Source organism: Streptomyces sp. NPDC057099 (genome assembly GCF_042671245.1).
Taxonomy (GTDB): domain Bacteria; phylum Actinomycetota; class Actinomycetes; order Streptomycetales; family Streptomycetaceae; genus Streptomyces; species Streptomyces purpurascens.
In genome coordinates, this window is sequence record NZ_JBHUTX010000004.1 from 112,905 (window position 1) to 170,575 (window position 57,671).

Genomic DNA, 57,671 nt, shown 5'->3' on the forward strand with positions numbered 1-57,671 from the left:
GTGATTCGGCCGCCGCCGGTGCGGCCGTGGCCGCCGTGGCGGTTCCCGCCGCTGCCGCGAGCAGGAGGGATCTCCGTCCGAGCTGCATACAACTCCCCTTCAGAGTCGAGTGGTTCACGTGCGAGCCCGGGCCCGCGCCTGGGCCAGCCGGACCAGGTGCTCCTCATAACCCCGCGTATAGAACGCGGCCCGTCCCGGATCCGGCTCGACGACCTCCGTCGGCCGGGTCCACACCTCCGCCTCCAGCGGCACCCCGTACCGCTCGGCCGCCGCCAGGACCGCGCCCCGCGCGCCCACCTCGCCCTCGACGACCCGCAGCGGCCTGCCGAGTACGTCGGCGAGCAGCCGCATCCAGGCGGGGCTGCGGGTGCCGCCGCCGCACACGGCCAGATTTCCGGTGAGGCCCGCCGCCTCCAGGCAGTGCCGGGCCGCGTACCCGATGCCCTCGCAGGTGGCGCGGACCAGATCGCCCCGGGTCGACTCCAGGGAGACACCGAGGAGTTCGGCGCGCAGCCGCGGCTCCACGAAGGGGGCGCGTTCACCGGAGGGCGCGAAGTACGGCAGCACCCGGACGCCGTTGGCGCCCGGCGGGGTCTCGGCCAGCAGGCCGTCCACCTCGTCGTGCCGCACTCCGGTCGTCGACAGCACCCAGTCCAGCGCCGCCGTGCCGACCATCGCGGGCATGGCGCGCAGCCAGTGACCGGGCCGGTCCGTGGAGATGTACAGGCCGGCCGGTTCGCCGGTCAGGTCCAGCTCGGTCGTGGCGACCAGGCTGGCCAGACAGGTGCCGACGATCAGCAGCCCGTCGCCGGGGGACGTCACCCCGGCGCCCAGCGCGCAGGCCGGCAGATCGTAGGGGCCGTTCGCGACCCGGGTGCCGGACGGCAGGCCCTCGCCGAGCGCCTCGGCCGTCGCGACCGGGTCGCTCACCGGGGCGAGCAGACCGCGCCGGTGGGTCAGCCCCAGCAGCTCGACGACCCGGTTGTCGTAGGTCCGGGTCCGCGGGTCGAGGAAGGGCATCGACGCGTCCGACACATCCGTCGTCGGACCGGCCCCCGTCAGCCGCTGGAACACCATGTCCTTGCAGTACAGGGCGGCCTTCGCGGCATCCAGCGTCTTCGGTTCGTTGCCGTCCAGCCAGGCCAGCAGGGGTCCCGGACACCCGGGGAACATCGCGCTGCCCGTCCGCCGGAACACCGTCTCGAACGTGCCGTCGGCCAGCCACCGGTCGACCAGCTCGTGCGCCCGGCCGTCCATCCAGGAGGCCGCGGGCCGCACGGGCCGCCCCTCGCCGTCGACCAGCCACACTCCGTCGCCCTGCCCGGTGAGCCCGGCCAGCTCGACCGGTTCCGGGACACGTGCGGTGACCTCGCGCAGGACGGCCACGACCGCCCCGTACACCTCCTCCATGTCCTGCTCGACGACCCCGCCGTGCAGCGAGAGGGCCACCGACCGGGATTCCACGGCCAGTTGGCGGCCCGCCGCGTCGAAGGCCGCCGCCTTGACCATGGACGTGCCCACATCGATACCGACGTACATGCGGCTCTCCTCCCGGTCCTCAGGTCAGGCAGTGCGCGAGCGGCTCCCCGCGCACCCAGCGGCCCACCTCTTCGGCGGCGATCCGCGCGGCCTTCTCCGCCACCGCGCGTGACGCCCCGCCCAGATGCGGGGTCAGCACGACCCGGTCACCCAGCCCCAGCAGCCGGGACTCCGCGGGCAGCGGTTCCCGCTCGTACGTGTCGAGGGCCGCCGCCGACAGCCGCCCGCTCTCCAGGGCGTCGCACAGCGCGCCCTCGTCCAGCAGGGGGCCCCGGGCCGCGTTCACCACCACCGCGCCGGGCGGCAGCAGCCCCAGCTCCCGGGCGCCGATCAGCCCCCGGGTCTCGGGGGTGAGCCGGGCGTGCAGGGTGATCACCTGGGAGCCGCGCAGGAGTTCGTCCAGCGAGGCCACGCGCAGGCCGTGGATCTCCCCGTGCACATACGGGTCGTACACCATCACCCGCGCCCCGAACGCGCACAGCACCCGCGCGACCCGGCTGCCGACGGCCCCGTAGCCGACCAGCCCGACGGGCAGGTCCTCCAGCTCCAGACCGCTCCGCTCGTACGTGTAGTAGGTCGCGCCCTCCCAGCTGCCCTGCCGGGCCAGCGGGTCATGGGCCTGGGGGATGCGGCGCAGGGCCGACAGCATCAGGCCGACGGTGAACTCGGCGGTGGCGGCGGCGTTGCGGCCCGGCGCGAAGCACACCCGCACGTCCCGGTTCTTGGCCGCGTCCAGGTTGACGTTGACCGGCCCGCCCCGGCACACCACGACCAGCTTCAGATCCGGGCAGGCGGCGAGCACCCGCTCCGTCACCGGCCCCATCTGCGTGACCAGGACCTCCGCCCCGGCCAGCGCCTCGATCAGCTCGTCCTCGGCGTCACTGGCCTCCTGCACCTCGGCGACCGGCCCGAACGGCTCCAGCGGCCAGCCGAGTTGCAGCTCGCTGACCTGCGCCCGCTCCGCCTCGTGCTCCACCGCCCGGGTGATCAGCGACGGCAGGACGAAGTGGTCGCCGGCGGCCACGACACGCAGGTTCTCTTCGGAGGTCATCGCAGTGAGGCTCCTGTCTCGGCGTCGAAGACATGGGTGTGGTGGGGATCGGCGGCGACTCTGACCCGCTCGTCGTGGGCGAGCCGCACCTCGGGGTCGGTGAGGACGACCAGGTGCCGTTCCACACCGTCGAGGGAGAGGGTCGCCAGGCCCGATTCCAGCAGCGGTTCGTGCGCGACGACCCGGGCGGGCAGGCCGCCTTCGGCGGTGAGCGAGACGTCCTCGGGGCGGATCCCGACCACGACCTCCCGCCCCTGGTCGACCGGCACGGGCAGCGCGATCCGCACCGAGCCGGAGAGCCGGGCGTGCCCGTCGCCGGTGGCGATGCCGGGCAGCAGGGTGATCGCGGGCTCGCCGACGAAGTCCGCGACGAACAGATTGGCCGGGCTGTCGTAGATCTCGTACGGGGTGCCGAGCTGCTGGATCACGCCGTCCTTCATCACGGCGATCCGGTCGGCGAGCGAGAGGGCCTCCTCCTGGTCGTGGGTGACCAGGATCGTGGTGTGGCCCAAGTCCTTCTGGATGCGCTTGAGTTCACGGCGGGTGGTGTCGCGCTGGGCCGCGTCCAGGTGGGACAGCGGCTCGTCGAGAAGCAGCACGTCGGGTTCGCGGATCAGGGCCCGGGCGAGCGACACGCGCTGCTTCTGGCCGCTGGAGAGCCCGGCCGGGCGGGCACCGAGGAGGTCGGTCAGCCCGACTCTCTCGGCGATCTCCTTCACCTTGCGGTCGACGTCCCCCCGGGAACCCCGGGCGGCCTTCTTGCGTGCCTTCAGCCCGAACGCCAGGTTCTCCGCCACCGACAGCGGTGGATACAGCGCGTAGTTCTCGAACGCGACCCCGATGTTCCGCTGCTGAGCGGGCCGTTCGACCACCGAGTCCCCGCCGACCAGGATGTCCCCGCCGGTGACCGACTCAAGACCGGCGATCATCCGCAGAGTGGTCGACTTGCCGCAGCCCGAAGGCCCGAGCAACCCGAGCAACTCCCCGGACCCGAGGTTCAGATCGATCCCGCGGACGGCGTCCACCGAAGGCCGTCCCCGCGACTGATACGTCTTACGGAGTTCTCGTAGCTCCAGTCCCGTCATGGCCGCCCTTCGTCGCGCAAACCTCGTAACGGACCTTGTGCTCGTCCAGATCCCGCAGCGCCTCCGCCGACGCCCCGTCGTCCACCAGGAGCGTGTCGAAGCGGGACAGCGGGACGACCCGGTGCAGGGCGACCCGGCCGAGCTTGGTGTGGTCGATCAGCAGGACGTTCCGTGCCGCCGCGTCGAGCATCGCCCGCTTCACGGACACGATGTGCTGCTCCTGGTGGTAGGCGTAACCCCCGTGCACGGCCGACGTCGACGCGAAGCACACGTCCACGCGCAGCTGCTCGACCGCCTCCACGCAGGACACCCCGAGGAAGGAGGAGTGCAGCGGGTCGTAGTCGCCGCCGAGCGCCATCAGGTGGATGCCCCGCTGGTCGGAGAGGAGGTTGATGGCCTCCAGGAAGTTGGTGACGACCGTCAGCGGCGTGACCTCGCCCGTGCGCAGCCGCCTGGCTATCTCCAGGGTGGACGTGGAGTCGTCCAGCAGGATCGCCATGCCGGGCTCCACCATCCGCAGCGCGTGCTCGGCGACGGCGGCCTTCTCGGCCCGCATGGTCTTCAGCCGGTACTGCACGTTCGACTCGAAGACCCCCGACGGCTGCGCGGTCACCCCGCCCCGGGACTTGCGTACGATGCCCTGCCGTTCGAGTTCGTCGAGGTCGCGGTGGATGGTCATCAGGCTCACCCCGAACCGCTCGGCCAGCTCCGCCGCCGTCGCCGAGCCGTCGGCCAGCACCTGCTCGGCCATGGCGGCCTGCCGCGCCGCGGGCCCCTGCTGTCCACCACTGCTGCTGCTCATGATCGTGTCTCTATCCGTCGTCCCGGGCGCTCCGGCCGGTCGGCCTCGAACAGCAGCAGGTTCTCAGGCCGGACCGCGAGCCGTACCGGTTCGTCCGCACGAAGGCGTGCCGCGTCCGCCCGGGGCGCCACCAGCGACACCCGCTGCTCCCCGGTCCCGAGCCGGACGGTGACCTCGACGGACCGTCCGAGCACCTCGGTGACGTACACGGTCCCGGTGAGTTCGTGCCCGTCGCCGCGCAGGGCGATGTCCCGGGGCCGCAGACCGACGAGGACGTCCGTGCCCGGCGCGGCCTGGGCCCGGACCGGCAGCTCCACCCCGCCCTCGGCCCGCACCCCGCTCTCCGTGACCACCCCGGGCAGCAGATTGATCCGGGGCCGCCCGAAGGCCCGCGCGACCTCCGTGTCGTACGGCTGGTACCAGATCTCCTCCCGCGTGCCCGTCTGCACGATCCGCCCCTGACGGATGACCCCGATCCGGTCGCCGAGTGCCAGCGCCTCGACGGAGTCGTGGGTGACGTACAGCGTGGTGGTGTGCTGCACGGCCCCGATCGCCTTCAGCTCGGCCCGCATCTGCTGGCGGAGTTTCGCGTCCAGGTGGGACAGCGGCTCGTCGAGCAGGAAGGCCCGGGCCGGCCGCACCAGCACCCGCCCGAGGGCCACGCGCTGCCGCTGGCCGTTGGACAACTGGCCCACCGGCCGGTCCAGCAGCCCGGAGATGCCGAGCAGCTCGGCGACCGCGCCGATGCGCTGCCGGGCCTCGGCGGCGGGGAGCCGGTGCCGGGGGGAGCGCAGGGGCGAGGCCAGGTTGTCGTAGGCCGAGCGGTGCGGGTAGAGCGCGTAGCTCTCGAAGCACATGGCCACGCCCCGGTCGTACGGCTCCACGCCCCGCATGTCCTTGCCGTCGAGCACGACCGTGCCGGAGTCGGGCGGTTCGAGCCCGGCGATCGTCTTGAGCGTCGTCGTCTTGCCGGCCCCGGACGGGCCCAGCAGACAGAAGAACTCGCCCTCCCTGACGTCCAGTTCGAGTTCGTCGAGCGCGACGGTCTTGCCGTACGCCTTCCGTATCCCGCTCAGCGTGATCACGATTTCACCGCCCCGAACGACAGGCCCCGCACCAGATACCGCTGGATCGTCAGCGCCAGCAGCAGCGGCGGTACGACGGAGACGAGTGCCGCCGCGGCCGTCAGGTTGTACTTGGGCCGGTCCCCGCCGAGGAAGGACAGCGCGCCCACGGTCACCGTCTGGGCCTCGTTGGAGGTGAGGATCAGCGGGAAGACGAAGTTGTTCCAGGCGAAGATGAAGGCCAGCAGCGACACGGCCGCGATGCCCGGCTTGACCAGCGGCAGGGCGACACGGAAGAACGCCTGCTTGCGGGTGTAGCCGTCCAGCAGCGCCGCCTGCTCCAACTCCGGTGTCAGATCGGCGAAGTAGGACCGCATGATCCACACGATCAGCGGCAGCGTGACCAGTTGGAGCACCCACACCATGCCGACGTACGTGTCGAACAGGCCGAGCTTCTGGTACAGCACGAACAGCGGGATGATCACGGTCAGTTCGGGCGCGAAGCGGAACGACAGCAGCGTGAACATCAGGTTCTCGGAGCCCTTGAACCGCCATCGTGCCGAGGCGTACGCCGCCGGCAGACCGACGACGAGCGACAGCGCGACCGCCCCCACCGACACCACCAGGCTGTTGACGAAGAACCGCACGAACGGGATGCCCTCGCTGTCGCCGAGGACCGTCCGGTAGCCGTCGAGGGTGGGGGAGAAGGAGAAGTAGGTGGAGAAGAGCTGGTCGGTCGGCTTCAGCGACAGGATCACCATCCAGGCGATCGGGAACAGCGCGAAGACGAAGTAGAGGATCAGGGCGGTGTCGCACAGCCACCCCACCAGGCGTTTCCTCATGTGGTCACCTCCGCGGCCTTCCGCTGGATCTTCCCCAGGTGCTTCACCAGCACCATCGCGGCCAGATACACCACGGCCCACAGCACGATCGTGTAGCTGATCCCGAAGGAGTACCGCTGGAAGCGGATCGCCTCCAGATACGCCCGGATCTGGAGCACCACCGTCGAGTCACCCGGCCCGCCCTCCGTCAGGGCGTAGATGATGTCGAACACCTTCAGCGAGTCCATGAACCGGAAGATCACCGCGACCAGCACATACGGCCACAGCATCGGCAGCGTCAGCCGCCGGAAGGTGTACCACCACCCCGCGCCGTCCACGGCCGCCGCCTCGAACGGGGAGGTGGGCAGCGACCGCAGACCGGCGAGGGCGAGGATCGCCACGAACGGGGTGTACACCCACACGTCCACGGCGATCGACGACAGCAGCGCGCCCGTCGGGGTGTCGGTCCACTGCACCCCGCCGAGACCGAAGGGCCGCAGCAGGTAGTTGACCACCCCGACCGACGGCTGGAGCATCAGCTTCCAGATGATCGCCGCGATCACCGGGGCGATCATCAGCGGCAGGATCAGGATCTTCTCCAGGACCCGGCCCAGCAGCGTCGAGCGGTGCAGCAGCAGGGCGACGGCCACCCCGAGCACGGTCTCGACGAGGGCCGCCCCGACCGCGTACAGCACCGTCACCCACGCCGAGTTCCAGAACGCCTCCTGCGTGAAGACGGTCGAGTAGTTCTCGAACCGCACCATGTCCGGCTGCGGTTTGCTCGCCGAGAAGTCGAACAGCGTGTAGTACAGCCCGAGCCCGAAGGGGTAGAGGATCCCGCAGGTCAGCAGCAGGGCCGGGACGATCAGGAGGTACGGGCGCAGGGCCAGGCGCATGCGCTACCCCACCTTGTCGGCGAGGTCGTCCGCCAGCCCGTCCAGGACCGACTTCGCGCCCTCGCCGCCGTAGATCTCCTGGAGGGCCGCCGCCCAGCTCGTCGTCGCGTCGAAGAACTGCGCCTGCGGGGTGAACTGGATCTTCGTCTGGTCGACGACCGTCTCGAAGGTCTCCAGGAAGCCCGGCAGATGCCGCATCTTGTCCTTGTACGCGGCGTCGTCGGCGACGGACTTGCGCACCGGGTCGATGTGGTTGTGCGTGATCGCGCTCTTGCGCAGATGCTCCTTGCCGGTCGCCCACTGCAGGAACAGCCAACTGGCGCTCTTCTTCTTGCTCTTGGCGTTCATGCCGAGCGACCAGATCCACATGTTGGTGGCCAGCGACCCGTCCGGCCCCTTCGGCCCCGGGTGGAAGGCGATCTTCCCGGAGGCGGGGCTGGCGCCCTTCACCGCCTGGAAGTAGGCGGCGGTGTCGGCGTCGAACAGCATCCCGGCCTTCTTGGCGCCCAGGTCGCTGGAGCACTGGTACCAGGTGTACGACGTCCAGGACGGCGGCCCGCCCCGCTTGACCATCCGGGCCCAGTCCTCGGTGAAGGCGACGGCCTCGGGGCTGTTCATGGCGGGCGTGAGCTTCCCGCCGTCGACCGTGAAGTCCTTCAGCCCGTTGCGGGCGTACATCGTCATGAAGCCGGGGTGGATGGTGGCCCAGCTCCTGGAGCCGCGTACGGCGATCCCGTACATCCCGTCGAAACCGGCGCCCGGAGCCTTCCGCTTGATGGTCCCGGCGAGTTCGGCCAGCTCGTCGAAGGACTCGGCGGGCTTCACCCCGAGCTTCGTGAACACCTCGGTGTTGTAGGCGACGACGTTCGTCTCCCAGCCCCACGGCAGCGCGTACTGCCCGCCCCGGCCGAGCGGCGCGCCCGCCTTCAGCGACCACTGGTCGGCCTGGAGCAGGTTGGGGAAGAAGTCCCCCTGGTCCCATTCGGAGCCCGTCGCCGAGGAGTTGCGCATCCAGGGCCCGAGGTCCTCCAGCCAGTTCGGCGGCCCGTACTGCCACACCATGTACGCGCCGAGCATGAACACGTCGTAGGAGGCGCGCCCGCTGGACAGGTCCACGGTGAGCTTGTCGAAGTAGTTGTCCTCGGGGAAGACGTCGTACTCGACCTTGATGCCGGTCTTCTCGGTGAAGGACTTCAGGTCGGCTATCAGGGCGTCCGTGTACGGGTGCTTGTTGAGCAGGGCCTTGACGGTGGTGCCCTTCTCCCGCTTCCAGTCGAAGGAACCGGTGATGTCGTCCGCCGCTGACCCGTCGCTCTTGTTGTCGTTCCCGCCGAATCCGGAGCCGCAGGCCGTGAGCAGCGGGGCCGCGGCAGCACCGGCGGCGAGGGCGAGGAAGCGCCGGCGGTCGTGCACGTGCGTGTCCATCCGTACCTCCACGTGGAGCCTGGTTAACACGTCGAGTCGACTCGTTAACAGAGGGTGGAACGGCTGAAGTTGGGCGTCAATCCCTCGCGCACGGGAAAATCTCAGGGCAGAGTGTGAAGTTCACGGATTCATATGTGCGGGAGGCCGTATGACGCACGAGCATGAGGCCTGGCTGGGGATCGACCTGGGCACGCAGAGCGTCCGCGTGCTGCTCGTCACCGCCGACGGCACGGTCCTCGGCAGTGGCTCGGCCCCGCTGACCGGGCGCCGCGATGGAGTGCGGCACGAGCAGGACCCGGTGCGCTGGTGGCAGGCGCTGTGCACGGCGTCCCGGGCGGCACTCGGCTCCGCCCCGCCGGGCCTGCCGATCGGCGGACTCGCGGTGTGCGGCACCTCCGGCACGGTCCTGCTCACGGACGGCTCGGGCCACCCGGTGAGCCCCGCGCTGATGTACGACGACGGACGCGCGTCGGCGGAGGCGGCACGGGCCCGGGACGCGGGGCTCGCGGTGCAGGACACCTGGGCGCTGCCGAAGGCGCTGTGGCTGGTGGGGGAGTACGGCCCCGGCCTGCGGCTCGCCCACCAGCCCGACCTGATCGTCACCCGCCTCACCGGCACACCGCCCCCGGCCGACTCCAGCCACGCCCTCAAGACGGGCTACGACCTCCACCGCGAGGCCTGGCCGGAAGCCGCCCTGGCCCAACTCGGCGTCCCCGACCGCCTGCTGCCCGAGGTCGTACGCCCCGGCACCCGCCTCGGCGAGGTCTGCGCGCAGGCCGCCGACGCCACCGGCATCCCCGCCGGCACCCCGGTGCTCGCCGGTATGACCGACGGCTGCGCGGCCCAGATCGCCTCGGGCGCGCTGCGGCCCGGCGCCTGGAACTCGGTGCTCGGCACCACGCTCGTGCTCAAGGGCGCCGCCCGGGACCCGGTCCGGGACCCCACCGGCGTGGTCTACAACCACCGCGCCCCCGACGGCACCTGGCTGCCCGGCGGGGCGTCGAGCGTGGGCGCCGGGGCCCTCGCGGCTCACTTCCCGGACGCCGACCCGGCGGCCATGGACGAGCGGGCGGCGGCCTTCGAGCCGGCCCGGGCGGTCGCGTACCCGCTGGTGTCGCCGGGGGAGCGGTTCCCGTTCCGGGCGCCGGAGGCCACCGGGTTCGTCCTCGGCGACCCTGGTGGCGACGCCGAGCTGTGGGCCGCCCTGCTGCAAGGCGTGGGCTTCACCGAACGGCTCTGCCTGGACTACCTCCACCACCTCGGCGCCCCCCTCGACGGCCCGCTCACCTTCACCGGCGGCGGCGCCCGCAGCCCCTACTGGAACCAACTGCGCTCCGACATCCTCGGCCGCCCGGCCCGCGTCCCGGAACAGACGGAACCGGCCCTGGGCATGGCGGCGTTGGCCGCGTACGGGGTGTCGGGGGCCGGAGCGCTGGCCGATGTCGCCGAGCGCATGGTCCGCGTCCGAACGGTGCTCGAACCCCGCGCCGAGCGCACGGCCCGCTTCTCGGAGCCGTACGCTCGCCTCGTCGACGCGCTGGAGGAACGCGGCTGGCTGCCCGCCGACGTCGCGCACACCGCCCGTACCCGCCCGCACCCGGACCACGGAAAGCCATGACCACCACCACTCTTCTCCTGGCCCGGCACGGGCAGACCGTCTGGCACGCCGAGAACCGGTACGCCGGGGTCAGCGACATCGACCTCACCGACACCGGCCGTGCCCAGGCCGAGGCCCTCGGCCGGTGGGCCGCCGCCCACCCCGTCGACGCGATCTGGACGTCCCCGCTGTCCCGGGCGATCGCCACCGCCGAGCCCGCCTGCCGCGCCCTGGGCCTCGCCCCGGAGGTCGAACCGGGCCTGCGTGAATGCGACTTCGGCGTGGTCGAGGGGCGGACGCTCGCCGAGTTCGAGTCGGAGGACCCGGAGTGGGCCGCGGCCTTCCGTGCCGACCCGGTGGCCCACTCCTTCCCCGGCGCCGAGGATCCGCTCGCGGCGGCGGCCCGGGCGATCCGTGCCCTGCGGGGCATCGCCACCGCCCACCCCGGCGGACGCGTCCTGGTCGTCGCCCACAACACCCTGCTGCGGCTGGTGCTGTGCACGCTGCTGTCGATCCCGCCCCAGGAGTACCGCAGAGTGCTCCCGCGGTTGCGGAACGCGGCGATCAGCGAACTGCGCGTGAACTCCGACGGTTCCGCCGCACTCCTCTCACTCAATGTGCCCTGCGAGGCGGAAGTGCCGTAGCACTATGGGCCCATGACGCAGATCGACACCTCGGTGCCGCACTCGGCCCGGATCTGGAACTACTGGCTGGGCGGCAAGGACAACTACGCGGTGGACGAGGCGGCCGGTGACGCCTACACCGCCGTGTTCCCCGGCATCGTCACCATCGCCCGCGGCAGCCGTGCCTTCCTCGGCCGCACCATCCGCCACCTCGTCCAGGAGGCGGGCGTACGGCAGTTCCTCGACGTCGGCACCGGACTGCCGACCGTCGACAACACCCACGAGGTGGCCCAGCGCCTGGCCCCCGAGTCGCGTGTCGTCTACGTCGACAACGACCCCCTGGTCCTCGCGCACGCCCGCGCCCTGCTCACCTCCACGCCCGAGGGCGCGACGGACTACGAGCCCATCAGCCTCTACGAGCCGGAGCGCATCATCGAGGCGGCCGGGAAGACCCTCGACCTCACCCGCCCCACCGCCCTGATCCTCAGCGGCATCCTGGGCCACGTGGCCGACTACGACGAGGCCCGTGGCCTCGTCCGCCGCCTCCTGGCCGGTCTGCCCTCCGGCAGCTTCCTCTCCCTCAACGAGGGCTCCCGAGGCACCGACCCGGCCTACGAACAGGCCCAGGACGCCTACAACGAGACCGGCGCCGTCCCTTACTTCCTGCGGCCGGTCGAGCGGATCGAGGCCTTCTTCGAGGGCCTGGAACTGGTGGCACCGGGCGTGGTCTCGGTACCGCTGTGGCACCCCGAGCCGGGCGCGTCCACGGAGGCGATCGGCCAGCACGGCGGTCTCGGCCGCAAGCCCTGACCCGCCCCGGGCACGGGAAAACCCCCGCGAGTCATGTCCTCGCGGGGGCTTCCCTCTCTCCGCCTGCCGCCGTGAAGGGTGAGAAGACGATCACGAGGCAGGACGCTTCATACGACCTCAGGGGGCCGCCTCCGCAAGCTGCTCCAGCGTGTAGACGGGCAAAGCGTGACCCCTTCGAACCTCTTATTGCAATATACTTGCAACTGCACGCTAGCAGCAGAACGGCGACGGTGGGTGTCCGGACACACGAAAAGGCCCCCGCAGCTGTCGCGGGGGCCTTCACCAGGAGATTCCTACTGCCTGGCGCGCGCCTTCTGCCACGCGTACCCGACAGCCGCCAGCACCAGCGTCATCGCGCCCGTCGAGTACAGCTGCACCCGCGTGTCCGGCTCCCGGGCCATCAGGACGAAGACCGCTGCCATGCCGGCCAGGGCGACCCAGGTCAGCCAGGGGAACGCCCACATCCGGACGACCAGCTTCTCCGGCGCCTCGCGCTCCAGCCGGCGGCGCAGACGGAGCTGCGAGACGGCGATGAAGATCCAGACGACCAGGATCACCGCGCCGATCATGTTCAGCAGCCAGGCGAAGACGTCGTTCGGCCGCCAGTAGCTCAGCAGCACGCACAGGAAGCCGAAGACGGAGGACGCCAGTACGGCGATCCGCGGCACCCCGCCCGAGACCCGGCCCAGCACCTTCGGGCCCTGGCCCCGCTGCACCAGCGAGTAGCCGATGCGCGAGGCACCGTAGACGTTGGCGTTCATGGCGGACAGCAGGGCCACCAGCACGACGACGTTCATCAGCTGCCCGGCGCCGGGGATGCCCAGCTCGTCCAGGGCGGCGACGTACGGGCCCTTCTCGACGACCTCCTTGGAGTCCCACGGCACCAGGGTGACGATGACGGCCATCGAGCCGACGTAGAACAGCGCGATGCGCCACATCGCCGTACGGACCGCGCTCGCCACGCCCTTGACGGGGTTCTCCGACTCGGCCGCCGCGATGGTGACCGTCTCCAGGCCGCCGTAGGCGAAGACCGAGGCGAGCAGGCCGATGACGAGGCCCTCACCGCCGTTCGGCATGAAGTCGGTGAGGTGGGTCGCGCCCGGCGAGTCCGTGCCGGGCAGGACGCCGAGGATCGCCAGGACGCCGAGCGCCAGGAACAGGGTGATCGCACCGACCTTCAGGGCCGCGAACCAGAACTCGAACTCGCCGAAGTTCTTCACGGCCGCGAGGTTCGTGCCGCAGAAGACGACCATGAACAGCGCCACCCACGCCCACTCCGGGGTGCCCGGCAGCCAGCCGCTGACGATCTTCGCGGCCCCGATGCCCTCCAGACCGACGGCCGTACAGAGCAGGACCCAGAACGCCCAGCCGGCGGTGAACCCGGCCCAGGGGCCGATCGCCCGCTCCGCGTGGGCCGAGAACGACCCCGACGAGGGATACGCGGCCGACATCTCGCCGAGCATCCGCATCACCAGCATCACGAGGAGACCGGAGAGGGCGTAGGCGACCACGATCGAAGGACCGGCCGCGGCGATACCCGCGCCGGAGCCGACGAACAGACCGGCGCCGATCACCCCGCCGAGGGCGATCATCGACAGGTGGCGCTGCTTCAGGCCATGGGAGAGGGAGGCGTCGTCCGTGCTGGGCGGCGTTCCGGTGGTGGTGCTGCTGGGCATGGGCGCGGCTCGTCCAATGCGTGAGAGGCGAGAGAGGGCAAAAACGCCGCCAGTCTGGGTGGTCCCCTCACCCGGGAGGGAGGGCTGTCCAGCATGCGGACATGTGGAACGCGCGCCGTGAGGTCCCGGGAACGGAGGGTGGACGCCCGTCGCGGAGGCCCGAGGGCACCGGACCTGGAGGCCATTTGGCGAAACCCTACAGTCCGCTTCACCGTCGAGTCCGTGACCGAAGCCTCGCTGCCAGCGTGACCGGCATCACGTCGACCTCGGTGTAACGCTCACCCTTTGTCAGGAGCCAACCAACCGTACGTTCGTGCCTTTGTCGATCGCTGACGGTGATCAGTACGAGGGCGCTGGGATAGCGTCACCGTGTCCCGACCGACCCTCACCCTCGCGGAGTCCCCATGAGCACCGCTGCCGTCCCCGCCCGCACCGGGCAGGTCCTCGCCGACCTGCTCCCCTCCTCTCGTGTCCGGGACGCGGCCCTCGTGCTCGGCGGCGCCGCGCTCACCGGTCTCGCCGCCCAGATCTCGGTGCCCGTGCCGGGCTCCCCGGTGCCGGTGACCGGCCAGACCTTCGCCGCGCTGCTCGTCGGTACGTCCCTCGGCGCCGGCCGCGGCCTCCTCGCGCTCGCGCTGTACGCGGTGGCGGGCGTCGCGGGCGTGCCGTGGTTCGCGCAGGGCACCTCCGGTGTCGCCCCCTCCTTCGGCTACATCCTCGGCATGATCCTCGCCGCCACCGTCGTGGGCGCCCTGGCCCGCCGCGGTGCCGACCGCTCGATGCTGCGCATGGCGGGCACGATGCTGGTGGGCGAGGCCATCATCTACGCCATCGGCGTGCCCTACCTGGCCCTCTCCACCGGCATGTCCGCCACCGCCGCCATCGCGGCCGGCCTCACGCCGTTTCTGATCGGCGACGCGCTGAAGGCCGCGCTGGCGATGGGGGCGCTGCCGACGGCCTGGAAGCTCGCCGACAAGCGCTGACGCGACGGTCGCGGCTGACGTATCGGTCGCGTACGAGAGGCTCGCCGGGTTATCCCACAGCCCGGCGAGCCTCTCGTGCGTCATGGCGCCGATCCCGGCGCCGTCGCGGCCGGTTCAGCCCTCCTGACGCCCCGGCACCCGCTGCCGGGACCACCACATCCCGGCCGCGCCCGCCGCGAGGAGCGCCGCCCCGGCCGCGCCCAGCGGCAGCACCTCACGTGCCGAGCCGGTCTCCGCCAGCTCCTTGCCGCCGCCCGGGGACCCCTTGCCGCCCGGCGACACCGGCTTGTTGTCCGTACCGAGCAGCAGGGGCGTCGCCGGGGCGTCCGGCGACGGGTTGGTCGTGCCGAACGGCACCGGGCCCTGCTGCCAGAACGTCTTCTTCCCGTCGGCGGTCTGGACGGGCAGACAGATCTTTCCGGCCTTGCTCAGGTCGTACGTCGCGTCCACGGCATAGGACTTCGACTTACCGGCCGCGAGATTGTCGACGGCACAGGCGAAACCGCTGTTCGAACCCTTCGGAAGACCGTTCTCGGGTATCGCGGAACAGCCCTCGACGTTCTTGACCACAAGCCCGTCGAATCCGACGACCAGCAGCCTGATCTTCCCGCTGTCCTTGCTCCCCTCGTTCTTCACGGTGGCGGTAATCGCCGTCTTTTTCGAACCGTTGTCGACCGAGATCTTCTCGGGCAGCAGCGTGGTGAGCTTCACCCCGGCCGGTGCTTCGTCGACTGCCTTTCCTCCCTTGCCGCTTGCGGGCCCTCCGTCCTCCGCGCCGGCAGTGCCGGAAAGGATCAGCACCGCCGAGAATGATGCCGCGACCAGCGGCCCCACGACCACGGCCGTACGACGAGAACTCATGTTCGCCCCCCTTGCGTCCCCCTGGGCTGCGCCTGAATTCGCAGCACTGAAAGAGGTACCACAAGATTTGGTCGCACTATCCTGGTGCGGCGCGAAGTGTGACCGTTGTGTTTCACTGGAGGCGGTCGCGGCGTCGTGGAGGGGGTGCAGCGGATTGCCGGGGAATGCGAATAGCGGCGGTGTTCCAGGGGTATTGGTGGCGGGGCGCTATCGGTTGGTCGAAAGTATCGGCCAGGGGGGAATGGGGCGGGTGTGGCGAGCCGCCGACGAAATACTCGACCGGCCGGTCGCCGTCAAGGAAATGCGGATCGACGGCATCGACGCGGAGGACAACAGGACGCGCCGCGAACGCACCCTGCGCGAGGCCAGGGCCACGGCCCGGATCGACCACCCCAACGTCGTACGCGTCTACGACGTGGTCGACGAGGGCGAACGCCTCTGGATCGTCATGGAGTTGGTGGCCGGCCGCTCCCTGGAACGGATCCTCGCGGAGGACGGCCCCCTGAGCCCCGGCGAGACGGCCCGGATCGGGCTCGGCCTGGTCGCGGCGCTACGGCAGGTGCATGCGCGGGGCGTCCTGCACCGGGACATCAAGCCCGGGAACGTCCTGGTGGAGAACGCGGCCGGACCGGCACGCCGTGGCGGCCCGGGTTCCGGCCAGGGGTCGGGTCCCGGATCCCCTGAACGGCGCGTCGTCCTCACGGACTTCGGCATCGCCGCGATCCAGGACGCCAAGGCGCTCACGATGGTCGGGATGCTGGTCGGCTCGCCCGACTACATGGCCCCCGAGCGCATCTCCGGCCGCCCCCAGGGCCCGCCCTCCGACAACTGGTCCCTCGGCGCGACCCTCTGCGCGGCCCTGGGCGGCCGCTCCCCCTTCTCCCGCGACACCACGCTGGCCACCCTGCACGCGGTCCTCTACGAGGAGCCCGAACTCCCCGCCGCCTCGGGACCGTTGCGCGACATCCTCACGGCCCTCCTGGAGAAGGACCCGTCGACCCGCCCGAACCTGGAGGACCTGGAAACGGCCCTGGAGGCGGTGGCGTTCCCGGTGCCTACGCCGACGGTGTCGGTGGGGTGGGGAGCGGTGGGTGCGGCCGGCCTTGAGGAGACCTTGGGGGGAGGGGGACTTGAGGAGGTACGGCCAGAGCCGGACCTGGACAACACGGAACCGGAACTCATCCCGGACCCGGAAGAGCAACGCGCTCCGGAACCGGCCCCCGAGAAGAACCAGCAACGCGCCCTGGAACCGGAACCCCGGACACCTGCCCCGACGACGGCGCCGCCACCCCTCACGCCCCCCACCCCACAGCAACCACCCACCCCGGCCCACGCACAAGCCGCCCCCCAGGACCCCCGCCAACCCGCCCCCGCCCCCGTCCTGGACGCGACGCCACTCCAACCCCACAACCACCACCCCACGGCCGAGGCCACCACCGCTCCCACCAAGGAAGCCGCCGCACAGGCACAGCCGCACGCGGCAGCCCATCCCGACAGCCGCGCCACCACCACCCGCCCGGGCCCCGTCTCCCTCAACCGCGCACAGGCAGCAACCGAGTGCCGCCCCCACCCCATGCCGCCGGGCGAACTCCCCGGCCCCGCCGTCCCGGCCGTTCCCCGCCCCCGCGCAGGTCACCGCCGTAGGATGCTCGCCGCCGCGGCGGCCACGGTCGCGACGGCCGGTGCCGTCGCGGGAATCATCCTGGCGACGTCGTCCGGCTCACCGGGCGACGACGCCCCCCGGGCAGGCTCCTCGGCCTCCGCACCCCTCACCACCGGCCCCACCCCGACACCCACATCCACCGTCGAGGGCACAGCCCGGCCGCAGAGCCTGCCTCCGGGCACGCACCGGGAGGCCGGAGGGTTCGCCTGGGCGACACCGGAGGGCTGGCGGCGGGACGTGAAGACGGGCGCGGAGGTGCACTACACCTCCCCGGACGGCGCCCAGGAACTGGTCGGCAAGTCCGCCCTGGCCCGCGGCGACCTCCTGGAGACCTGGCAGACCTCGGAGCGCAACGCCCACCAGGGCCAGGACTACAGCAAGATCCGCCTGGAGGAGACGACGTTCCGCGGCCACCCGGCGGTGGTCTGGGAGTACACCTTCACGCTGGAGGGCGTCCGCTGGCACGCCCGGCTGCTCGGCTTCAACGTGGGCGGCAAGTCGTACCAGATCAACACCTGGTACCGGTCAGGGATCGAGGAGGAGGCCCTGAGCACGTACGAGAAGGTCAGGGACAGCTTCATGGTGCTGTAGAGGGCGCAAGAAAGGGGCCTGCGGTGCGCGTCCTGAAAGGAAGAACACGCACCGCAGGCCCCACACGATGAACGGGCGAGCGCCCGCCGGTCGGCGTCAGCCGGCCGAGACCTCGTCCCGGCCCTGTTCCGGAACCCCGGCCTGCGCGACGTCGGCGCCGCGACGGCCCCGGCCCCTGTGCTTCACGAAGGCGATGGCGAGCACCACGGCCGCGACGAGCAGCGACAGCAGAATGGTCTGGCGCCCGTCGTGCTCGGTGTCGGTGAGCATGTAGCCGAGGATGAAGACGATCAGTGCCGCCGTCGCCCAGGTCAGATACGGGTACAGCCACATCTTGACGACGAGCTTCTCCGGCGCCTCCGCCTGGATGATCTTCCGCATCCGCAGCTGGGAGAAGCAGATCACCAGCCACACGAACAGGGCGACCGCGCCACTGGAGTTCACGAGGAAGAGGAAGACGGAGTCCGGGAACTTGTAGTTGAAGAAGACGGCGACGAAGCCGAACGCGACGGACGCGAGGATCGCGGTCCGCGGCACGCCGTTGGAGGTCGTGCGGGCGAAGGACTTCGGCGCGTCGCCGCGCTGGCCGAGGGAGAAGGCCATGCGGGAAGCGGTGTAGAGACCCGAGTTGAGACAGGACAGCACCGAGGTCAGCACGATGAAGTTCATGATCTGACCGGCGTGCGGAATGCCCAGGGAGTCGAGCGCGGCGACGTAGGAGCCGTCGTCGGTGATGGACTTGCTGTCCCAGGGCAGCAGGGCCACCACGACGAAGATCGAACCGAGGTAGAAGACGCCGACTCGCCAGATGATGCTGTTGGTGGCCTTGGTGACGGCCTGCTGCGGGTTCTCGGACTCACCGGCGGCCAGGGTGGCGATCTCGCTGCCCATGAAGGAGAAGACGACCAGGAGCACACCGGTGAGGATCGCGCCGGCGCCATGGGGCAGGAAGCCGCCGTGCTGGGTGAGGTTGCTCAACCCGGCCTGCTCACTGTCCACGCCGGGCAGCAGCCCGAAGACGGCGAGCCCACCGATGACGATGAACGCGGCGATCGCGACGACCTTGATCCCGGCGAACCAGAACTCGAACTCGCCGTACGACCCCACGGAGACCAGGTTGGTCGCGGTGAGCACCAGCATCACGATCAGGGCCCAGGCCCACTGCGGCACGGCCGGGATCCAGCCCTCCAGGATCACGGCACCGGCGGTCGCCTCGACCGCGAGCACCACGACCCAGAAGAACCAGTACAGCCAGCCGATGGAGAAACCGGCCCAGGGGCCGAGCGCGCGGTCGGCGTGCGCGGAGAACGAACCCGAGGTCGGGTTGGCGGCCGACATCTCACCGAGCATCCGCATCACCAGCACCACGAGCGTGCCGACGAGGGCGTACGACAGGAGAATGCCGGGGCCTGCGGTGGCGATACCGGAGCTGGACCCCACGAAGAGCCCGGCTCCGATGACGCCACCGATGGCGATCATCGAAAGATGCCGGTTCTTGAGCCCGGCCTGCAGCCCGGAGCTGCCGTCCGGCCCGCCGGGTTCTCCGGGGCCTCCGGGGTCGTTTCCGGTCGTCTTCAGTGTCGGCTGCGAGGTCATGGAACGGATTTCCTTTGCGCCGGGGAGCTGTTCTTCCGTACGGAGCCGCACCAGCCGTACGAACGGGGTGTGTCGCGGCATGACGGTGTACGGGTCCTCGTACGAGCGGGTGTACGAGCCGGTCCAGTGAATCCGAGGCGAACGTTTTCGAGAACCTTTGAATCCAGATTGTTACTTGAGGTTTTCCTGAGGTTCCGTAATGCGGCTCACATTCGCCTCACGTTTTCATGAGCGCCACCCCGCGCGCCTTCCCCGAAACACCCGTGTCACACTCATCCCATGCGCGTGTACCTCGGCTCGGACCATGCCGGCTACGAACTCAAGAACCACCTCGTCGACTGGCTGAAGGCGGCGGGTCACGACCCCGTCGACTGTGGCCCGCACATCTACGACGCCCAGGACGACTACCCGCCCTTCTGCCTCCGCGCAGCGGAGCGCACGGCCGCGGACCCCGACGCCCTCGGCATCGTGATCGGCGGCTCCGGCAACGGCGAGCAGATCGCCGCGAACAAGGTCAAGGGTGTCCGCGCGGCCCTCGCCTGGAGCGAGGAGACGGCGGCCCTCGGCCGCCAGCACAACAACGCCAACGTCGTCGCCGTGGGCGCGCGCATGCACTCGCAGGACGAGGCGACGGCCTTCATCGAGCGGTTCCTCGCGACCCCGTTCTCCGGTGACGAACGTCACATCCGCCGCATCGACATGCTCGACGCCTACGAAACGACAGGCACCCTCCCCGCAATCCCCCCGCACCACCCCCAGCAGGACCCCGACGCCTGATCACCTGAGCCGGACTCGCCCCCGACCTGCTGCTTCGGACCAGGGATGCCGTCCCAGCCCTGAACGGCTCAGCCTCGGGCATGCCTCAGGCGTGCTGGGAGACCAGGGCTGAGTCATTCGCAGGTCCAGGGCCCGAGCCCGAGCCCGCGCGGGGCAACTGGGCCCCAGCCGCCTGGCGGGCGGCGCCCAGGGGGCGTAGCCCCCCGAGGGATGCAAGGGCGCAGCCCCACGGGTTGCAGGGATGCGGGGATGCAGACCACGAGGTCCAGGGGCACAGCCCCACGGGGTGCAGGGACGCAGCCCACGGGGTGTAGGGACGCAGCCCCACGGGGTGTAGGGACGCAGCCCACGGGGTGTAGGGACGCAGCCCCACGGGGTGTAGGGACGCAGCCCACGGGGTGCAGGGACGCAGCCCACGGGGTGCAGGGGCACAGCCCCACGAGGTGCAGGGCCACAGCCCCACGGGGTGCAGGGCCACAGCCCCACGGGGTGCAGGGGCGGAGCCCCGAGCGAGGGGTGCAGGGGACGCAGTCCCCGCTGGGGTCCGGGGCGGAGCCCCGATGCCTTTCGACCCCAGCCCCTTGGCCAACCGATTCGGGTGGGTGGGTGGGAAAGCCCCCGTCGAGGGGCGCAGGGGACACGTCCCCGCCGGGGCGCGGGGCGGAGCCCCGATGTCTTTCGACGTCAACCTCTTGACCGACCGAGTCGGGCGGGCGGGTGGGCAAAGGCAACGATCACAGGGAGAACCCGTGCCAGAAGGCCACACCATCCACCGCCTGGCCCAGGACTACGCCGCCGCCTTCCTCGGCACCACCCCCGACACCACCAGCCCCCAGGGCAAGTTCGCCGACGCCGCCTCAATCCTCACCGGCACGGAACTCACCCACACCGAGGCCCACGGCAAACACCTCTTCCTCGGCTTCCGCGAAACCGACTGGATCCACATCCACCTCGGCCTCTTCGGCAAGGTCACCTTCGGCCCGGCCCCCGCACCCCCACCCACCGACACGGTCCGCCTCCGCCTCGCGAACAACACCGCGTACGTAGACCTCCGAGGCCCCACCACCTGCGCCCTGATCACACCCCCGGAGAAGCAGGCGATACACGACCGCCTCGGCCCCGACCCCCTCCGCGACGACGCCGACCCGGACACCGCGTACCGCCGTATCGCCCGCAGCCGTACGACGATCGCCGCCCTCCTCATGGACCAGAAGATCATCGCGGGCGTAGGAAACGTCTACCGCGCGGAGGTCCTCTTCCGGCACCGCATCGACCCGTACCGCCCCGGCAAGGACCTCACCCCACCCGAGTGGCACGCGATCTGGACCGACCTGGTCGACCTCATGCACGAGGGCGTCCGCAACAACCGCATCGACACCGTCCGCCCGGAACACACCCCGGAGGCGATGGGTCGCCCACCCCGCGTGGACGACCACGGCGGCGAGGTGTACGTCTACCGCCGGGCCAACCAGCCCTGCCACCTCTGCGGCACCGAGATCCGCACCGCCGACCTCGCCGCCCGCAACCTCTTCTGGTGCCCGACCTGCCAACGCCGCCCCTGAGGAACCCCCGACCTCAGAAGCCGTACGGCAACCACGGCGCCACACCGCCCGCCCCGAACCCCAGCGAGGCCTCCGCCAACGCCCCCCGCCGTACCTCCCGCACACGCCCCGCCGCCCCCAACGAGGCCAGCGACACACCCCCGAGATACGCCGCGCTCAACTCCCGTACGGACAGGGCGACATCAGCCGCGTCCGCCGTACGCTCGCACGACGCCCCCTTCGCATCCCCGCTGAGCCGCCAACGCCCGGCGTTCCAGGGGCAGAACGCGTCCTCCACCTCGAACACCACATCCACCGGCGCCTGATACGTCCGCGCCTCCAGCGCCGCCCCCAGCTCCACCGGCCGTAGGTACAGCGAATCCCCCAACCGCGGCCGGCACCGCCGGATGTCGGACACCCAGTGCCGCCACGCGTCGTCCACCGGCCGCCCCCGCCCCCGCAGCACCAGCGACGACGTCAGGTCGATCCCGAACAGGAACCGCCACAGCGCCGCGTCCGCGGCCGGGTCCAGCGCGGCCGAGTCCTCCAGGATCACCGTGCCCTCGGGCCCCGCCGCCTCCCAGCCCGGCTTGACGCGATACCGCGCGTACCCGACCGTCTCCCCGTCCCGCTCGGCGACGACGCACTGCAGCGGCGACGCCCCCTCCCGCTCGCCCTCCGGATCGAGCAGCGGGAGCCGCTCCCAGCCGGGCTGCCGGGCCAGCATCCCGGGCCGCGACGGAACCAGCCGGGCGTACACCGCCTCGCACACATCGAGGACATCGGCCGGAACGGCGTACCGCACACGTACGTCATCCGTACCCGTCGGCAGCGACGTGAGCCGCACCCGGGTCGTGTCGATCTCGGCGTTCAACTGGAAGGTGGCGCAGCCGTATCCGAACCGGCCGTAGATCGCCGGCTCGGAGGCCGTGAGCACGGCCAGCGGCTCACCCCAGGACCGGACGTCGTCCAGCTGTCGCCGCATCATCGACGTCAGAACCCCGCGCCGGCGATGCGTGGCGGCCACGCTGACCATGGTGACGCCCGCGGCCGGCACCGAGGCGCCGCCGGGCACCGTGAGCCGGAAGCCGAACGCCCCAGCCGTCCCCACGCACTCGTCCCCGTCCCAGGCACCGAGTGAACGGTCGAACTCGGTCAGCGAGTTCCACAACTCCCGTTCCTCGGTGGACTCCGGCACCCCGCCGAAGCCCCGGATCAGGGTGTCGTACCACTTGTCCCAATCGTCCCGCCGCAGCACCCGCAGGTCGGTCGCGGAGCCGGTCGCGTCAGTCGCCATGGACCATGCCTACCAGGGCAATGCGGGACGAGCGAGCAAATTTCTCCCAGGCGGCGGCAGGACGGCGCGCTGTGAAGTTCACTGTGAAGTCGGCCCTCGGACGGGGGACAAGTAGGACCTCCCGTGCCAAGGGGCTGGTCCGATGGATAGGGTCCCGAACTAATGGCATCAGGACGAGAGCGGCGCGCGGAAGCCGACACGTTCACGGCCCGGTTGAAGAAGCAGTGGCACCGGGCCCGCGTCGGCGTGCGCCGAGCCGCCGTGGACTACTTCCGCGGCGACGGCTCGGACTGGATCGCCCTGGCCGGTCTGCTCCTGACCGTTCCCCTGATCGCGGCGGCGACACTGGCGAACTCGGTGTGGTTCTCGCCGGCCGCGCTCGTCCTGCCCGTCGTCGTGGGCGGCCTGGTGCTGCGCCCGGCCAGCCTGCTCGGCCTGTACGCGGCTGCGGCCACAGCGCTGATCGTGGAGTCGGTGCAACTGGGCCCGTACACGGAGGGGCCCTCCAGGGTCACCCCGGGCATCGTGCTCGTGGTCGCGGCCTGCGGTTTCTTCGGGCTGCTGCTGGCCCAGTTCCGCAGCCGGGTCGGTGTGCCCTGGCGGCGCGGCGGCACCATGCTCTTCGACCTGCGCGAACGCATCCGGGTGCAGAGCCAGCTGCCCGATCTGCCGGGCGGCTGGCACCAGGAGATGGCGCTGCGCCCGGCGGGCGGCCAGTCCTTCTCGGGTGACTTCGTCGTCGCGGCCCGCACCAACGGCGGCCGCACGCTCGAGGTCGTCCTCACCGACGTCTCCGGCAAGGGCATGGACGCGGGCTCCCGCGCCCTGCTGCTGTCCGGCGCGTTCGGCGGCCTGCTGGGCTCCCTCCCGCCGCACGCCTTCCTCCCCGCCGCGAACGGCTATCTGCTCCGCCAGGACTGGGACGAGGGCTTCGCCACCTCCATCCATCTGGTCCTCGACCTGGACTCCGGCGACTACGAGCTCTACTCCGCAGGCCATCCGCCGGGCCTGCAACTCAGCGCGGGCACCGGACGCTGGGAGGAGAAGGCCGCCGAGGGCCCCCTCCTCGGCGTCTACGACGGCGCCCAGTTCGACCCCGTGAAGGGCTCACTGCGCCCGGGCGACGTCCTGATGCTCTTCACGGACGGCCTGGTGGAGACCTCCGACCGCGACATCGTCGAGGGCATCGACCGCCTCACCGGCGAAGCCGACCGCTACGTCGCCGGCGGCTTCCACGGCGCCGCCTGGCACCTCATCGAAGCAGTGGCCAAGGACGTCAACGACGACCGCGCCCTCCTCCTGATCTGCCGAGAGGGCCCGACGGCGGCGTCCGCCCTCCGTTGAGGCCCGCGTGGCGCTGCGCGGGGTGACACTGGTGCGGTGACCGACACACCCCGCACCCCGCTGACCCTGGCCCAGATCGAGGCCACCGCCCGCGCCGCGCACGCCGGCCAGACCGACAAGGCGGGGCGGCCCTACGCCGAACACCTGCGGGCCGTGGCGGAGGGAGTACGGGAACGGGGCGGCGACGAGGACCAGATCGCGGCGGCCTGGCTGCACGACGCCGTCGAGGACGACGCCCTCTCACCTCAGTGGCTGCGTGAGGCCGCGCTGAGCAGCCGCACGAGGGACATCGTCCTCGCGGTCACCAAGCGGGCGGGGGAGCCGCCAGAGGCGTACGCCGCGCGCATCCTCGCCACCCCGGGCGCGCCGCTGGTGAAGGAGGCGGACCTGGCGCACAACGCGGATCCGGCCCGCCTCGCGGTCCTCGACGAGGCCACCCGCAAACGACTGACCGAGAAGTACGCACGGATGCGCGCACTTCTCGGTCAGGGAGATGCGATCTGAATGGCGCCTAGGCGCTGACCTTCTCGCGGTCCTTCTCGCGCTCACGCTTCTCGGCACCCTGGCGCTCGCGGGCGACCTCGGCCGCGTCCTGCTTGAAGGCCCAGGCCATCTTCGGCTCCATCGCGAACCGGAACACGCGCTGCACCGGCTTGGTGCACAGCGCCGTCACGACGGCGGCAGCGAGGAGGGTCACGGTGATCTGCCCGGCCGGCTGGTGGAACCAGCTCGCCTCGAACCAGCCCTGGTAGTCGCCGGCCTTCACGAGGAAGCCGTGCAGCAGGTAGCCGTAGAGCGTGCCGGCGCCGAGCGCGGTGAACCACATGTGGCGGCGCGGCACCCAGGCGAAGAAGCAGGCGGTCAGCACCAGCGAGCAGCCGAACATCGCGAGCACCATGACCGGCCCGGCCCACCACGGCGCGCCCAGTTCCTGCGCGGCGTCACGGTGGTAGAACCACGCGGTGTTCATGCGCGGCACGGCCCACCAGCTGAAGGCGAGCGCGGCGGCGAACACCGGCACCGCGGCGATCCGCACCGAACGGGTGCGCACCATCTGGAAGTGCTCGGGCTTCATGACCAGGCCCAGCACGAAGAACGGCAGGAACTGCAGGACGCGCTGCAGGTCCAGGTCGTCACCGATCTCCGGGGTGACGGTCGCCAGCATCGCGAGACCGAGCGCCAGCGGCAGCGGCCAGCGCACCATGTTCCAGATGGGGGTGGTCAGCCGCCAGATGAACAGCGCGACCAGGAACCAGGTCAGGTACCACGGGTCGAGGAGGCTGATGTCCTGACTCGGGTCGTCGTCGATCCACCGCTTGAAGAGCGGGTAGGCCGTCTCGAAGATGATGTACGGCACGGCCACGCCCGTGATCAGGCGCTTGAGCCGGTCTGGCCGCATGTCGAAACTGCGCGAGAAGTAGCCGGAGATGAGGATGAACGCCGGCATGTGGAACGCGTAGACGACCTGGTACGCGGCCTCGAGCACCCGGCTGTCGCCCTTGAGCGGCTCCCAGGCGTGGCCCATGGCCACGAGTACGATCGCGAGGTACTTCGCGTTGTCGAAGAACGCGTCGCGCTGCTTGCCGTTCTGCTTCTTCTGGGGGCTCTGCGGCGAGCGCGGGCTCGGCACTCCGCCTGCCGGCGACTGTGCCGGGGGAAGTGGCGCCTTGCGGTCGCCGTTCGGTCGCAGCGAGTTCGTCACAGACCCTCCCACCAGGAGCTCGGGGAGACGATCCGGGACCTCGCTGCGCTTGCGGGGGACGAGGCAGCGTGGAACATCTGAGGCACCCTAGCCTTCCCTGCAGCTATTCGTAAAACGCCGGACGTGATTCCTGGCTATTCGCTGTGGGTACCCCGGATTTCGGGTAGTTGACGTCGCTGTCGGCGTGATGACCAACACATCTTCGGTATCGAGTTGTGTCCGTCACAGGTGCCCTGCTTGTCAGGATACTTCCGGACTAAGTAGCGCATAAGACCAGGGGGCGACTCCAGTGGAATGTCCGCTTCAGTGCTCTCCGGGAGCCTCTCCACAGGGTTGTTGAGGAGCCTTGGGCAGTAATTCGAATTAGCTGCGAACGCGTTGTGTGGAGACGGAAACGATCCGGCCGAATTCCCTGTGCGGGTGGTCCTTCGAATTGCCGTACGAGTCCCCGCCGTCGGGTCCCCTCCCGCACGCGTCGTACACGGGCCCGGACGACACGGGGGCGGTCGATGCGTCACCGGCCGCATAGCCCGGCCGTGTTGGTGGCACGATGGTTCTGGCGGGGTGCGCGCAGTGGCGCCCCCGGGCCGGGAGAGCGGACCGACCGAGGGTGTGATCAGTTGTGGCCATTTCACTGTCTGTGGTGCTGCTGTTGGCGATCATCCTTGTGGTGTTGCTGAGAGGGGGATCCATCAAGGCGGGCCCCGCGATCGTGGCGATCCTCTTCGGCTTCTTCCTCGCCTCGACCGGCATGGCCCCGTCCATCCAGCGGTTCCTCAACTCGATAGCGGAGACGGTCAACTCCATCAGCTTCTGACCGGCCCGCCGCCGCGGGCCCCGAGGGCGTGCGGCTACTCTCCTCCCGACGGGACGGTGCGTGACGGGGGGAGCGTACGGGGATGGCGCTGCGCGATTCTGACCCCTCGGAGGTGGGCGGCTACCGCATCGAGGACCGCCTCGGCTCCGGCGGCATGGGTGTGGTCTATCTGGCCCGCTCGGCCTCCGGCCGGCGCCTCGCCGTCAAGGTGGTGCACGGCCAGTACGCCGACGACGACGAGTTCCGCGCCCGCTTCCGCCGCGAGGTGGCCGCGGCCCGACAGGTCAGCGGCGCCTTCACGGCCCCCGTCGTGGACGCCGGCGCCGACGCGTCCCGCCCCTGGATGGCCACGCTCTACATACCGGGCGCGGACCTCGGCACCCACGTCCGCGAGCACGGCCCGCTCCCCGTGCCCCGGCTGCGTGAACTCGCCGCCGGCCTCGCCGAGGCACTGCGCGACATCCACCGCGCCGGAGTCGTCCACCGCGATCTGAAGCCGGCCAACGTGATGCTCGCCGAGGACGGCCCCCGCGTCATCGACTTCGGCATCTCCCGCGCCGCCGAGTTCGCCGCCGCCGACGTCCTCACCCAGACCGGCCGCGTCATGGGCACCCCGCCCTTCATGTCCCCGGAGCAGTTCTCCTCCCCGCAGGACGTCGGCCCGGCCGCCGACATCTTCTCCCTCGGCTCGGTCCTCGCCTACGCCGCCACCCGCCGCGGCCCCTTCGACAGCCCGAGCCCCTACGAGACGGCCGTCCGGGTCGTCGAGGGCGAACCGGCCCTCGACGGCGTACCGGACGAACTGCTCCCCTTCGTGCGCCTCTGCCTGGAGAAGCACCCCAAGTCCCGCGTGACCGCCGACGAACTCCTGACCCTGCTGCGCGACGGAGGCCCGGCCGCGGTGCCCCCGGCCGCCGGAGAGTCGAGAACCGTTCTGCCCCGGCGCGTCCCCGCGGCCACGCCACAGCGCGACACCCCGCTCGCCGACCCGCCGCCCGAGCCCACCGCGCCGCGCGGCGGCCGCAGACGCCGCTACCTCCTCGCCGCGGCGGCCGGGACGGCCGTGGCCGCCGTACTGGCCGCGACCACCTTGGTCCTCACCGGCGCCCTCTCCCGCGACACCGACCCCGGCACCTCGGCCTCCGTCCCCAGCGACCTCCCCGACGGCTGGGAGCCCTGGGCCGCCGCCGCGAAAGCCCCCAAGGGCAGCGAGCGCCTCCTCGGTGGCGCCGAGAGCGCGCTCAAGGGCTGCGCAGCCGTCGACACCTCCCTGGTGTGCGCCGGCTCCGGCCTCATGGCGGCCCGCTTCGATCTCGCCGACGGCCGCACCACCTGGGGCCGGTCCGTCGACCCCACACCCGACGGCTCCGCAGGCAGCAGCGAGGGCGCGCTCATCGGCGCCACCGACAGTCACGTCTACGCCTACGAGGCGGAGGAGGGCGAGACGGCGGCCGGCCCCCGGTTCAGGTACACGGTGTCCGCCCTGGCCGCCGACACCGGCAAGGAGCTCTGGCGGACCGAAACGGGCACCGGCGAGTCGGCGTCCGTCCCCGACAGCACGCAGGACGCCGCCACGGCCGTCCCCGAGGGCGTCGTCACCTTCTACGGCTCCCAGGGCGACCGGTACGCCCTGCTCGACGCGGAGACCGGCGACGTCCGCTGGAGCCGCCCGAAGCCGAGCGACCCGGACGACTCGGTCGACTGCCTGCTGCGCTCGGCGGCCGACCGCGCCTACCTCGTCTGCGTGATCGGCCTGTCGGAAAAGGGAGCCTCCGGGACCACCGTCTCCCAGATCGACCCGGCCACCGGAAAGGCCCGCTGGACCGTCGAGGCCAAGGGCGCCCAGTACCTGCTCGGCCAACACGACGGACGTCTGGTCCTCGCGGACTCCCTCGACACGGACCGCGGCCTGACCCTGATCGACGTCTCCTCGCGCGTGCTCACCGTGCGCCGGCTCGCCCAGCCCCGGCCCGAGGACGCGCAGGCGTACCTGGTCCGCGGCACGGTCTACTTCACACGCGAGAGCGGCGGCGTCCGCGCGGTCTCGCCACGCACCGGCCGGACACTGTGGGAATCCAATTCCACCGTGGAGCAGCAGGGGCCGCCGACCGCCTCCGCCACCCATGTGTACTTCGCGTCCCCCAGCGGCCGCCTGGCCTCCCTGGACGCGAGCAGCGGCGAGGTCGAGGCCACCCTGGACGGCCGCGACGACGGCGGCAGAACCGACAGCATGCTCGTCACCTCGGGCGCCCCGCTGGTCCTGGTCGGCGACGCCCTGTACGTCCCTTACGGCGTCCGCTCCGTCTACACGGTGGACGTACGCGGGCTGTGAATCCGGAAAACACCTCGGGCCCGGTTCCGAAGAACCGGGCCCGAGCCGTTCAGAGCGGGCGACGGGAATCGAACCCGCGTAGCTAGTTTGGAAGACTAGGGCTCTACCATTGAGCTACGCCCGCACGGTGCGCGCCGCAGGTCGGGTGACCTCGGCACGCAAGCATCGTAGCGGGTTGTGCGCCCTCGTCGCACACCGCATTCGCATTCGGGCCTTCCCGGCGTCGACGCAGCGGAAATGCGGCGGCCGTACGGCCTTGCGCCATGTACCCTACGTGTCGCACCAGACGGGGTGTGGCGCAGCTTGGTAGCGCGTCCGCTTTGGGAGCGGAAGGCCGTGGGTTCAAATCCCGCCACCCCGACCAGCCATCCGATCATCTCTCGAGCCATCTCGAGTCATCTCGGGTGATCGTCTCCCGGTCACTCATGTGATCGCCTTTTGGGCGGTGTAGTCGCTGCCGTTACTATGCAAGCTGCCGTCCGTGTGTCTCAGCGTCTGAAGTCTCCGGGCGGCGAAATCCGCCGGGCCGTTCTGGCCCCGGCAGAACCCAAGAAGTCAGCCACAAGGAGACCGAACCGTGAAGAGCGCCGTGGAGACCCTGAACCCGACTCGGGTTCGGCTCACTGTCGAGGTGCCCTTCGAGGAGCTCAAGGACAGCCTCGACGCGGCGTACAAGAAGATCAACCAGCAGGTCACGGTGAAGGGCTTCCGCAAGGGCAAGGTCCCGGCCCGGGTCATCGACCAGCGGTTCGGCCGCGGTGCGGTTCTGGAGGAGGCCGTCAACGACGCGCTGCCGAAGTTCTACACCGACGCGGTCAACGAGGCCGAGCTGAACCCGCTGGGCCAGCCCGAGGTCGACATCACGGAGCTGAAGGACGGCGAGACGCTGAACTTCACCGCCGAGGTCGACATCCGTCCCTCCATCGAGATCCCGGACTACTCCGGCATCGAGGTCGAGGTCGACGCGGTCGAGGTCACCGAGGAGGACGTCGACAAGGCGGTCGAGGAGCTGCGCGAGCGCTTCGCCTCCACCGCCCCGGTCGAGCGTGCCGCCGAGGACGGCGACGTCGTGACGATCGACCTGGAGGCCAAGGTCGAGGGCGAGGTCCTGGAGGACGGCGTCGCGGACGGCGTCTCCTACACCATCGGCTCCGGCGAGCTGCTGGACGGCATCGACGACGCCGTGAAGGGCGTGGAGGCCGGTGGCGAGGCCACCTTCACCTCCGAGCTCAAGGGCGGCTCGGCGGCCGGCAAGGAGGCCGAGGTCACCGTCAAGGTCACCCAGGTCGCCAAGCGTGAACTGCCCGAGCTGGACGACGAGTTCGCGCAGCTCGCCTCCGAGTTCGACACCATCGAGGAGCTGCGGGCCGACAGCCGCAAGCGCCTGGAGAACATGAAGCAGTACGACCAGGCCACGCAGGCCCAGGAGCGCGTCCTGGAGAAGCTGCTCGAGCTGGTCGAGGTGCCGGTCCCGGACAAGCTGCTCGAGGACGAGGTCAACACCCGCAAGCACAACCTCGAGCACCACCAGCTCGGCCAGATGGGCCTCGACCTCGAGAAGTACCTCGAGATCCAGGGCAAGACGGTCGAGGAGTTCGACGCCGAGACCAAGGAAGCCGCGGTCAAGGGCATCAAGACGCAGTTCGTGCTCGACGAGCTCGTCAAGCAGGAGAAGCTGAACGTCAGCCAGGAGGAGCTCACCGAGCACCTCATGCGGCGCGCCGCCTCCTCCGGCATGTCCCCCGACCAGTTCGCCCAGGCCGTCGTCGAGGGCGGTCAGGTTCCGCTCCTGGTCGGCGAGGTCGCCCGCGGCAAGGCCCTGGCCGTCGTGGTCGAGAAGGCCGCGGTCAAGGACACCAACGGCGAGGTCGTCGACCTGGACGACGAAGAGGACGAGACCGAGGCCTCCACCGAGGAGACCCCGGCCGAGGCCGCCGAGGAGAAGACCGAGGGCTGAGCCCCGGCACCTACCTGGTAACGCCGTAAGAGGACGGGCCCCGAGACGCACAGCGCTTCTCGGGGCCCGTCGGCATTACGCACTCAGGGGCGCGGGGAACTGCGCGACACGGCCCCCACCGGCCCGCAGCCGTACATGGACCGAAGCACCCAAGTCGCTACGCCCCCGGCGAACACTCCCATCTCCGGGATTCCCCGAAGGGACCCGCGCGTTAGGGTCCATGAATACGAGGGCAGTGGAGTCTGCGAACGGCTCCAGCCCCGCAGGGAAACGTGAGACGGCCCGGCGCCGTCGTAAGACGAGCAGGTGGATACGTGACGAATCTGATGCCCTCCGCCGCCGGCGAGCCTTCCATCGGTGGTGGCCTCGGTGACCAGGTCTACAACCGGCTGCTCAACGAGCGGATCATCTTCCTCGGCCAGCCGGTCGACGACGACATTGCGAACAAGATCACCGCACAGCTGCTGCTCCTTGCCGCGGATCCCGACAAGGACATCTACCTCTACATCAACAGCCCCGGCGGTTCGATCACGGCCGGCATGGCGATCTACGACACGATGCAGTTCATCAAGAACGACGTGGTGACGATCGCCATGGGTCTCGCGGCCTCGATGGGTCAGTTCCTGCTCAGCGCGGGCACCCCCGGCAAGCGCTTCGCGCTGCCGAACGCCGAGATCCTGATCCACCAGCCCTCCGCCGGCCTGGCCGGCTCGGCCTCCGACATCAAGATCCACGCCGAGCGGCTGCTGCACACCAAGAAGCGCATGGCCGAGCTCACGTCCCAGCACACGGGCCAGTCGGTCGAGCAGATCACCCGCGACTCGGACCGCGACCGCTGGTTCGACGCCTTCGAGGCCAAGGAGTACGGCCTCATCGACGACGTCATCCCCACGGCCGCAGGTATGCCGGGCGGCGGCGGCACCGGGGCCTGAGAGGTCCCCACGGGGCCTGTGGAGCCCCGTGAGGCCCCCGGAGCCCTCCCGGGCCCCAGCGACCCCAGACAGCCCCAGCCGACCGCCTCAGCCCTTCTCAGGAGACACCGTGAACCAGTTCCCCGGCAGCGGGATCTACGACCGTATGAACGCCGTGCAGGACATGAACGGCTCGCAGGGCCGCTACACCGGCCCGCAGGCCGAGTCCCGCTACATCATTCCGCGCTTCGTCGAGCGCACCTCCCAGGGCATCCGCGAGTACGACCCGTACGCGAAGCTCTTCGAGGAGCGCGTGATCTTCCTCGGCGTCCAGATCGACGACGCCTCCGCCAACGACGTCATGGCGCAGCTGCTGTGCCTGGAGTCGATGGACCCCGACCGTGACATCTCGGTCTACATCAACAGCCCCGGCGGCTCCTTCACGGCGCTCACCGCGATCTACGACACGATGCAGTACGTGAAGCCGGACATCCAGACGGTCTGCATGGGCCAGGCCGCCTCCGCCGCCGCCGTCCTACTGGCCGCCGGCACGGCGGGCAAGCGCATGGCCCTGCCGAACGCGCGCGTGCTGATCCACCAGCCGTACAGCGAGACCGGCCGCGGTCAGGTGTCCGACCTGGAGATCGCCGCGAACGAGATCCTCCGGATGCGCTCGCAGCTGGAGGAGATGCTGGCCAAGCACTCCACCACACCGGTCGAGAAGATCCGCGAGGACATCGAGCGCGACAAGATCCTCACGGCCGAGGACGCGCTGAGCTACGGACTGATCGACCAGGTCATCAGCACCCGGAAGATGGACAACTCGAGCCTGCGCTGAGGCGAGAGGCTGTATCGTCTGCCGCCCCTTGGCACGGTTTGGCACGGTGCACGTCAAAGTGAACCGCGCCAAGGGGGGCCCGAACGAGGGGCCCGGCAAGGTACCGTCGGACATAAGGCTGCACCAGGAGCCGCTGGACGTCGACGTCCAGTCGTCTCCCAGGCGAAGGGGAAGCACACCGTGGCACGCATCGGTGACGGCGGCGATCTGCTCAAGTGCTCGTTCTGTGGCAAGAGCCAGAAGCAGGTCAAGAAGCTCATCGCAGGGCCCGGTGTGTACATCTGCGACGAGTGCATCGACCTCTGCAACGAGATCATCGAGGAAGAGCTGGCGGAGACCAGCGAGGTCCGCTGGGAGGAACTCCCGAAGCCTCGCGAGATCTACGAGTTCCTCGAGGGCTACGTGGTCGGCCAGGAGGCCGCCAAGAAGGCCCTCTCCGTAGCGGTGTACAACCACTACAAGCGCGTCCAGGCCGGTGAGAACGGCGGCGGCAACGGCCGTGACGACGCCATCGAGTTGGCGAAGTCCAACATCCTCCTCCTCGGCCCCACGGGCTCCGGGAAGACCCTCCTCGCGCAGACCCTCGCGCGCATGCTGAACGTCCCCTTCGCGATCGCCGACGCCACGGCGCTGACGGAGGCGGGGTACGTCGGCGAGGACGTCGAGAACATCCTCCTCAAGCTGATCCAGGCCGCCGACTACGACGTCAAGAAGGCCGAGACCGGGATCATCTACATCGATGAGATCGACAAGGTCGCGAGGAAGAGTGAAAACCCGTCGATCACGCGCGACGTGAGCGGCGAGGGCGTCCAGCAGGCCCTGCTGAAGATCCTGGAGGGCACCACGGCCTCCGTTCCGCCGCAGGGCGGCCGCAAGCACCCCCACCAGGAGTTCATCCAGATCGACACGACGAACGTGCTGTTCATCGTGGGCGGTGCCTTCGCCGGACTGGAGAAGATCATCGAGTCCCGGGCGGGTGCCAAGGGCATCGGCTTCGGCGCGCAGATCCGCTCCAAGCGCGAGATGGAGTCCAAGGACCAGTTCCAGGAGGTCATGCCGGAGGACCTGGTCAAGTTCGGCATGATCCCCGAGTTCATCGGCCGGCTCCCGGTCATCACCTCGGTTCACAACCTCGACCGCGAGGCCCTGCTGCAGATCCTCGTCGAGCCGCGCAACGCGCTCGTCAAGCAGTACCAGCGCCTCTTCGAACTCGACGGCGTGGAGCTGGACTTCGAGCGTGAGGCCCTCGAGGCCATCGCCGACCAGGCGATCCTCCGCCAGACCGGCGCGCGTGGCCTCAGGGCCATCATGGAGGAGGTCCTCCAGGGCGTGATGTACGAGGTCCCGTCCCGCAAGGACGTGGCCCGGGTCGTCATCACGGCCGACGTCGTCCAGTCGAACGTCAACCCGACGCTGATTCCGCGGGATGCGCGGGGTCGCGGGCCGGGCGAGCAGAAGACCGCCTAGTCACCCACTGCACGCGAAGGCGCCCAGCACTCCTTGTGCTGGGCGCCTTCGTCGTTGCTTGCGTCAGGCCGCGACGCGGACTTCCTTGCGGACCTTGGTGGTGAGGTCGATCGCCACGTCCTTGGTGACGCCCTTCGCCGCCTCACCCGGCGACACGAGGGCGATCGTGCTGTAGTCGGCCCACGCGCAGAACCAGTTGGTCTTCTCCTGCTTGGTCCGCTCGTCCTGAGCCTTGACCGACTGGCACTTCATGACCGCGCCGTCGAGGTCCGCCTCCTCGGGTTCGCCGATCAGCTCCGGCTTTCCGGACCCGGTGGCGGACTCCTTCTCGGAGGACTTCTTGAAGTTGGCGAGGAACAGGTCGAGGGTCGCCTCCGGGTCGGAGATCTCACCGTAGGCACCGGCCACCGTGAGCGTCTTGGCCGACGCCATCTTCGCCGCGGACGACGGGTCGTCGGGGTCGTAGTCGCTCAGGTCCACGTTGGAGTAGAGGGCCGCCGACGTCTTGGCGTTCTTCACGCCGCTCTTCTCCAGCTCCGACTTCTCGTCGTCACCGGTGGTCTGCCCGTCCTTCGTGGTGCGCTTGTACTCGGTGAGCACGGTCGACGGTGTCGACAGCTTGTGCGGCCCATCGTCCTCCAGGCCGCCACCCCCGCCGATCACGAAGTACGCGGCCACACCGATCGCGGCGACCACGGCCACCGCGCCGAGGATGATGCCCGTCTTCTTCTTGCCGCCGCCCGGGGCCGGGGGCTGCGGGACGCCGTAGGGGGGCTGGCCGTAGGGCGGCTGCGGCTGCTGGCCGTACGGGGGCTGCTGGCCGTAGGGGCCGGGCTGCTGGGGCGGGGCACCCTGCGGGTAGCCGTAACCGGGCTGGGGCCCAGGGGCCTGCTGGGGGTAGCCATAGCCGGGCTGGGGCGCCTGCGGCGGCTGGCCGTACGGACCGGGCTGGCCGTACGGTCCGGGCTGCTGGGGCTGCCCGCCGTACGGGCCCGGCTGGTTGTAGCTCATGTTCTGGGTTCCCCTCCAGATGCTTATGTGTTCCAGACATCCTGGCGCAGACTCACCGTGTGCATGGCATCGGGGCCCTCAACCGTTACCGGCGCTCTTCTCAGAGAGCGCTGCCGCCGGGGACGGACGAATGCATCTCAAGGCTGCTCTGACGTGCACCTCGGGGCGGACGGGTTGGTGCAAGCCGGACCACCAACGGTGCTTCGCGGCACGATCAGGAGAAACACGAGCATGACCGGTGAGCGGGGGACGCCCTCTCTTCGCGGCACATCGGCATCTCGCCCCTGAAGCTCCGCGCCGACGCGAGGATCGACTCGAACACGGTTGTTCACATCGTGTGCAATTCCGGTTTGATGTGATCTTTCGCCGCGAGCGGTCATGAAGCATCCATACGGTGATCGGTATGCAGCTTCGCTACAACTACCGGGCCTATCCGGATGCCTCCCAGCGCCGTGCGCTGGCGAAGGCGTTCGGGTGCGCCCGTGTGGTGTGGAACGACTGCCTGCGCGACCGGAAGGAAGCGCACGCGGCGGGGTTGCCGTATGTGAAGTCGGCGGAGTTGTCGCGTCTGCGCATCACCCAGGCCAAGCGGACAGAGGAACGCGCGTGGCTCGCCGACGTCTCGGCGGTCATCCTGCAACAGTCTCTGCGAGACCTGGACACCGCCTACAAAAACTTCTTCGACAGTTGTAAGGGCAGGCGGAAGGGCCGGAAAGTCGGCCCGCCCCGCTACAGATCGAAGAAGGACACCCGGCAGTCGGTCCGCCTCAACACCAACGCCTTCTCCCTCCAGGGCGACGGCACGGTGTATGTGGCCAAGATCGGCAACCTCAAGGTCAAGTGGTCCCGCCCGCTTCCGGCCGTACCCAGTTCCCTGACCGTCACCATGGACAGCTGTGGCCGGTACTTCCTCAGCTTCGTCGTGGACACCGAGCCGGACATCCTCCCCGAGGTGGAGTCGGAAACCGGGATCGACCTGGGCCTGTCCGTCTTCGCGGTCCTGTCCGACGGCCGGAAGATCGCCAGCCCTCGCTTCCTGCGCCGGGCGGAGAAGAAGCTCAAGCGGCTTCAGCGAGAGCTGTCCCGCAAGGTCAAGGGATCGAAAAACCGGGCCAAGGCCCGTATCAAGGTCGCGCGCCAGCACGCGCGTGTGGCGGACCGGCGCCGGGACTTCCACCACAAGGCATCCGCACAGATCATTCGCGACAACCAAGCGGTGTATGTGGAGGACCTTGCGGTGTCCGCTCTCGGTGGCAGCCGGCTCGCCAAGTCCGTGCACGACGCCGGATGGTCCGCGTTCGTACGGATGCTGGAGTACAAGGCGGTCAAACGTGGACGCACCTTCGCCAAGGTCGACCGTGCGTTCCCGTCCTCCCAGGTCTGCTCGGCCTGCGGACACCGGGACGGTCCCAAGCCCCTGCACGTCCGGCAATGGACCTGCGGCGGATGCGGCACCGTGCACGACCGGGACCACAATGCAGCCCGCAATGTTCTTTTCGAAGGACGCCGTATCGTCGCCGCCGGACGGGCGGAGACGCTAAACGCCTGGTGGAGCGCTGGTAAGACCAGGACGAAAGTCCCGGCACAACGCGGTGAAGCAGGAAGCCCCCGGAAGGGCCCGGACGGCCCAGGCCGGAGTCCCTGGACCCCGGGTCAGGGAGCATGTCAAAAAGCAAACGAGTTTCGGGACGGGGGAGTGACACCTCTAAACTGACCCCCGTGACCGAGAACGCTCAGCAGCAGCCACCAGCGCCCAGCACCGACCTGCCGACCCAGTACGCGCCGGCCGACGTGGAGGGGCCGCTGTACGAGCGCTGGGTAGAGCGGGGCTACTTCGAGGCGGACGAGAAGAGCGACAAGCCGCCGTACACCGTCGTCATCCCGCCGCCGAACGTCACGGGCAGCCTGCACCTCGGGCACGCCTTCGAGCACACCCTCATCGACGCGCTGACCCGCCGTAAGCGCATGCAGGGTCACGAGACGCTCTGGCAGCCCGGCATGGACCACGCCGGCATCGCCACGCAGAACGTCGTCGAGCGGGAGCTCGCCAAGGAGGGCAAGTCCCGGCACGACCTGGGCCGTGAGGCCTTCGTCGAGCGGGTCTGGCAGTGGAAGGGCGAGTCCGGCGGGCAGATCAGCGGCCAGATGCGCCGCCTCGGCGACGGTGTCGCCTGGTCCCGTGAGCGCTTCACCATGGACGAGGGCCTGTCCCAGGCCGTCCAGACCATCTTCAAGCGGCTCTACGACGACGAGCTCATCTACCGCGCCGAGCGCATCATCAACTGGTGTCCCCGGTGTCTGACGGCCATCTCGGACATCGAGGTGGAGTACCAGGACGACGACGGCGAACTCGTCTCCATGAAGTACGGCGACGGGGACGACACCATCGTCGTCGCCACCACCCGCGCCGAGACCATGCTCGGTGACACGGCCGTCGCCGTGCACCCCGGGGACGAGCGGTACAAGCACCTGATCGGCAAGCTGGTCAAGCTGCCGCTGACCGACCGCTCCATCCCGGTCGTCGCCGACGAGCACGTCGACCCGGAGTTCGGCACGGGCGCCGTCAAGGTGACCCCGGCGCACGACCCGAACGACTTCGAGATCGGCCAGCGCCACGACCTCCCGGCCCTGACGATCATGGACGAGCACGCGATCATCACGGCCCACGGCCCCTTCCAGGGCCTGGACCGCCTGGAGGCCCGCTCGGCCATCGTCGCCGCGCTGCGCGCCGAGGGCCGGATCGTCGCCGAGAAGCGGCCCTACGTCCACTCCGTCGGCCACTGCTCACGCTGCAAGACCACCATCGAGCCGCGTCTGTCCATGCAGTGGTGGGTCAAGGTCGGTCCGCTCGCGAAGGCCGCCGGTGACGCCGTCCGCGACGGGCGCGTCAAGATCCATCCGCAGGAGATGGAGAAGCGCTACTTCGACTGGGTCGACAACCTCCACGACTGGTGCATCTCGCGGCAGTTGTGGTGGGGCCACCGCATCCCGGTCTGGTACGGGCCGAACGGCGAGGTCGTCTGCGTCGGCGCCGACGAGGAGCCGCCCGGGACCGAGGCCGAGGGCTGGCGCCAGGACACCGACGTCCTCGACACCTGGTTCTCCTCCGGCCTGTGGCCGTTCTCCACGCTCGGCTGGCCCGAACAGACCGAGTCGCTCGCGAAGTTCTACCCGAACTCCGTCCTGGTCACCGGCTACGACATCCTCTTCTTCTGGGTCGCCCGGATGATGATGTTCGGCCTGTACGCGATGGACGGCACCCCGCCGTTCCACACCATCGCCCTGCACGGCATGGTCCGCGACCAGTTCGGCAAGAAGATGTCGAAGTCCTTCGGCAACGCGGTCAACCCGCTGGACTGGATGGACAAGTACGGCTCCGACGCGCTCCGGTTCACCCTCGCGCGTGGCGCCAACCCGGGCGTCGACGTCCCGATCGGCGAGGACTGGGTCCAGGGCTCCCGCAACTTCGCCAACAAGATCTGGAACGCGACGCGCTTCGCGATGATGAACGGCGCGACCGTGGACGGCCCGCTGCCGGACGCGTCGAAGCTGTCGTCGACCGACCGGTGGATCCTGTCCCGCCTGAACTCCGTCGTCGCCGAAGTCGACGCGTTCTACGAGGACTACCAGTTCGCGAAGCTGTCCGACGCCCTGTTCCACTTCGCGTGGGACGAGGTCTTCGACTGGTACGTCGAGCTGTCCAAGACGACGTTCCAGGCGGGCGGCGAGGCGGCCGAGGTCAGCAAGCGGGTCCTCGGCGAGGTCCTCGACGTCACGCTGAAGCTGCTGCACCCGGTGGTTCCCTTCGTCACCGAGACCCTGTGGACCACGCTCACGGGCGGCGAGTCGGTCGTCATCGCCGAGTGGCCGAGCGACAGCGGTTTCCGTGACAAGGGCGCCGAGCAGGAGATCGAGTCGCTCCAGTCGGTCATCACCGAGGTCCGCCGCTTCCGCGCCGACCAGGGCCTCCAGCCCGGCCAGCGGGTTCCGGCCCGGCTGACCCTCGACGGCACGCCGTTCGCGACCCACGAGGCCGCCATCCGGCAGCTCCTCCGCCTCCAGCCGGAGGGCGACGCCTTCACGGCCACGGCGACCCTCCCGGTCGCCGGCGCCGAGGTCGCCCTCGACCTCTCCGGCACGATCGACGTCGCGGCGGAGCGCAAGCGCCTCGCCAAGGACCTCGCGGCGGCGGAGAAGGAGAAGGCCCAGGCGACCGGCAAGCTCGGCAACGAGGCGTTCCTGGCGAAGGCCCCCGACCACGTCGTGGACAAGATCCGCACCCGCCTCGCCAAGGCGGAGGAGGACATCGCCCGCATTCAGGCGCAGCTGGAGCGTCTGCCGCAGGCGTAGAGGTTCGTACGGTTTGCAGAGGGCCCCCGGTGCTTGTCAGTGCCGGGGGCCCTCTGGAGTTCAGGGGCGCGGGGCTGTATCGATGTGCGGCTCCGCCGCGTGGGCGCGACCAGCCCCCACGGACCCGCACCCGCCCACAGCGAACAATGTCAGTCGGTCTCCGTAGACTGGGCCCCGTGAGCGAGCTCCCTCCAGACCACAGCGACGACCAGCCCGACCCCCTCGACAACTTCGACGAGATCATCGCGGAGGAGACCACCCGCGACCCCGACCTCGCGGTCATCGAAGCCGGCAGCCGAACCCTCCGCACCCAGGGCGGCCCGCCCGAGGCCGACATCCCCACCCGGCCCGCCGACCCCGAGGTGGACAAGGCCCTGCGCGAGGTCGAGGCGGAGCTCGCCACGCGCTGGGGCGAGACCAAGCTGGAGCCCTCCGTCAGCCGTATCGCCGCGCTGATGGACGTCCTGGGCGAGCCGCAGCGGTCGTACCCGTCGATCCACATCACGGGGACCAACGGCAAGACCTCCACCGCCCGCATGATCGAGGCCCTGCTCGGCGTCTTCGAGCTGCGCACCGGCCGCTACACCTCGCCGCACGTGCAGTCGATCACCGAGCGCATCAGCCTCGACGGCGCCCCCATCTCCGCCGAGCGGTTCATCGAGACGTACGAGGACATCAAGCCGTACATCGAGATGGTCGACGCGCAGCAGGAGTACCGGCTGTCCTTCTTCGAGGTGCTCACCGGCATGGCCTACGCGGCCTTCGCCGACGCGCCCGCGGACGTCGCCGTCGTCGAGGTCGGCATGGGCGGCTCCTGGGACGCCACGAACGTGATCGACGGTGACGTCGCCGTCGTCACGCCCATAGACCTCGACCACACCGACCGGCTCGGCACCACCCACGCCGAGATCGCCACGGAGAAGGCCGGCATCGTCAAGCAGGGCGCGACGGTCATCCTGGCGCAGCAGCCGGTCGAGGCGGCCCAGGTGCTGCTGAAGAAGGCCGTCGAGGTGGACGCGACCGTGGCCCGGGAGGGCCTGGAGTTCGGCGTCGTCGACCGGCAGGTGGCCGTCGGCGGGCAGCTGGTGACGCTGCGTGGCCTGGGCGGTGAGTACCCCGAGGTGTATCTGCCGCTGCACGGCGCGCACCAGGCGCACAACGCGGCCGTCGCGCTCGCCGCCGTCGAGGCGTTCTTCGGGGTCGGCGCGCAGCGCGCCGATGCGCTGGACCTGGACGCGGTCCGCAAGGCGTTCGCCGCCGTGGCCTCGCCGGGGCGGCTGGAGGTCGTGCGGCGCTCGCCCACCGTCGTGCTCGACGCCGCCCACAACCCGGCGGGCGCCCGGGCGGCTGCCGAGGCGGTCGGGGAGGCCTTCCAGTTCAGCCGTCTCATCGGGGTCGTCGGCGCGAGCGGCGAGAAGAACGTACGGGGGCTGCTGGAGGCCTTCGAGCCGGTGTTCGCCGAGATCGTGGTCACCCAGAACTCCAGCCACCGCGCGATGGACGCCGACGAGCTGGCCGGTATCGCCGTCGAGGTGTTCGGCGACGACCGCGTCCAGGTCGAGCCGCGGCTGCCGGACGCGCTGGAGGCCGCGATCACGCTCGCCGAGGAGGAGGGCGAGTTCGCGGGCGGCGGTGTGCTCGTCACCGGTTCCGTCATCACCGTCGGCGAGGCCCGACTGCTCCTGGGGAAGGGCTGAGACCCGTGCGTACGCTCTGTTCTTCGACCCTGATCGGCGAGTTCTTCGTCATCGGCTTCGCCGCTCTGGTCGCCATGAAGGATCCCGATCTGTCCATGGCGACGGTGTGGACGGTCAGCGGTGTCGCGATGTTCCTGTGCCTGGTGCTGTGCGGACTGGTGACGCGCCCCGGCGGGGTCGCGCTCGGCTGGGCGCTGCAGCTCGCGCTCATCGCGTCGGGCTTCGTCGTGCCGATCATGTTCTTCCTGGGCGCGATCTTCGCGGCCCTGTGGTGGGCGTCCGTGCACTACGGGCGGAAGGTGGACGAGGCGAAGGCGAGATTCGCGGCCCAGGCGGGCCCCTCGGGCTCCTCCACACCTGACGCTGCGTAACGAGCGGCCCGACACGCCGGGTAATCTCGTCTTTCCGTAAAACCTTGACGCTTAAGGAGCCCGTCGTGACCCAGCGCACCCTCGTCCTGCTCAAGCCCGACGCCGTCCGTCGTGGCCTGACCGGCGAGATCATCGGCCGCATCGAGCGCAAGGCGGGCTGGCGGATCACCGCGCTGGAACTGCGCACCCTGGACCAGGACACGCTGGAGCAGCACTACGGCGAGCACAAGGGCAAGCCCTTCTACGAGCCGCTGGTGGAGTTCATGGCCTCCGGCCCGGTGGTGGCGCTGATCGTGGAGGGCGAGCGGGTCATCGAGGGGCTGCGCGCGCTCGCCGGCCCGACCGACCCGATCGCGGCCGCGCCCGGCTCCATCCGCGGCGACTACGGCGTCATCGTCCGCGAGAACCTGATCCACGCCTCGGACTCCGAGGAGTCCGCGGAGCGAGAAGTGAAGATCTTCTTCCCGGGTCGCGCCTAAAGCGCGAAGGGCGAGCAAAGTCCGGGAGCGGCGCTCCCGGACTTTCCTGGCATATACGTGCCGATCGAGGGAACGATCGCCCCCGAACGCCCGTCTCCACAAGCGAACCCGCACAGCATCTGCTGACATTGGCGGAGACCCTCCCGCAGTGTTCGCGAAGGCGCGTCTACGATGGAAGCCTTCACGTCACAGCACCCACCTTTGCCTACCTGAAAAGCCCTCAAAAGCTAGTGGGAAGGCCAGACGAATCCTGATGGGGAACTCAATGTCGTTCATCGGCCGTGACATGGCTGTCGACCTCGGGACCGCCAACACGCTGGTGTACGTCAGGGGTCGCGGGATCGTACTCAACGAACCGTCCGTCGTCGCGATCAACACCAACACCGGTGGCATCCTCGCGGTCGGGGCCGAAGCGAAGAAGATGATCGGGCGCACGCCCGGCAACATCGTTGCCGTTCGTCCTTTGAAGGACGGCGTGATCGCCGACTTCGAGATCACCGAGCGGATGCTCCGCTACTTCATCCTGAAGATCCACAAGCGGAGGTATCTGGCTCGTCCGCGGGTCGTCGTCTGTGTGCCCTCGGGCATCACGGGCGTCGAGCGCCGCGCCGTCATCGAGGCGTCGTCCCAGGCCGGCGCCCGCCAGGTGCACATCATCGAGGAGCCCATGGCCGCGGCCATCGGCTCCGGCCTGCCGGTCCACGAGGCCACGGGCAACATGGTGGTGGACATCGGCGGCGGCACCACGGAGGTCGCGGTCATCTCCCTCGGCGGCATCGTCACCGCCCAGTCCATCCGCGTGGCGGGCGACGAACTGGACAACGCGATCATCCAGCACATCAAGAAGGAGTACTCCCTTCTGCTGGGTGAGCGGACGGCCGAACAGATCAAGATCACGATCGGTTCGGCGTACGACCTCGACTCCGACGAGCACACCGAAATCCGCGGCCGGGACCTGGTGTCCGGGCTGCCGAAGACCGTCGTCATCTCCGCGGCGGAAGTCCGCAAGGCGATCGAGGAACCGGTCAACGCGATCGTCGACGCCGTCAAGACGACCCTCGACAAGTGTCCGCCGGAGCTGTCCGGCGACATCATGGACCGGGGAATCGTTCTGACCGGCGGCGGGGCGTTGCTTCGGGGCCTGGACGAGCGGCTGCGCCGGGAGACCGGCATGCCGATCCATATCGCCGAGGATCCGCTCGACAGCGTGGCTCTCGGTTCCGGTAAGTGCGTCGAGGAGTTCGAGGCGCTCCAGCAGGTGCTGGACGCCCAGCCGCGCAGATGACATAACTCTTCGATTCCGCCGTACGGGACGATCTCCTCTCGTACGGCGGATCGTTGATATAGAGGCATAAGCTCCCATAAAGCAGCCCCTTGGGTTTCCCTGGGGCTCCCCGAATTCCTATGAGGAAGGGCACGGCCGCCGCACGTGAGGGACACACGAGAGAGCCGGCTGCTCCTGGTGCTGCTGATCGCCATCGCGTTCGCTTTGATCACGGTGGACATCCGCGGTGGAGAGGACTCGCCCGTCGACGGGGCCCGGCAGGGCGCGGCGACGGTCTTCGGTCCGATCGAGAGCGGTGTCTCGGCCGCGGTCGACCCGGTCGGCAACGCGGTTTCCGCCATCCGTGAATCCGGCGAACGGCACGACCGGCTCGCCGTGCTGGAGGAGGAGAACGCGGCCCTGAAGGCGAGACTCGGCAGCGACGACCGCAGCCGCAGCCGCCTCAAGCAGCTCGACAAGATGCTGAAGGTCGCAGGTCAAGGCCAGTACGGCATCAAGGGTGCCCAGGTCATCGCCATCGGCGCCGCGCAGGGCTTCTCCTGGACCATCACCGTCGACGTCGGCGCCAACGACGGCATCAAGCGCGACATGACCGTCCTGAACGGGGACGGGCTCGTCGGCCGCGTCACCACCGTCGGCCCCAACACCGCCACGGTCCTGCTCGCCAGCGACCCCGACTTCACGGTCGGCACCCGGATGGAGTCCGGCGACGAGCTCGGCTTCGCCTCCGGGCAGGGCGACCGCCCGCTGCGCGTGGAACTCCTCAACGGCAAGGCCGAGGTGAAGAAGGGCGACCGTCTGGTCACCTTCGGCTCGCAGGCCGACCGGCCGTTCGTGCCCGGCGTGCCCGTCGGCGTGGTCTCCCGTGTCGACCCGTCCGGCGGCGGCCTGACCCGCACGCTCTATGTCACGCCGTACGCGAGCTTCACCAAGCTCGACATCGTCGGTGTCGTCGTCGACGTCCCGAAGAAGGACCCGCGCGACACGGTGCTCCCGCCCAAGCCCAAGCCCACCCCCAGGCCGACGGTGACGGTGACCGTGACGCCGTCCGCCGAGGCACCCGCAGACGGCCAGAACCAGCAAGAGCAGTAGGAGCTGTCACCTCATGCGCGTCAACCGGATCCTGCTCTCCTCCGCCCTGGTCGTCGTCGCCCTGGTGATCCAGGTGAGCGTCCTCGCCCGTCTGCACCTGCCGGGCGCCGTGCCCGACCTGATGCTCCTCACCGTCCTCGGCCTGGCCCTGGTGTACGGCCACATGGGTGGCGCCCTCGTCGGCTTCGGCGCGGGCCTGCTGGCCGACCTGGCCCCGCCCGCCGACCACGCCGCCGGGCGGTACGCCCTCGTGCTCTGTGTCATCGGCTATCTCGCCGGCCTGGCGAAGCCGGAGACGGGCCGGCTGAAGTCCGCCACCGGCCCCATGGTCGTGGTGGTCGCCGCCGCCATCGGCTCGACCCTGCTGTACGCCGGGGTCGGCGCCCTCGTCGGTGATACCGCCGCCCGTCATGTGGGCCTGGGCAGCCTGCTGTTCACGGCCGCCCTCTACGACCTGCTGCTCGCCCCGTTCGTCGTGCCGGGGATCATGGCCCTGGCCCGGCGCGCCGAGAACGATCCGCTCGCCGACTCCGGCTCCGGCTCCAAGGCCTCCGACATCTCCTCCGGCTGGCTCTCCGGCGGCACGGGCCTGAAGATCGGCAGCCAGCGCAACGGGCTGCGGGTGAAGGCGGCCCGGGCCCGGATGGCGCGGGCCGGGCGCATCAAGGGGGTCAAGCGGCTGTGAACGCAGGGGACTTCATCCCGACATCACAGACTCGTACGCGTAGGGAGAGGGGGAGGCAGCACCCGTGACCAACATTCCCGAGACCGGGCGGAACACCCGGGTCCAGATCCGGCTCGTCGTCATCCAGGTTCTCGTCCTCTCGCTCCTGCTCACGCTCGGCGGACGCCTGTGGTACCTCCAGATCCGTGAGGGCGCGGCGTACGCCAAGGAGGCGTCCGGGAACCACGTCCAGCAAGTCGTCCAGCCCGCCGTCCGGGGTTCGATCCTGGACGCGCGCGGTGTGGCCCTCGCCGACAACGAGACCCGGCTGGTCGTCTCCGCGTCCCGTACGGACCTGCTGAAGATGCCGGACGACGGCAAGGACGTCCTCACCAAGCTCGCCAAGGTCCTGGGCATGAAGCCCGAGGAGGTCATGGCGAAGGTCCGGCTGTGCGACTCCGAGACGCCCCAGCCCTGCTGGAACGGCTCGCCGTACCAGCCGATCCCCATCACGGACGAGGCCACGCCCAAGCAGGCCCTGCAGATCCGCGAGCGCGCCGAGGACTTCCCCGGCATCACCGCCGAGCCGGAGGCCATGCGCCGCTACCCGAGCCCGGGCAAGGCCAACACCGCCCAGGTCCTCGGCTACCTCTCGCCGGTCACCGACGAGGAGATCAAGCAGGCGCAGAACACCAACTCGCCGTATCTGCGCTCCGACCAGGTCGGCCGCTCCGGTCTTGAACGCCAGTACGACAAGCAGCTGCGTGGCAAGGCCGGCGTCACGCGCTACGAGGTCGACAACCTCGGCCGTGTCATCGGCCAGGCCGAGGCCGACCCGACCCACCCGGGCGACAACCTCGTCACCAGCATCGACTCCCGCGTCCAGCGGATCGCCGAGTACCAGCTGAACGAGGCCATGAAGGAAGCCCGCAAGCAGAACGACCGGAACACCGGCACCAACTACAAGGCCGACTCCGGTGCCGTCGTGGTGATGGAGGCCAAGACCGGCCGGGTCGTCGCCATGGCGTCCAACCCGAACTACGACCCCAACGCCTGGGTCGGTGGCATCTCCGCCAAGGACTACGCGCGGCTCACCGGGAAGAGCTCCAACTACCCGCTGCTCAACCGCGCGATCCAGGGCCAGTCGGCGCCCGGCTCCATCTTCAAGGTCGTCCCGACGGCCGCCGCGATCAACGCCGGCTACTCCTTCGACGGCCCCTACCAGTGCTCCAGTTCGTTCTCCCTCGGCGGCCAGGTCTTCAAGAACTTCGAGTCCAAGGGATACGGCCCGATCAGCCTCGGCCGCGCCCTGGAGGTCTCCTGCGACACCGTCTTCTACCGGCTCTCCCACGAGGAGTGGATGCGCGACGGCGGCGCCAAGCCGAAGAAGAAGACCAACGACTGGTTCTACAAGACCGCCCACCAGTTCGGCCTCGGCAAGGAGACCGGCATCGACCTGCCCAACGAGGTCACCGGCCGCATCCCCGACCGCCAGTGGAAGCTGGACTACTGGAAGGCCAACAAGGACGTCTGGTGCCGCACCGGCAAGCGCAACGGCAGCTACGCCGAGAAGATCGCCTACGAGAACTGCCTCGAGGGCAACCGCCTGCGCGCCGGTGACTCCGTCAACTACTCCATCGGCCAGGGTGACACCCTCGTCACGCCGATCCAGATGGCCACCATCTACGGCGCCATCTCCAACGGCGGCACCCTCTACGACCCCTCCGTCGGCAAGGCCGTCATCAGCGCCGACGGCAAGACCGTCACGCCGATCCAGCCCAAGTCGCACGGCAAGCTGCCGATGACGAAGACGACGCGCGACCGGATAGACGATGCCCTCGCGGGAGTCGCCACCCGCGGTACGGCCGCCTGGAGGTTCGGCGGCTGGCCGCAGGACAAGATCCCGATGCACGCCAAGACGGGTACGGCCGAGGTCTACGGCAAGCAGACGACCTCGTGGTTCGCCACCTACACCAAGGACTACGCGATCGTCATGACGATCGCCCAGGGTGGTACGGGCTCCGGCGCCTCGGGCCCCGCCGTCCGCAACATCTACAACGCGCTGTACGGCGTCTCCGAGGACGGCAAGATCGACAAGAAGAAGGCCCTGCTGCCCACCCCGCAGGGGGCCCTGCCGAAGGTCAAGACCGACGGCACCATCTCCTCGCCGAAGGTCTCCAAGGACCCGGCCAAGGACCAGCAGGCCGAGAAGAAGGACCCGAACGCCCCGGCCGACCCGCTCCAGCCGGCGACGGCCGCCCCGCCGACGCCGGAGAACCGTGACACCCGAAGGCGGCGGCGCCGCAGGGGAAGCCGGAGGTGGGCGGCATGACCGGCGGTGTGAACAGCTTCCAGGTCTCCGGCTACGGGCCCGAGCGCTCCGGCTGGACCCGGCTCCTCGCCCGTGACTCGGTCGTGCGGCGGCTCGACTGGCCGATCCTGCTGTCGGCGCTGGCCCTGTCGCTGCTCGGCACGCTCCTCGTCTACTCGGCGACCCGCAACCGCACCGAGCTCAACCAGGACGACCCGTACTACTTCCTCGTCCGGCACCTGCTGAACACCGGCATCGGCCTCGCCCTGATGGCCGGCACGATCTGGCTCGGCCACCGCGCCCTGCGCACGGCCGTGCCGATCCTGTACGGCGTCTCGCTCCTGCTGATCCTGCTGGTGCTCACCCCGCTCGGCTCCACGATCAACGGCGCCCACTCGTGGATCAAGCTCCCTGGCGGCTTCTCGCTCCAGCCCTCGGAGTTCGTGAAGGTCACGATCATCCTGGGCATGGCGATGCTGCTGGCGGCCCGGGTCGACGCGGGCGACAAGCAGTACCCCGATCACCGCACGGTCGTGCAGGCCCTGGGCCTGGCCACCGTGCCCATGCTGATCGTGATGCTCATGCCCGACCTCGGGTCGGTCATGGTCATGGTCATCATCGTGCTCGGCGTGCTGCTCGCCTCCGGGTCGTCCAACCGGTGGGTGTTCGGCCTGCTCGGCGCGGGCGCCATCGGCGCGATCGCCGTCTGGCAGCTCGGAGTGCTCGACGACTACCAGATCAACCGCTTCGCCGCCTTCGCCAATCCCGAGCTCGACCCGGCAGGCGTCGGCTACAACACCAACCAGGCCCGGATCGCCATCGGTTCCGGCGGGCTGACCGGCTCCGGCCTCTTCCACGGCTCGCAGACCACCGGCCAGTTCGTGCCCGAGCAGCAGACGGACTTCGTCTTCACCGTGGCGGGGGAGGAGCTGGGCTTCCTCGGCGGCGGCCTGATCATCCTGCTGCTCGGCATCGTCCTGTGGCGGGCCTGCGCCATCGCCCGGGACACCAGCGACCTGTACGGCACCATCGTGGCCGCGGGCATCGTCGCCTGGTTCGGCTTCCAGACGTTCGAGAACGTCGGCATGACGCTCGGCATCATGCCCGTCACCGGCCTGCCGCTGCCCTTCGTGTCGTACGGCGGTTCGTCGATGTTCGCCGTGTGGATAGCGGTCGGGTTGTTGCAGTCGATCCGGGTGCAGCGGCCGATGTCGGCCTAGCGGCTGGGGGGGAGCGGAATGTCCGGGGAGCACGTGGCCCTGTGCCCGGTGACCGAGGAGCTGGTGAGTCATCTCCTCGCGCTGGCGGAGCTGGACCTGACCGACGACGACGCCATCGGGTCCCGGACGCGCGAGGCAGGCTGGCCCGACTGGTCGCAGGCGGTGCGAGGACCGGCGTACGAGGACACCCCCGATGTCCCCGACGCCACCCACCTCACCCCCCAGGGACACTTCGTCACCTGCGAAGGCGACGGCTCGCTCCACCTGCCGTTCGCCTATCTCTACTCGGTCGACGGCGGCCTGCTCGACGAGGACTGCTGGGGCACCATGCCCGGCTGGACGAGCGAGGAGGGCGCCTGGCGGCCGGAGTTCGACGCCCACTTCGGCGCCGTGGTGCGGCGCTTCACCGACCGGCTGGGCCTGCCGGACCACGACATCCGGCAGCCCAGGTTCCAGACCCGGTACGTCAGCTGGCGCCTGGAGCACAATGTGCTGATCGTCGGTCAGGGCCCGGAGCCGCTGTCGTACCACCAGTTCGAGGACGCCCATGTGTATCTCGTCTCCCGGACGGCGCAGGACGCGCCGTTCCCGGACGGCGAGGAGATGCGGGCCCTGCTGACGACCTGAACGCGACGACCCTCCCGGGGCGCCCCCACTGCCGTCCCGGCCGGTCAGCCGCTAGATTCATTGCATGGCGGAGTCGAAACGCGAGATCGAGCGCAAGTACGAATCCGGCGAGAGCGGGCTTCCCGACCTGACCGGTGTCGCCGGGGTCGCGGCCGTTGTCGACAAGGGCGTCGCCCACCTCGACGCCACCTACTACGACACCGTGGACGAACGCCTCGCCGCGTCGTCCGTCACCCTGCGCCGCCGCACCGGCGGTTCCGACGCGGGCTGGCACCTGAAGTTCCCGATCGCCCCCGGCGTCCGCGACGAGCTGCACGCCCCGCTCTCCGACACCCTCCCCGACGACCTCGCCGGGCTCGTCCGCTCCCGTGTCCGCGGCGGCGAGCTGCTGCCCGTGGTCCGACTGCGCTGCGAGCGTGACGTACATCACCTCGTCGACGCCGACGGTGGACTGCTCGCCGAGGTCGCCGTCGACGCCGTACACGCCGAGCGGCTCACGCCCGCCGGCGCCGAGACACAGTGGACCGAGATCGAGGTGGAACTCGCCGACGGTGGCGACCCGGCCGTCCTCGACAAGGTGGAGAAGCGGCTGCGCAAGGCGGGCGTACGGCCGTCGGCGTCGGCGTCGAAGCTGGCCCGTGCCCTCGCGGAGACGGTCCCTGCCACGAAGCGCCCGTCCGCCTCCGCCGGGGACCCGGTGACCGCCGGGGACCATGTGCTCGCCTACGTACGCGCCCAGCGCGACGCGATCGTCGAGCTCGACCCGGCCGTCCGCAGGGACGCCGAGGACTCCGTGCACAGCATGCGCGTGGCCACCCGGCGGCTGCGCAGCACCTTCAAGTCGTACGGCGAGGTCCTCGACCGGTCCGCCACCGACCCGGTCGGCGACGAGCTGAAGTGGCTGGCCGGTGAGCTGGGCCTGGACCGGGACCGGGAGGTGCTGGCCGAACGGCTGACGGCGGCCCTCGACGAGGTGCCCGACGGATTGGTCCGCGGCCCCGTGCCGGAGCGGATCCGCTCCTGGTCGAGCGCCGAGCACAGCGCGGCCCGCGGACACCTCCTCGGCGTCCTGGACTCCCGCCGCTACCTCGCCCTCCTCGACACCCTGGACGCGCTGATCGCCGACCCGCCGCTGCTCAAGGCGGCCGGCAAGAAGCCCCGCAAGGTGATCGCCAAGGCCGTGAAGAAGGACTTCCGCAAGGTCACCGCGCTGGTCCAGCAGGCACGGGAGCTGGAGCCCGGCACCGACCGGGACGTCGCGATCCACGAGGCGCGCAAGAAGACCAAGCGCACCCGCTACGCGGCCGAGGCGGGCCGACCCGCCCTCGGCAAGCCGGCCAAGAACCTGGTCAAGACCATGAAGGCGCTGCAGAACCTGCTCGGCGAGCACCAGGACAGCGTGATGGCCCGGCAGACCCTGCGCGAGCTGTCGGCGGTCGCCCACGCGGCGGGGGAGAGCGCCTTCACCTACGGCCTGCTCCACGAGCGGGAGGAGCAGCGGGCCGCGCGCGTGGAGGCCGAACTGCCCGGGTTCTGGGACGGGATCAAGGACGGGACGGCCGGCCTCTGAGCCTCGGGCGTACGGAGACGCCCCGCGATCACGTTAGGCTGGATGGTCACCCCTGTCAGTACAGTCCAGCTCACGAAGGTGCGCGACATGCCTGCCGAAGTCGCTGCGTCGGTCTTCCCGCAGCTCGAAGCTCTGCTCCCGCATGTGCAGAAGCCGATTCAGTACGTCGGCGGGGAGCTCAACTCCACGGTCAAGGAGTGGGACTCCAGCGATGTCCGCTGGGCGCTCATGTACCCGGACGCCTACGAGGTCGGTCTGCCCAACCAGGGCGTCATGATCCTCTACGAGGTACTGAACGAACAGCAGGGCGTCCTCGCCGAGCGCACCTACAGCGTGTGGCCGGACCTGGAGGCGCTGATGCGGGAGCACAAGGTCCCGCAGTTCACGGTGGACAGCCACCGGCCCGTCAAGGCGTTCGACGTGTTCGGCCTGTCCTTCTCCACGGAGCTGGGCTACACGAACATGCTGGCGGCCCTGGACCTGTCCGGCATCCCGCTGGAGTCCAAGGACCGCGGCCTGGACGACCCGATCGTCATGGCCGGCGGGCACGCCGCGTTCAACCCCGAGCCGATCGCGGACTTCATCGACTGCGCGGTCATCGGCGACGGCGAGCAGGCCGTCCTGGAAGTCACCGCGATCATCCGAGCCTGGAAGGCGGAGGGCCGCCCCGGCGGCCGCGAGGAACTCCTCTTCCGCCTCGCCCGCACGGGCGGGGTGTACGTCCCCGGCTTCTACGACGTCGAGTACCTGCCCGACGGCCGGATCGCCCGAGTCGTACCCAAGCGCAGCGGTGTCCCGTGGCGGGTCTCCAAGCACACCGTCATGGACCTGGACGAGTGGCCGTACCCCAAGCAGCCCCTGGTCCCGCTGGCCGAGACGGTCCACGAGCGCATGTCGGTGGAGATCTTCCGCGGCTGCACCCGCGGCTGCCGTTTCTGCCAGGCCGGCATGATCACCCGCCCGGTCCGCGAACGCTCCATCACGGGCATCGGGGACATGGTCGACAAGGGCCTGAAGGCGACGGGCTTCGAGGAGGTGGGCCTGCTGTCCCTCTCCTCGGCGGACCACACGGAGATCGCCGACGTCGCCAAGGGCCTGGCGGACCGCTACGAGGAGGACAAGATCGGCCTGTCCCTCCCCTCCACCCGCGTGGACGCCTTCAACATCGACCTGGCGAACGAACTGACGAGGAACGGCCGCCGCTCCGGCCTCACCTTCGCCCCCGAGGGCGGCTCGGAACGCATCCGCAAGGTCATCAACAAGATGGTCTCCGAGGACGACCTGATCCGCACGGTCTCCACCGCGTACGGCAACGGCTGGCGCCAGGTGAAGCTGTACTTCATGTGCGGCCTGCCCACGGAGACCGACGACGACGTCCTCCAGATCGCCGACATGGCGACCAAGGTCATCGCCAAGGGCCGCGAGGTCTCCCGCTCCAACGACATCCGCTGCACGGTCTCGATCGGCGGCTTCGTCCCCAAGCCCCACACCCCCTTCCAGTGGGCCCCGCAGCTCTCCGCCGAGGAGACGGACGCCCGGCTGCAGAAGCTGCGGGACAAGATCCGCGGCGACAAGAAGTACGGCCGCTCCATCGGCTTCCGCTACCACGACGGCAAGCCCGGCATCGTCGAAGGCCTGCTCTCCCGCGGCGACCGCCGCATCGGCGCGGTCATCCGCGCGGTCTACGACGACGGCGGCCGCTTCGACGGCTGGCGCGAGCACTTCTCGTACGACCGCTGGATGGCGTGCGCCGAGAAGACGCTGCCGGAGTTCGGCGTCGACGTCGACTGGTACACCACCCGCGAGCGCACCTACGAGGAGGTCCTCCCCTGGGACCACCTCGACTCAGGTTTGGACAAGGACTGGCTCTGGGAGGACTGGCAGGACTCCCTCGACGAGACCGAGGTCGAGGACTGCCGGTGGACCCCGTGCTTCGACTGTGGGGTGTGCCCGCAGATGGACACGGCCATACAAATCGGTCCGACCGGTAAGAAGCTGCTGCCTCTCACGGTCAAGAATGCCGCGCCGGCGCCGAGCGGTCACTCGCACTGAGGTGAGTGACGCACTCGTTCGGGTGATGGATGCCCTGGCGGGGGCGAGTGAGGACGAGGTGACTGCTGCGTTGGCTGCTGTCGGGGCTTCGAGCCGTCGGCACCCGGTGCAGCGGAGTGGGCCTTGTACGCCTCTGCCTGGCCCGGGAGAGGCCTCGGCCATCCATTCTGAGGTGGAGTGGGTCTGAACCTCTCGGAGCTTCGCTGAAGCCTCTTCGTGACTACTGAGCCCCCTTCGACTCGGAGGGGGCTCAGTCATGTCGGCGCAGGATGACGTCCTTGCACAGTGAGGTTGCGTCGTGGAGAACGGGCGCGCGGTGACCTGCCCGAACAATCCGTTCTGATCGCTTTGGCAACTTGATATTCACGACGGCGATTGCTGGATACAGTCGTTTTGTTACTACTGGTTGCGGGGGCAACCAGAGCTTGGTCGGCTGTGCCGACGTCCTGGGGAGGGCCTGTAGCGCATGAGTCGTCGCTCTGCTGGTTTTGTCGGTGCGTGGGCTGAGATTCAGCGGCAGCAACAACGTCAGGTGGAAGCCGAGGCGAGGCGGCGTCGGGAGGAGGCTCGCCAGGCCCGGACGTACCAGCGGCTGGCCACGCAAAGCCAACGAGACTACCGCCAGGCCGAGGCCAGGCGATGTACGGAGGAGCTGGAAGCTCAGGTTGCAGCCCTGCAAGGTCTGCTGACAACGGGCTGCCAGGCGCCAGCCTTCAGGACATCGTCTCTCATGCGTGCGGAAGACATCCCACCGTTTGACCCAGGGCAGCTCGCATGGCCGGTGCGGATGCCCGACCCGAACCAGTACCAGGCTCAGGGCGGCTGGACCGCCAACCGGCGAGCACAGGTACAGGCTGAGGCGCGGGCTCGGTTCGAGCACGACTGGCATGCCGCGCAGGCCGCGGAGGCGCAGCGGCAGCAACAGTTAGCCGCGTTGCAGCGGGACTACGAGCAGAGGGCGGAGTCTCAGCGGGCCGAGGTGCGTCGGCACAACGCTGGGGTCGTGGAAGTGACCGAGAGGGTCAGGCGGGGCGACCCGGACTCCGTGGTCGAGTACTTCTCCGCTGCGCTCTACGCGTCGACGGCTTGGCCGGAGGGCTTTCCTCGGCAGGTGGCGGCGGCCTACGACGTAGCGGGGCGGCAGTTGGTGCTGGACTGGGAACTGCCCACATACGACGTTGTTCCGGAAGCGAAGTCCGTGAGGTACCTGTCCCGGGAGGATCAGTACAAGGAAGCGGCACGTCCGGTGAGCCAGCGTCGAGCGCTGTACCGAGAGGTGCTGGGGCAGAGCACGCTGCTGGTTCTGCATCAGCTGTTCGCGGCGGACGAGTACGGCATCCTCGACTCGGTAGCTCTGAACGGCTTCGCGGACGCCCCCGATCCGGCGACAGGACGACAGACGCAGATCTTCCTGGCGACTGTCATGGCTTCTCGGGCGGCTTTCACGGACCTGCATCTGGGACAGGTGGACCCGGTCAGCTGCCTGACCGACGCGCTGAGGGGGCAGCTCTCGACGCGGCCCGACCAGCTCACCTCCGTGCGGCCGAGCCGGCAGCCTCAGGACGTCGGCAGCCCTGTGGCCGCCCATGGTGGTGATCACGAGCCGAACCTGTACGACATGGACCCGATCGCCTTCGAGTCCCTCGTCGCCGATCTGTTCCGGGCCATGGGAATGCAGGCCGTGACGACTCAGCGCTCGAACGATGGTGGTGTGGACGTCGATGCGATGGACCCCACCCCCATCCGAGGCGGCAAGATCGTCGTACAGGTGAAGCGCTACCGCGATACGGTGCCGCCTACAGCCGTGCGCGACCTCTACGGCACTGTCCAGGACGTCGGCGCCAACAAGGGTGTTCTGGTGACGACGTCCGGGTTCGGTCCGGGCTCTCACACCTTCGCTCGGGGCAAGCCTTTGGAGCTGATCTCGGGCGGCGAACTCGTCGACCTGCTGCACAGGCATGGGCTACGTGGACGCCTGGGAGAGGGAGGGCCGGCGGCACCAGCGCAGCCGACGACGTCCAGTCCTGCGGCTCCGCCCGACGACTACAACCTGCTCGGCATGACGTGGTCGGGCAACGTCGCACTAGACGTGTGCGCGCTGGTCTGCCATGGCAGCCGAGTCCTCAGCGAAGACCACTTCGTCTTCTTCAACAATCCGCAGACACCGGACGGTTCGGTACGCACGGTCCCGGCAGCGGGGCCGGACAAGGCAGCCATTCGTGTCGCCTTCGACGCGCTGCCAGAGGCCGCTGATCGGTTCGTTCTGGTGGCCGCTGTGGATCCGGAAGTGAACCCGAAGGCCGACCTTTCTGGATTCACAGACGCCGGCATCCGGCTGCTGGACCCGGCGATGACCGAGCTCGGGCGGCTTGAGGTCTCGGACGGGCGGGCACGAGAGACCGCGTTGGTGCTCGGCTCCTTCCGGCGCAGGTCCAACGGTGACTGGGAGTTCGTGCTGGGAGGCAAGGGGTATACGGGTGGCCTGGAGCAGCTCGTCCGGGACTACGGCATAGAGGTGGAGTAACGCTCCTTGATTCACGGGCTACGCAGCTAGGATCGTTTGACATGAGATCCGGGGGGCGCTGGCAACGTGCGGTTGCCTATGGTCTGGCGGGAGCTGGCCTGTCATGGCTGTGCGTAGCCGTGTGGCGGGGAGGCTTTGATGCAGCTGACCCCATTGCCAGTGTCCTCGGGGCAGGGGCGGGAGTGCTCGCCTGGCTTGCGGGTTTTGGTAACTCTGGAACGGGAGCAGCAATTGCAAGCGATCCCCCGCCGCCGGCGGCTCCGGAAGTGCCAGGCTGGGTTGTTGACCGAACCGAAGCTGATCGAGTCATCAGCATCGTATGTACGCGGCGACGCACAACAGGTCCGGTAGGTCTCACGACAGCCCTGGAAGGGGCTGGAGGTTTTGGCAAGACAACTTTGGCCACGCTTGTTTGCGCGAGTCCAAAAGTTAAGAAGCACTTCCAAGGCCGTGTCTACTTCGTTACTGTGGGCCGCAGTGTACGTGGTCGAGCGGCGATAGCTGCGAAAGTGGCCGAGGTGACACGGTTTGTTACCGGCGATACGACATCTTTTGACGATCCAGAGCTAGCGGGCGCACATTTTGGTCGACTCTTGGATCAACGTGCACGAACGCTATTGGTTCTGGATGACGTTTGGGAACAAGAACAGTTGGCTCCGTTCCTACTTGGTGGTGCGGATTGCGTGCGGATTGTGACCACGCGCATCCCTGCCGTGTTGCCTGACAACACGGAGCGCATCCAGGTCGACCAAATGTCTCCCGATCAGGCCTATGCCGTTCTGACGAACGGCCTCCCGAACTTGCCGAATCCGATTAATGAAGGACTTCTCGCGGCCACTGGGCGCTGGGCTCTTCTGCTGCGTCTAACAAACCGCATTATCGCTACTCGGATTGCTAGTGGAACTGACCCAGATATCGCTGCATCGGAGACTTTGCGTCGACTACAAGACGACGGACCAGTAGGTGTAGATGACCCGGCAGAAGCCGTCGACCTTGATAACCCAAAGAGACGAAGCACTGCCGTGCGCTCGACTGTAGAGGCAGCCACTCGGTTACTACCTGCCGGCGGATACACGCGCTTTATCGAGCTTGGTATTTTTGCAGAGGATGAAGAAGTCCCTCTGGATATAGTTGCGAATCTTTGGCGCGAAACCGGTAACCTGTCCAGGCCTGAATCGCAAAAGCTTTGCCAAACTCTGCACGGCCTTTCCTTGCTCTTCCTTAAGTCTGAGGCTGGGGGCAGCGTAAGGCTGCATGACGTTTTGCGCGACTATATTCGCGGTGAAATTGGGGAGCGGCTCCTCGCAGCTACGAATGCCGCATTGATGGATGCTGTTTCCTGTAGCCTTCCGCGGCAATCCAATCCCGCAATGCCTTCCCTCAATGTTGCTTGGTGGGAACAGGCTGGTGGCTACATGCTTGACCATTCGATAAATCACCTCCTTGCCGCTGGGAGAGTGTTGGAAGCAGAGGCGCTTGCTGGCGATCTTCGCTGGATCGAAGCGCGTCTTTTGCACCGAGGCCCGACGGCACCGTGGTCTGATCTTGCGATGATTCCGACCGCCTTTGCTGCTGCGCGAGCGAGAGATCTGGCGCGCATAGCTCACCTGTTGCAGCCTGTCGACCCTCCTTCCGCCCTTCGCTACATCCTCTACAGCCGACTTGAACCAGTAGAGGAATGGCGGGCTCAAGTTGCCGCCAGAAAGAATGAGCAACCTAGCGGTCCAATGCTGGTGAATATCTGGCCACCGCCTGATCTTCCCGACCCGGCACTACTACGTACTATAGGCGCTGAGTACGGCGGCGAGATCAGGTTGATGGATGCTGCTCCAGATGGTAAGTGGCTAGCAGTTGCCGGCGAGCTAGGGGTTCATATCTGGGAGGTGTCTTCTGGCAGGCTCCTTGCGCAAATTGAGGTTCCTGACCCAACGGCTCTTAGGTTCTTTCCTGATGGTTCACAGGTCGTATTCGCCAGTGAAGCGGAAGTGAAGGTCTGGAGTCCCGTAAGAGGAGACTTGAAACCTCTGGATACTGGCGTGAGTTCCATAGTGCGTGCCATGGATGTTGCGCCGAACGGGGCTTGGGTCGCCGTTGGATATGACGATGGTGTAAGGCTAATTGATGCCAACACCTCATCCATCGTTTCGCGTCTAGAATGCGATTGGGTGACATCTGTAGCTATTTCTCCAGATGCATCATGGATCGTTACGGGAAATGCGAATGGCGAGGTTCAAGTCTGGGAAACCACCACTGGTGCGATCTCTCACACACTTCCTAGGCGGCGGGGAGTCGTACGTTCCGTGGCAGTCGCCCCGAGTGGGAACTGGTGCGCTGCTGCCAGTGGCGACGGCG

At 69.3% G+C, this 57,671-nt stretch carries 45 protein-coding genes and 2 tRNA genes (2 of these 47 cut by a window edge); 31 read left to right on the forward strand and 16 right to left on the reverse strand.

Annotated features, from left to right (window positions below):
- The 9 genes in view from ACFT4A_RS07345 to ACFT4A_RS07385 are tightly spaced (at most 28 nt apart) and all read right to left on the reverse strand, a layout consistent with a single transcriptional unit that may run on beyond the window.
- Positions 1-88 carry the 5' end (the start) of a glycerophosphodiester phosphodiesterase family protein gene (locus ACFT4A_RS07345; RefSeq protein WP_382826778.1) on the reverse strand. 944 nt of this gene lie to the left of the window's left edge, so only the first 88 of its 1,032 coding nucleotides appear in the window; it begins with the start codon at positions 86-88; its stop codon lies beyond the left edge, outside the window.
- 26 nt (positions 89-114) lie between these two features.
- Positions 115-1,539, reverse strand: a complete 1,425-nt coding sequence (locus ACFT4A_RS07350) for an FGGY family carbohydrate kinase (protein ID WP_382826780.1) — start codon at positions 1,537-1,539, stop codon at positions 115-117.
- 19 nt (positions 1,540-1,558) lie between these two features.
- On the reverse strand, positions 1,559-2,590 hold the full coding sequence (locus ACFT4A_RS07355; protein ID WP_382826782.1) for a 2-hydroxyacid dehydrogenase: 1,032 nt from the start codon (positions 2,588-2,590) through the stop codon (positions 1,559-1,561).
- Positions 2,587-3,615 (reverse strand): ABC transporter ATP-binding protein, encoded by a 1,029-nt coding sequence (locus ACFT4A_RS07360; RefSeq protein WP_382826784.1) that lies wholly within the window; start codon positions 3,613-3,615, stop codon positions 2,587-2,589. The genes ACFT4A_RS07355 and ACFT4A_RS07360 overlap by 4 nt, the downstream gene beginning before the upstream one ends.
- 28 nt (positions 3,616-3,643) lie before the next feature.
- Positions 3,644-4,477: a DeoR/GlpR family DNA-binding transcription regulator gene (locus ACFT4A_RS07365; protein ID WP_382826786.1), complete on the reverse strand. Its 834-nt coding sequence runs from the start codon at positions 4,475-4,477 to the stop codon at positions 3,644-3,646.
- Positions 4,474-5,562 (reverse strand): ABC transporter ATP-binding protein, encoded by a 1,089-nt coding sequence (locus ACFT4A_RS07370; protein ID WP_382826788.1) that lies wholly within the window; start codon positions 5,560-5,562, stop codon positions 4,474-4,476. The genes ACFT4A_RS07365 and ACFT4A_RS07370 overlap by 4 nt, the downstream gene beginning before the upstream one ends.
- The gene (locus tag ACFT4A_RS07375) at positions 5,559-6,383 is read right to left on the reverse strand and encodes a carbohydrate ABC transporter permease (RefSeq protein ID WP_382826790.1); all 825 of its coding nucleotides are present in this window, start codon (positions 6,381-6,383) and stop codon (positions 5,559-5,561) included. Before ACFT4A_RS07375 ends, ACFT4A_RS07370 begins: the two co-directional genes overlap by 4 nt.
- On the reverse strand, positions 6,380-7,258 hold the full coding sequence (locus ACFT4A_RS07380) for a carbohydrate ABC transporter permease (RefSeq protein WP_382826791.1): 879 nt from the start codon (positions 7,256-7,258) through the stop codon (positions 6,380-6,382). The genes ACFT4A_RS07375 and ACFT4A_RS07380 overlap by 4 nt, the downstream gene beginning before the upstream one ends.
- A gap of 3 nt (positions 7,259-7,261) precedes the next feature.
- Positions 7,262-8,683 carry an ABC transporter substrate-binding protein gene (locus tag ACFT4A_RS07385; RefSeq protein WP_382826793.1) on the reverse strand — a complete coding sequence of 474 codons (1,422 nt, stop codon included), beginning with the start codon at positions 8,681-8,683 and terminating at the stop codon, positions 7,262-7,264.
- Between the two features lie 148 nt (positions 8,684-8,831).
- Between ACFT4A_RS07385 and ACFT4A_RS07390 the strand changes: the two genes are divergently transcribed.
- Genes ACFT4A_RS07390 through ACFT4A_RS07400 form a run of 3 tightly spaced genes read left to right on the forward strand, consistent with a single transcriptional unit; the run spans position 8,832 to position 11,713 of the window.
- On the forward strand, positions 8,832-10,301 hold the full coding sequence (locus ACFT4A_RS07390) for an FGGY-family carbohydrate kinase (RefSeq protein WP_382826795.1): 1,470 nt from the start codon (positions 8,832-8,834) through the stop codon (positions 10,299-10,301).
- Positions 10,298-10,924 carry a histidine phosphatase family protein gene (locus ACFT4A_RS07395; RefSeq protein ID WP_382826797.1) on the forward strand — a complete coding sequence of 209 codons (627 nt, stop codon included), beginning with the start codon at positions 10,298-10,300 and terminating at the stop codon, positions 10,922-10,924. The genes ACFT4A_RS07390 and ACFT4A_RS07395 overlap by 4 nt, the downstream gene beginning before the upstream one ends.
- Before the next feature lie 12 nt (positions 10,925-10,936).
- Positions 10,937-11,713, forward strand: coding sequence for an SAM-dependent methyltransferase (locus ACFT4A_RS07400; protein WP_382826799.1), 777 nt, complete (start codon positions 10,937-10,939; stop codon positions 11,711-11,713).
- A gap of 293 nt (positions 11,714-12,006) precedes the next feature.
- Here the strand turns inward: ACFT4A_RS07400 and ACFT4A_RS07405 are convergent, their stop codons facing one another.
- The gene (locus ACFT4A_RS07405) at positions 12,007-13,389 is read right to left on the reverse strand and encodes an amino acid permease (protein WP_382826801.1); all 1,383 of its coding nucleotides are present in this window, start codon (positions 13,387-13,389) and stop codon (positions 12,007-12,009) included.
- A 404-nt stretch (positions 13,390-13,793) separates the two neighbouring features.
- Between ACFT4A_RS07405 and ACFT4A_RS07410 the strand changes: the two genes are divergently transcribed.
- A complete protein-coding gene (locus ACFT4A_RS07410) occupies positions 13,794-14,372 on the forward strand; it encodes a biotin transporter BioY (RefSeq protein WP_382826803.1) in 579 nt (192 codons plus the stop codon).
- A 114-nt stretch (positions 14,373-14,486) separates the two neighbouring features.
- Here the strand turns inward: ACFT4A_RS07410 and ACFT4A_RS07415 are convergent, their stop codons facing one another.
- Complete coding sequence (locus ACFT4A_RS07415) at positions 14,487-15,233, reverse strand: hypothetical protein (RefSeq protein ID WP_382826805.1); 747 nt, start codon at positions 15,231-15,233, stop codon at positions 14,487-14,489.
- A gap of 193 nt (positions 15,234-15,426) precedes the next feature.
- Between ACFT4A_RS07415 and ACFT4A_RS07420 the strand changes: the two genes are divergently transcribed.
- Positions 15,427-17,487, forward strand: coding sequence for a protein kinase (locus ACFT4A_RS07420; protein ID WP_382826807.1), 2,061 nt, complete (start codon positions 15,427-15,429; stop codon positions 17,485-17,487).
- Positions 17,488-17,583: 96 nt separating this feature from the next.
- Here the strand turns inward: ACFT4A_RS07420 and ACFT4A_RS07425 are convergent, their stop codons facing one another.
- Positions 17,584-19,083, reverse strand: coding sequence for an amino acid permease (locus ACFT4A_RS07425; RefSeq protein ID WP_382826808.1), 1,500 nt, complete (start codon positions 19,081-19,083; stop codon positions 17,584-17,586).
- A 279-nt stretch (positions 19,084-19,362) separates the two neighbouring features.
- On the opposite strand from ACFT4A_RS07425, the gene ACFT4A_RS07430 reads away from it, so the two are divergent.
- Entirely contained in the window at positions 19,363-19,860 is a 498-nt protein-coding gene (locus tag ACFT4A_RS07430) for a ribose-5-phosphate isomerase (protein WP_382826810.1), read from the forward strand.
- A 749-nt stretch (positions 19,861-20,609) separates the two neighbouring features.
- Positions 20,610-21,422 (forward strand): Fpg/Nei family DNA glycosylase, encoded by an 813-nt coding sequence (locus ACFT4A_RS07435; RefSeq protein WP_382826812.1) that lies wholly within the window; start codon positions 20,610-20,612, stop codon positions 21,420-21,422.
- 13 nt (positions 21,423-21,435) lie between these two features.
- Here the strand turns inward: ACFT4A_RS07435 and ACFT4A_RS07440 are convergent, their stop codons facing one another.
- Positions 21,436-22,698, reverse strand: coding sequence for a GNAT family N-acetyltransferase (locus ACFT4A_RS07440; protein ID WP_382826814.1), 1,263 nt, complete (start codon positions 22,696-22,698; stop codon positions 21,436-21,438).
- 162 nt (positions 22,699-22,860) lie between these two features.
- Here ACFT4A_RS07440 and ACFT4A_RS07445 point away from each other — a divergent pair, with 162 nt between their 5' ends.
- A complete protein-coding gene (locus tag ACFT4A_RS07445; RefSeq protein WP_382826816.1) occupies positions 22,861-24,042 on the forward strand; it encodes a PP2C family protein-serine/threonine phosphatase in 1,182 nt (393 codons plus the stop codon).
- A 36-nt stretch (positions 24,043-24,078) separates the two neighbouring features.
- Positions 24,079-24,546 carry an HD domain-containing protein gene (locus ACFT4A_RS07450; protein WP_382826818.1) on the forward strand — a complete coding sequence of 156 codons (468 nt, stop codon included), beginning with the start codon at positions 24,079-24,081 and terminating at the stop codon, positions 24,544-24,546.
- A 7-nt stretch (positions 24,547-24,553) separates the two neighbouring features.
- Here ACFT4A_RS07450 and ACFT4A_RS07455 read toward each other — a convergent pair whose 3' ends face one another.
- The gene (locus ACFT4A_RS07455; RefSeq protein ID WP_382826820.1) at positions 24,554-25,744 is read right to left on the reverse strand and encodes an acyltransferase family protein; all 1,191 of its coding nucleotides are present in this window, start codon (positions 25,742-25,744) and stop codon (positions 24,554-24,556) included.
- Positions 25,745-26,366: 622 nt separating this feature from the next.
- Here ACFT4A_RS07455 and ACFT4A_RS07460 point away from each other — a divergent pair.
- Both ACFT4A_RS07460 and ACFT4A_RS07465 read left to right on the forward strand, forming a co-directional pair.
- Positions 26,367-26,561 (forward strand): hypothetical protein, encoded by a 195-nt coding sequence (locus ACFT4A_RS07460; protein ID WP_142163958.1) that lies wholly within the window; start codon positions 26,367-26,369, stop codon positions 26,559-26,561.
- An 82-nt stretch (positions 26,562-26,643) separates the two neighbouring features.
- A complete protein-coding gene (locus tag ACFT4A_RS07465; protein WP_382826822.1) occupies positions 26,644-28,893 on the forward strand; it encodes a protein kinase in 2,250 nt (749 codons plus the stop codon).
- Between the two features lie 53 nt (positions 28,894-28,946).
- Here ACFT4A_RS07465 and ACFT4A_RS07470 read toward each other — a convergent pair.
- A tRNA-Gly gene (locus tag ACFT4A_RS07470) sits at positions 28,947-29,017 on the reverse strand.
- 163 nt (positions 29,018-29,180) lie between these two features.
- On the opposite strand from ACFT4A_RS07470, the gene ACFT4A_RS07475 reads away from it, so the two are divergent.
- From ACFT4A_RS07475 to clpX, 5 genes are all read left to right on the forward strand, one after another.
- Positions 29,181-29,257: transfer RNA gene (locus ACFT4A_RS07475), tRNA-Pro, on the forward strand.
- A gap of 213 nt (positions 29,258-29,470) precedes the next feature.
- Complete coding sequence (gene tig / locus ACFT4A_RS07480) at positions 29,471-30,850, forward strand: trigger factor (protein ID WP_382826824.1); 1,380 nt, start codon at positions 29,471-29,473, stop codon at positions 30,848-30,850.
- Between the two features lie 326 nt (positions 30,851-31,176).
- Complete coding sequence (locus ACFT4A_RS07485) at positions 31,177-31,782, forward strand: ATP-dependent Clp protease proteolytic subunit (protein ID WP_030818448.1); 606 nt, start codon at positions 31,177-31,179, stop codon at positions 31,780-31,782.
- A 109-nt stretch (positions 31,783-31,891) separates the two neighbouring features.
- Positions 31,892-32,599, forward strand: coding sequence for an ATP-dependent Clp protease proteolytic subunit (locus tag ACFT4A_RS07490; RefSeq protein WP_382826826.1), 708 nt, complete (start codon positions 31,892-31,894; stop codon positions 32,597-32,599).
- A 180-nt stretch (positions 32,600-32,779) separates the two neighbouring features.
- Entirely contained in the window at positions 32,780-34,066 is a 1,287-nt protein-coding gene (clpX, locus tag ACFT4A_RS07495) for an ATP-dependent Clp protease ATP-binding subunit ClpX (protein WP_020271910.1), read from the forward strand.
- Between the two features lie 63 nt (positions 34,067-34,129).
- On the opposite strand, the gene ACFT4A_RS07500 is transcribed toward clpX, so the two are convergent.
- Positions 34,130-35,077: a hypothetical protein gene (locus tag ACFT4A_RS07500; protein WP_382826828.1), complete on the reverse strand. Its 948-nt coding sequence runs from the start codon at positions 35,075-35,077 to the stop codon at positions 34,130-34,132.
- A 403-nt stretch (positions 35,078-35,480) separates the two neighbouring features.
- Between ACFT4A_RS07500 and ACFT4A_RS07505 the strand changes: the two genes are divergently transcribed.
- The 15 genes from ACFT4A_RS07505 to ACFT4A_RS07575 form a co-directional block, all read left to right on the forward strand.
- On the forward strand, positions 35,481-36,791 hold the full coding sequence (locus tag ACFT4A_RS07505) for an RNA-guided endonuclease InsQ/TnpB family protein (protein ID WP_382826830.1): 1,311 nt from the start codon (positions 35,481-35,483) through the stop codon (positions 36,789-36,791).
- A 5-nt stretch (positions 36,792-36,796) separates the two neighbouring features.
- Positions 36,797-39,427, forward strand: coding sequence for a valine--tRNA ligase (locus ACFT4A_RS07510; RefSeq protein ID WP_382826832.1), 2,631 nt, complete (start codon positions 36,797-36,799; stop codon positions 39,425-39,427).
- 176 nt (positions 39,428-39,603) lie between these two features.
- Entirely contained in the window at positions 39,604-41,124 is a 1,521-nt protein-coding gene (locus ACFT4A_RS07515) for a bifunctional folylpolyglutamate synthase/dihydrofolate synthase (RefSeq protein WP_382826834.1), read from the forward strand.
- Between the two features lie 5 nt (positions 41,125-41,129).
- Positions 41,130-41,495 (forward strand): DUF4233 domain-containing protein, encoded by a 366-nt coding sequence (locus ACFT4A_RS07520; RefSeq protein WP_382826836.1) that lies wholly within the window; start codon positions 41,130-41,132, stop codon positions 41,493-41,495.
- 65 nt (positions 41,496-41,560) lie between these two features.
- Positions 41,561-41,974: a nucleoside-diphosphate kinase gene (gene ndk / locus ACFT4A_RS07525; RefSeq protein WP_184592637.1), complete on the forward strand. Its 414-nt coding sequence runs from the start codon at positions 41,561-41,563 to the stop codon at positions 41,972-41,974.
- A gap of 265 nt (positions 41,975-42,239) precedes the next feature.
- Positions 42,240-43,259, forward strand: coding sequence for a rod shape-determining protein (locus ACFT4A_RS07530; protein WP_004001297.1), 1,020 nt, complete (start codon positions 42,240-42,242; stop codon positions 43,257-43,259).
- A 144-nt stretch (positions 43,260-43,403) separates the two neighbouring features.
- Positions 43,404-44,351 carry a rod shape-determining protein MreC gene (gene mreC / locus ACFT4A_RS07535; RefSeq protein ID WP_382826839.1) on the forward strand — a complete coding sequence of 316 codons (948 nt, stop codon included), beginning with the start codon at positions 43,404-43,406 and terminating at the stop codon, positions 44,349-44,351.
- A gap of 13 nt (positions 44,352-44,364) precedes the next feature.
- Positions 44,365-45,036: a rod shape-determining protein MreD gene (gene mreD / locus ACFT4A_RS07540; RefSeq protein ID WP_382826841.1), complete on the forward strand. Its 672-nt coding sequence runs from the start codon at positions 44,365-44,367 to the stop codon at positions 45,034-45,036.
- A 64-nt stretch (positions 45,037-45,100) separates the two neighbouring features.
- On the forward strand, positions 45,101-47,347 hold the full coding sequence (mrdA, locus tag ACFT4A_RS07545) for a penicillin-binding protein 2 (protein WP_382826842.1): 2,247 nt from the start codon (positions 45,101-45,103) through the stop codon (positions 47,345-47,347).
- A complete protein-coding gene (gene rodA / locus ACFT4A_RS07550; RefSeq protein ID WP_382826844.1) occupies positions 47,344-48,546 on the forward strand; it encodes a rod shape-determining protein RodA in 1,203 nt (400 codons plus the stop codon). Before mrdA ends, rodA begins: the two co-directional genes overlap by 4 nt.
- 18 nt (positions 48,547-48,564) lie before the next feature.
- Entirely contained in the window at positions 48,565-49,173 is a 609-nt protein-coding gene (locus ACFT4A_RS07555) for a hypothetical protein (protein WP_382826846.1), read from the forward strand.
- A 64-nt stretch (positions 49,174-49,237) separates the two neighbouring features.
- Positions 49,238-50,743: a CHAD domain-containing protein gene (locus tag ACFT4A_RS07560; protein ID WP_382826847.1), complete on the forward strand. Its 1,506-nt coding sequence runs from the start codon at positions 49,238-49,240 to the stop codon at positions 50,741-50,743.
- Positions 50,744-50,830: 87 nt separating this feature from the next.
- On the forward strand, positions 50,831-52,795 hold the full coding sequence (locus ACFT4A_RS07565) for a TIGR03960 family B12-binding radical SAM protein (RefSeq protein WP_382826849.1): 1,965 nt from the start codon (positions 50,831-50,833) through the stop codon (positions 52,793-52,795).
- A 466-nt stretch (positions 52,796-53,261) separates the two neighbouring features.
- Positions 53,262-55,319, forward strand: a complete 2,058-nt coding sequence (locus tag ACFT4A_RS07570) for a restriction endonuclease (protein ID WP_382826851.1) — start codon at positions 53,262-53,264, stop codon at positions 55,317-55,319.
- Positions 55,320-55,360: 41 nt separating this feature from the next.
- Positions 55,361-57,671, forward strand: the 5' portion of a protein-coding gene (locus ACFT4A_RS07575; RefSeq protein ID WP_382826852.1) for an NB-ARC domain-containing protein. The gene runs 1,145 nt beyond the window's last position; only the first 2,311 of its 3,456 coding nucleotides appear in the window; the start codon lies at positions 55,361-55,363; the stop codon falls past the right edge of the window.

Excerpts from the sequence above, each read along its gene's own strand:
- ACFT4A_RS07350 (WP_382826780.1), bottom strand. The coding sequence starts at position 1,539 with ATGTACGTCGGTATCGATGTGGGCACGTCCATGGTCAAGGCGGCGGCC.
- ACFT4A_RS07355 (WP_382826782.1), bottom strand. The coding sequence starts at position 2,590 with ATGACCTCCGAAGAGAACCTGCGTGTCGTGGCCGCCGGCGACCACTTC.
- ACFT4A_RS07365 (WP_382826786.1), bottom strand. The coding sequence starts at position 4,477 with ATGAGCAGCAGCAGTGGTGGACAGCAGGGGCCCGCGGCGCGGCAGGCC.
- ACFT4A_RS07375 (WP_382826790.1), bottom strand. The coding sequence starts at position 6,383 with ATGAGGAAACGCCTGGTGGGGTGGCTGTGCGACACCGCCCTGATCCTC.
- ACFT4A_RS07380 (WP_382826791.1), bottom strand. The coding sequence starts at position 7,258 with ATGCGCCTGGCCCTGCGCCCGTACCTCCTGATCGTCCCGGCCCTGCTG.
- ACFT4A_RS07385 (WP_382826793.1), bottom strand. The coding sequence starts at position 8,683 with ATGGACACGCACGTGCACGACCGCCGGCGCTTCCTCGCCCTCGCCGCC.
- ACFT4A_RS07390 (WP_382826795.1), top strand. The coding sequence starts at position 8,832 with ATGACGCACGAGCATGAGGCCTGGCTGGGGATCGACCTGGGCACGCAG.
- ACFT4A_RS07395 (WP_382826797.1), top strand. The coding sequence starts at position 10,298 with ATGACCACCACCACTCTTCTCCTGGCCCGGCACGGGCAGACCGTCTGG.
- ACFT4A_RS07400 (WP_382826799.1), top strand. The coding sequence starts at position 10,937 with ATGACGCAGATCGACACCTCGGTGCCGCACTCGGCCCGGATCTGGAAC.
- ACFT4A_RS07405 (WP_382826801.1), bottom strand. The coding sequence starts at position 13,389 with ATGCCCAGCAGCACCACCACCGGAACGCCGCCCAGCACGGACGACGCC.
- ACFT4A_RS07410 (WP_382826803.1), top strand. The coding sequence starts at position 13,794 with ATGAGCACCGCTGCCGTCCCCGCCCGCACCGGGCAGGTCCTCGCCGAC.
- ACFT4A_RS07415 (WP_382826805.1), bottom strand. The coding sequence starts at position 15,233 with ATGAGTTCTCGTCGTACGGCCGTGGTCGTGGGGCCGCTGGTCGCGGCA.
- ACFT4A_RS07425 (WP_382826808.1), bottom strand. The coding sequence starts at position 19,083 with ATGACCTCGCAGCCGACACTGAAGACGACCGGAAACGACCCCGGAGGC.
- ACFT4A_RS07430 (WP_382826810.1), top strand. The coding sequence starts at position 19,363 with ATGCGCGTGTACCTCGGCTCGGACCATGCCGGCTACGAACTCAAGAAC.
- ACFT4A_RS07440 (WP_382826814.1), bottom strand. The coding sequence starts at position 22,698 with ATGGCGACTGACGCGACCGGCTCCGCGACCGACCTGCGGGTGCTGCGG.
- ACFT4A_RS07445 (WP_382826816.1), top strand. The coding sequence starts at position 22,861 with ATGGCATCAGGACGAGAGCGGCGCGCGGAAGCCGACACGTTCACGGCC.
- ACFT4A_RS07465 (WP_382826822.1), top strand. The coding sequence starts at position 26,644 with ATGGCGCTGCGCGATTCTGACCCCTCGGAGGTGGGCGGCTACCGCATC.
- ACFT4A_RS07485 (WP_030818448.1), top strand. The coding sequence starts at position 31,177 with ATGCCCTCCGCCGCCGGCGAGCCTTCCATCGGTGGTGGCCTCGGTGAC.
- ACFT4A_RS07500 (WP_382826828.1), bottom strand. The coding sequence starts at position 35,077 with ATGAGCTACAACCAGCCGGGCCCGTACGGCGGGCAGCCCCAGCAGCCC.
- ACFT4A_RS07505 (WP_382826830.1), top strand. The coding sequence starts at position 35,481 with ATGCAGCTTCGCTACAACTACCGGGCCTATCCGGATGCCTCCCAGCGC.
- ACFT4A_RS07530 (WP_004001297.1), top strand. The coding sequence starts at position 42,240 with ATGTCGTTCATCGGCCGTGACATGGCTGTCGACCTCGGGACCGCCAAC.
- mreD (WP_382826841.1), top strand. The coding sequence starts at position 44,365 with ATGCGCGTCAACCGGATCCTGCTCTCCTCCGCCCTGGTCGTCGTCGCC.
- rodA (WP_382826844.1), top strand. The coding sequence starts at position 47,344 with ATGACCGGCGGTGTGAACAGCTTCCAGGTCTCCGGCTACGGGCCCGAG.
- ACFT4A_RS07555 (WP_382826846.1), top strand. The coding sequence starts at position 48,565 with ATGTCCGGGGAGCACGTGGCCCTGTGCCCGGTGACCGAGGAGCTGGTG.
- ACFT4A_RS07560 (WP_382826847.1), top strand. The coding sequence starts at position 49,238 with ATGGCGGAGTCGAAACGCGAGATCGAGCGCAAGTACGAATCCGGCGAG.
- ACFT4A_RS07565 (WP_382826849.1), top strand. The coding sequence starts at position 50,831 with ATGCCTGCCGAAGTCGCTGCGTCGGTCTTCCCGCAGCTCGAAGCTCTG.
- ACFT4A_RS07570 (WP_382826851.1), top strand. The coding sequence starts at position 53,262 with ATGAGTCGTCGCTCTGCTGGTTTTGTCGGTGCGTGGGCTGAGATTCAG.